Source organism: Lachnoclostridium sp. An169 (assembly GCF_002160525.1).
GTDB lineage: Bacteria > Bacillota > Clostridia > Lachnospirales > Lachnospiraceae > Mediterraneibacter > Mediterraneibacter cottocaccae.
The window spans coordinates 287,963-343,209 of the sequence record NZ_NFKT01000001.1; the positions used below are offsets into that span (position 1 = coordinate 287,963).

The window sequence follows — 55,247 nt, forward strand, 5'->3', positions numbered from 1 at the left end:
ACGTAATCACCATGTCCTCCATCGTACAGCACGGCCTGATCCAGAGAGACAGGATCTTCTCCGTGTCTGTCCTGCTCCCGGATAAGCCGGGTGAACTGGTGCAGGTGGCAAAGACCATCGCAGACGAGCAGGGCAATGTCATCAAACTGGAGCACAATCAGTTTGTCAGCACAAACCGGAATGCCGCTGTGGAGCTGCGTATCACCATGGAGGCGTTCGGCACCGAGCATAAGAACCGGATCCTGGATGCTCTGGAGAAAAAAGGATTCCGGCCGAAACTGATCAGCGCAAAATTATATTAAGGGGAGAAAAAATGAATCGCAGAAAACCGGGAAAGGGAGAAGTCTACAGACATTTTCGGGGAAAGCTCTACCGGATCCTCCATATCGCCGTCTGGACGGAGAACGGCGGGGAGATGGTGGTTTTCCGGCCAAATGATGATACGAATGAGGAGGGAAAAGTCTATGTCAGCCTCCTGGAGCAGTTTTTAAGTCCGGTGGATAAAGAAAAATATCCGGATGCTGACCAGGAGTACCGCTTCGAGCTTGTGCGGGAGGACACGCAGGAGAAAACGAAGCGTCCCGACAGGGAAAGGGCTGAGGGGAAAAGCCCGGAGGAGCTGATTCTGGCATTTCTTGATCTGAAGGACAATGAGGAGAGGATCGAATTTCTTCAGAAGCACCGCAGCGAGATGAGCGACCGTTTCCTGACCGCGGCATCAGAGAGTCTGGAATTTGTGGAAAATGCAGAGACCATGGAAGAGCGGTATGCCGGGCTTCTGCGGTTCTTAAGGACGAAAGTAAAATATGAGAGCCGCAGGCTCAGATAATAGAAGAGGAGTATAAGACAGTGATTGAATTTTTCAAAGCATTTCTGTTCGGTATTGTGGAGGGAATCACAGAGTGGCTTCCTATCAGCAGTACCGGGCATATGATTCTGTTAAACGAGTTCGTCAAACTGGATGTATCGGAAGAATTTTACAGCATGTTTGAGGTTGTCATCCAGCTGGGAGCGATCTTTGCAGTGGTGGTTCTGTTCTGGCACCAGATCTTCCCGTTCGGAAAGACGAGAAAGAGCAACCGGCTCGCCAGAACCGGCGTGCTGCGGTATGTAAAAAAGGATATCTTCTATCTGTGGGTTAAGATCCTGATCGCATGCATACCTGCGGCTGTAGTAGGAATCCTTTTCAATGATGTGTTTGAGGAACTGTTCTACAATTATCAGTGCGTTGCCCTTGCGCTGATTATTTTCGGTATCGCCTTCATTGTGATCGAAGAGCAGCACAAAGGAAAGCCGGCGAAGGTCAACAGCCTGGGAGAGCTTTCCTACCAGACTGTTCTGCTGATCGGGGTATTCCAGCTTATCGCAGCAATCTTTCCGGGAACGTCCCGGTCAGGCGCTACGATCGTGGGTGCGCTTCTTCTCGGCGTTTCCAGGACAGTTGCGGCGGAGTTTACTTTCTTCCTCGCCATCCCGGTGATGTTCGGAGCAAGCCTTTTAAAACTGGTGCAGTTCGGCCTGGAGTTTACCTCCTTCGAGGTGCTGATCCTGCTGATCGGCATGGTGACGGCTTTTGTTTCATCCATGCTGATTATCCGGTTCCTGATGGGGTATATCAAGAAACATGATTTCAAGGTATTCGGATATTACCGGATCGTGCTCGGCGTGCTGGTGCTGCTGTATTTTATACTGAGATAGGCGGTTTTCTGCCCGCAGCCGGACATAACGGAGAACGATCTTAGCCGGGGATTACATACAGAAAAGACAGAGAGCAGACAGGAAAAGAGTGGGAACGCGGTGAACAGGGCGGACTGTTCATCCTCACTCATCCGGGTCTGCTCCTCTTTTTTTCTGCTTAATTTTCCATATCAGAAGGAGCATTCATACTGCCAGCTTTTTACTGTCAACACGGCTTTTTAACACAAGTGACAGCGCGGCTGATAATATTCTTGCAAATACGGTACTCCACCAGATCATGATCTGTCCGCCGAATAATGGCGGTAATACAAACATAAAAACAAGCATAAATAAAGGTTCTATGTATGTTAAAACGTAGGAAAATATACTCTCTTCTGTTGCATAAAAACTGACAGTTGTAATACGGGTTACAGCGACGAACGGAACAGAAATGAGGAATATCGGTATAATCTTACCCACTTCAATATTTACTTCTGTTGATACACCGATTTTAATAATATTTTTTGATACTGACGCTATGTTAGAGAACGGAATATTTAGAGTAAACTGTTTATATCTCAACATATAAATCACTGCTGTCAGGAAAGTCACTCCCTGACCTATAACGGTTGCAATCGAGGTAAGGAAATGCCCTCTGCCGTCAACGCATGGGCGCTTTACAAAGTGTAAGGTGTATGGGTATAATTAAAGAAAAAATAAAGAAAATATTATCGCCTGTGTTAGGTACATGCGCAGTAAACAGGGAAAAATATCAGACAGAAAGGGAAGCGGAATCAATGATTTCATTTACAGCGGAAAATAAAGCAGTAACCATATTTCCGGGCTCAGAGCCGGATCGGCCGGTGATCTATCTCAATACGTTCGGAGATGAGGGGGAACAGGTATTTCAGGAACTGCAGGCTCACGGCTGTCCGGATTTCAATCTCGCGGTTATCGGCAATCTGGAGTGGAATCACGATATGGTTCCCTGGGATATCCTTTCGATTTCGGAAAAAGATGCGGCTTTTACCGGCGGGGCAGATGAATACCTGAATTTTTTGATTGGGCGGATTATTCCGGAAGCGGAGCGGGAGATAAAGGGAAAACCGGTATGGCGCGGACTTGCCGGCTATTCGCTTGCCGGTCTGTTCGCTGTTTATGCAGTCTGCCGGACGGAGCTGTTTCCCCGCGCTGCAAGCATGTCCGGTTCCCTCTGGTTTCCGGGAATCAAAGATTATATCCTCAGCCATGGGGAAGAGGTAAAAGCGGAGCATATCTATTTCTCGCTGGGCGACAGGGAAAACAGGACGAGGAACAGAACCATGAAGTGTGTCCGGGAGAATACAGAGGAGATCGAAACATTTCTGAAAAGCCGGGGAAAGGATACGGTTTTTCAGCTGAATCCCGGCGGTCACTTTAATAATACTGTGGAGCGGAGTGCCGCCGGGATACGTTGGCTTCTGGGTAGACCATAATGTTATTTTTTCATTCCCGGCGCGCATAGAAAGGCGATCCCCAGTCCGAGAAGAACCCAGGGCGCAGCGGCGGTAATAAAGTCGGCAGTCCCCTGAGGCAGAGAAAAATCATTGAGCGACAGGACGATGGACAGGATAATGGCAATCCATCCGGTCAGAATCATCCTGTGGTTGGTTTTTACAGTATTCGTGTCTTTTTCAATCTTTTTCAGCATTTTTCTGTCTCCTTTCGCGCAATATCTGATTGCAGTATGATTTCTGTAAATATTATTTCATAACAGGGCGAAAATGTCTATCAAAAATTTTTGACAAGTGCCTCAAAAATATTGTCAGGCACCTGAACGCATACGTCCGGTATACCCTCGAAGGAGACATAGCCGCCTTCAAAAAGGCGCAGTTCCACGGTCATACTGTCAGGCATATGGAAATACAGATGGAAGATTTCTCTGTCATCGTAGACGGAAGTCTCGCCTTCATCCAGGGGAATACTGCCGGTCGGTATAAATTCCGCCGAATTCATTGCGCTGATAAAGGAATTCAGCACGTCTGTCTGTCCGAACTCTATGTCATGGCGGATTCCCTGCGAATAATACCAGGATTCCCTGCTTTCATATTCTGCCGAAATGTAGCCGGAGAGATGGAGCCGTTCCTCGAAAAGTTCGGAGCCGTATTTCAGTGTAATGCCGCTGCCGCAGATATAGGTGGCTGACGGTCCGTCATCCTGTTTCAGTAAGAGCATGAAGGAAGGTTCATAGCCTTTTGCTGAATAGAAATCTCCGCTGACACTGCCTGCAAGTTCCACATAGCCGTCATCAGGAGTCCACTCATCAATCAGACCTGATGCGGTGCCGAGATACTCCCCAGTCAGTGCAAGAAGCGCTGTGCTGTCGCTTAAAATTTCATACTGGGTATACACCTGTCCCTGATAGATGAAGAACGGAATCATGCTTGCCGAAGTACCGGAATCTTCGGCTGAGAGGGAAATCTGCAACGGGGGAATCGTGATACCTTCCCCGGACACGGTAATGCCGCTGATCTCTTTGACATCAGGAAGTGCGTCCCTGTGCAGAATCCGTGAGCCGAGAAAAACCGCGCTGACAATAAGGCACAGACCGGCGGCAGCAGGCAGCAGAAGAGGGCGGTGGTTTGCCGCATTTTTAGGGCACAGCCTGAGCGTATGTTTACGGTGCATCATAACTGCGCGTTTACGGCGCGAAAAATATCGTTTCCTGCTGCTGTTAAACTGCAGCACTTCTTCAATATAGCGGTCGTCGAGTTTGTTCATTGCCTCGAAAAACAGTTTGGAAGAAAATTTTCTGCTCATAATAACACCCCTTCCTTTTCCAGATAGTTTTTCAGTTTCCTGCGGATACGGGTAAGACGGACGGATATGTTTTTCTCCGTTATTCCCATGTGCCCGGCAATTTCGCCATAGCTGTCAAAAAACCAGTAGCGTCGCAGAAAGATTACCCGGTTTTCCGGTGGAAGCGTATCCAGAAAGCTTCCGATGATCCGGGAAAGTTCTCTGGCATCGATCTCGGCCTCCACTGTGTCGGGAGCAAAAAGACAGGCTTCCATTTCTTCTATAGCAATATCACATACACTGCTGCGTTTCTGCGCTCTTTTCCGGTAAAAGAGCTTCAGAGAAATATTCCGTGCAATTTTGCAGAGAAAAGCGGACAGCGGAGAAGGATCTGCGGGCGGAATGGCATTCCAGGCACCAAGATAAGTGTCGCTGATACATTCCTCTGTATCTTCACGGTTATTTAAAATGTGAAACGAAAGTTGGAAGAGCAGTTTTCTGTATTTTCTGTCCGTCTCCCGGATCGCCTGCTCCGAACGTTCAAAATACAGGCGGATAATTTCCCTGTCATCCATTGGCTCTGTCCCTCCCTCCGATCAGATCTTTTTTCAGCTCTCAATTATATACTACCGTTTTGAAAGGAAAAACTACAGAAAAAAATATTTTTTCTTCAATAAGTGTGCAAAGTAATATTTCCTTGACTTATAAATACTACAGATGTAATATTTATAAAAAGACTACACGTGTAAGATTGAAAGATGAGAGAATCCTTGCCTTGATAATAAGATGAAAATAGAACAGAAGGAGCGGAAAATGAAAAGAAAATGGAAAAAAGCGAGAGATTATGCCGGAATATCCGCAATGGTACTGCTTGTAATCGCGTTGTTCGGACTGACAGTATCCGGAACGTTGACGGGATTCCGGGACGGTTCGGGAAAAGGGGCAGGGCAGCAGGAACAGATAACGGATGAGGCGTCAGGGCAACAGGAGCAGGTGGCAGAAGAGGAATGCCTTGAAGTGATGCAGAAGGTGAAGGGCGTTACAGATATTCGGGAAGCGGCAGAGAGGATCAGTGGAAATGGCTCACCGGTGACTGCCGGTGAAAACGGTACAATGAATATGTTGAACTATGAAGAAATGGAAGCTTTTCTGAATCAGGTTCAGAAAGAATTAAAAGTATCTTCAGAGAATGGCTATCCCGATGCAGAAGAGTGCAGTGTGGTACTTTACCGGGTTTATTCCGGCGGAAAAATTCACCGGGAAGAATATACCTTTGACGGAAAGGATATGTATGTTCTGACCTGCATCGGCTCCTGCGAAGAGGCAGGTAATCCGGTGGTCCTGAATATATCGTATACACGTATACAAGAATGGGGATATACAGAAAAAGGGTGGTTTCTCTACAGGCTGTGTGTGCCTCAGCCTCCGGAGGTGTCAGAGATCGTGGATGGCAATGTGCTGATCCGGGTCAGACCTCTGCCGCAGGAATATCTGGAGATTGCGGAACAATACATCCGTCCTCTGGGATATATGAGCAATAATCTGCTGCGCTGCGACTGGGGAGAGGGGCATATGGAACAGGTGGACTTTACCGGAAGCTTTGAATCCTTCTATCAGATTGAATATGGGAAAAAGATCGATTCCTCGGAATGTGCGCAGGGAATCCGGGCAGAAGAATTTGAGACTCTGATGACCCGGTATCTTCCGGTAACGGTGGAGGAACTTCGCAAGTATGCGCAATATGATGAGAAAACACAGTCGTATCCGTGGACTGCACTGAGCTGCGGAAATTATTCAGTAAATGCATTTTCCACATCATTTCCCGAGATAACAGATATGGAGCAGAATGAGGACGGGACGGTGACATTTACGATTGACGCTGTGTGTGAAATGGCAGGTACTGACCGGGCGCTGTCTCACAAACTGACTGTGGAATTTGCTGAAGGAGGCAAAGTTCGGTATCTGAAAAATGAAGTTCTGGAAAATGGAACGGAAGAGGTACCAGAGTATGAGTACCGGATGCAGGTTCGGGTTTTGATGAAAATTTTTGAAGGCAGAAGCAGCTATGATCCGGACGATGTAAAGCTTATGAAGGAGCTGATGTTTTCAGGCAACAGCGGTGAACAGAAAATTTACGGGAAAACAGGGAGCGGACCGGATGAAAAAGCATGGTTTGTCGGATTTGCGGAGGAGAAGGAGGAAAGAATATACTTTGTAGTATATCTGAATGATCCCGGCCATCAGGAGGCGATATCCGGAAGTCTTGCAAGGCAGATCGCGGAAAATATCGTGAAAACCTTACTATAAGAATCAGCAGTTATGCAGTCAGGAATGCCGCAGGACGTCCCTGACTGCAGCGTCAGAAATTCTTCCGAGTGGTCAAAGAAGATCTCCGGTGCTATTTTACAATCTGCTGAAAGCATCATTTTTCGAGAGATAAGTTTCAAACATTCTGATCAGCTGCAGAATCTGGCGGCTGATCTGTTCCCGCCGGGAGTCGTATTCTTCCCTGTCCAGAAGCGCTATATGTTCCAGAAAGGAAAAAACAACGGTCTGGACAAAGCTGAGGGCATCTTCGGGGACAACGCCCGGGGCAAGGAGCCCACTGCTGTCTGCCGCGTCCAGAAGGCGTCTCTGGGTTTGCTCAAAGGTCTTTATCTCGGCTGCAGCGGGCTGCTCCTCAGGCGGAAGATGCTGCTGGCGGTTGTACATATACAGGATGACCAGCAGGGAGAGATCCTCCCTGTGTTCCAGCAGTTCCTCGCAGAGAAACTGGTAGTTCTGCAGGAAACGTTTCAGGGGCTCTTCTGAATCCTGGGAGGGGCGAAACCACTGTCCGCAGGGTGTCACGGCATTCTGAGCCAGTGTGTAGAAGATATCATTGATGTTTTTGAAGTATTTATACAGAGTGACATTGGAAATATCCAGAGTGCGCGCCAGCTTCTGCATGGTCAGGGAAACAGGGCCGTCTCTGAGAATGATATCCCTGGCACATGAGAGGATTTCTGTCCTCCGCCTCTGGCGCATCTGTTCAAAATATGCTGTCTGATCCATGAAATTCTGCCTTTCTAATATAATCAGTGTTTAAAATGCTTAAAATTATTATAACATTTCTCCTTTATTATTGCAATCTGCATATAAATGACTTAATATAGTGTTAAGCGATTTAACTACAGTTAATGGAACTGGAAAGGAGAAGAAAATGAAGACAGAACTGATAACATTACATGAGGACAGAAAAGTAACGCTGACTGCATATCTGCAGGAGGTGGGCGGTGAGTTTGGCGGCATTGAAAAGCGTCCCGCAGTGCTGATTCTCCCCGGGGGAGGCTACAGTATGTGCTCTGACAGAGAGGCAGATCCCGTGGCGTTTCCGTATCTGAAAGCCGGATATCAGGCTTTTATTCTCCGATATTCTGTGGGCGCAGACAGTGTGTGGCCCAATCCTCTGAATGATTATGAGGAGGCGATGGCCATGATCCGTGAGAAAAGCGAGGAGTGGCATGTGATCACGGACAGGATTGCGGTCATCGGATTTTCCGCGGGAGGCCATCTTGCCGGATGCGCGGCAACTATGTCGGTAAACCGTCCGAATGCCGCAATTCTGGGATACCCGGTTATTGACGGCGAGTGCGTGAGGGTGTATGAGAAGACGGCGCCGGACGTGCCCTCTGCCGTGGATGAGAAGACCTGTCCCTGCTTTGTTTTTGCAACCAGGACAGACAGCCTGGTTCCGATTTCCAATACAGTGCATCTTCTGAATGCCCTGACAGAACACGAGATTGCTTTTGAGAGCCATATTTATTCCAATGGGCCCCATGGTTTTACTACCTGTGATTCATCCGTTCAGAATCTTCAGATGACCTGCAGCCGCGTGCCTCACTGGGTGGAGGACAGTATTGAGTGGCTGAAAGATGTGATGGGAGATTTCGGCAACGGATCCGTGACGGCTCCGAGGTTCGGTGCAAAACTCAATGGCAACCGGGATGAGTATCTGAACATTGACTGCACCATGGGGTATCTGATGAGCAGGCCGGAGGCCATGGCGGTGATCGGTCCCGTAATGGCGGCAGGACAGCAGAATACGGACGGCCAGTCCCAGGGACCGGCAATGGGATACGATCCGGAGATGATACAGATGATGATGGCTCCGATGAAGCTCAGAGACATCCTCGGCTTTGCGAATCTTCCGGAAGAGACAGTGGAACAGATTAATGCCCAGTTGAATGCAATCGAAAATAAATAGGAGGGAAAATACGATGAAACTTGCGGAACTTTTTCAGAACGGTATGGTGCTGCAGAGGGAAAAACCGGTCACAGTCTGGGGAACAGCGGACCCCGGGGCGGCAGTAACAGTCTCGATACAGGGCAGGAGCGCGTCGGCCGTGGCGGATGCACAGGGAAACTGGGAACTTCAGCTGCCGGCCCTTGAAGCTTCCGGGAGTGAGCGTCTGGAGGACGTCAGCAAAGAGGAAAAGATCTGCCTGGAGGATGTGGCTGTGGGCGAGGTATGGATTGCCGGCGGACAGTCCAATATGGAGTTCCCTCTCTGCTATGAAAAACACTGGGCGCAGGAGAAGAATACGGAGAATCCGGAACTCAGGTTCTACGATGTGCCGGAGGTATGTTATGACGGCCAGGAGCAGGATTTTGACTATAGCAATATGGGAGTATGGAGAAAGGCAGACGGGGAGGATAATCTGAAATACTTCTCTGCGGTGGCCTACTATTTCCAGAAAGCGATTGCTGAAAACCAGAAGGTTCCGGTGGGAATTGTCGGCTGCAACTGGGGCGGGACACGGGCCTGCGCCTGGATGAATGAAGAGACGGTAAAGAGAGTGGGAAAGCCCTGGATGGAGCTTTTTGAGCGGGATACGGCGGATCTGGATATGGAAGAATTCTGGGAGGAACAGCATACAAATCCCATGAACGATAAGGGCAATGTAAATATGGATCCTATGAATGCCTTTATCCTTTCCGGTACTCCGACCATGGAAGAGATCGTTGCGATGGCCCGGCAGGCCATGGGACAGGCAAAAGAGGCAGGGGGAACGGAAAGTACAGAGAATCTGCCTGAGATGTCCTTCGAGGAAGGTATGGCGAAATATGCCAATACCCCTCAGCCTTTTAATTTTCCGGGATGTCTGTATGAACATATGGTAAAGAAAGCTTCCCCCTTCACAGCGCGCGGCGTTCTCTGGTATCAGGGAGAGAGCGATGATGTGCCGGGAATGCAGGCTTTGTACAAGGATATGCTGACAGGACTGATCGGAGACTGGCGGGAAATATTCCGCGACAGTGAACTTCCTTTCTATATTGTACAGCTTCCCGGATATCGGAGCTGGATGATGCAGGCAGGCATAGATTTCCCGACAATCCGCCGCTGCCAGGAGGAAGTGGCGGAGAGCGTGGGAGGAGCATACCTGTGTTCCATTTCCGATGTGGGGGAAGAATTTGATATCCATCCGAAGGACAAGAAGACAGTGGGAAACCGCCTGGCGCTTCTGGCAGAAAAATATACCTACGGTGAAGAGCTTCTGGCAGATGCGCCGGTAGTGGAGTCCGCGTCCCGGGAGGACGGCAGGATCGTGCTGAACTTCCGGAACGCCGGCAGTGGGCTGACTGTTGACGGAGATCAGGTGTCAGCGCTGACACTTTCCCGGGACGGCAGAGAAATACCATTTGAAGCCTGTGCAGACGGCGGGCGTCTGATCCTGACCCCTGAATCTCTGCCGGATAATTCCGTAAAAGTGGATTTCGCCCAGACAGGGTGGTATCGGATCAACCTTTACAATTCAGCCGGCATACCGGCCATTCCCTTCTCTGTCAGAGTATAAAGGGAGAAGAAAGATCGTCAGACCCTGTCCGGAAATTTTAAACTTCGCCTCTGCTTCGTTTTTCAAGCAGCGCATGAATCTTATCTGTCGGGTTGAGCACTTTCCCGATGGTCACGTCGTGATTCAGGGAATCAATGATCATTGCCAGGAATTTGCTCATATCCGCCATGACGAAGTAGGGCTTTTCATAAAGCTGGGGCGGCAGATATGTAAGATTGGTGACGATCAGTTTGTCAAGGTAGCCTTTATTGTAGTAATCGTCGAATTTCTCGAAACCGTCGGTAAAGAGACCGAAAGTGGTGCAGACGAATACCCGGGAAGCACCGCGGGATTTGATCTGCCTTGCCACGTCAAGCATACTCTCTCCGGAGGAGATCATATCATCCACGATGATCACGTCCTTGCCGGATACGTCGTCGCCGAGGAACTCGTGGGCAACGATTGGGTTCTTGCCGTTTATGATGGTGGAGTAGTCCCGGCGTTTGTAGAACATTCCCATATCCACGCCGAGGACGTTGGAAAAGTATACGGCGCGGTGCATGGCGCCCTCGTCTGGGCTGACGATCATCATGTGATCTTTGTCTGCCTTAAGATCCGGGATCGCGCGGAAGAGTGCCTTCATAAACTGGTACGGCGGATTGAAGCTGTCGAATCCGCTTAACGGAATGGCATTCTGTACCCGGGGGTCATGTGCATCAAAGGTAATGATATTGCTGACGCCCATGTATGTCAGCTCCTCCAGTGCAAGCGCGCAGTCCAGAGATTCCCTCTTCGTGCGTTTGTGCTGGCGGCTCTCATAGAGGAAAGGCATGATGGCAGTGATGCGGTGTGCCTTTCCGGCGGAGGCCGCAATGATTCTCTTTAAGTCCTGATAATGATCGTCCGGCGACATGTGGTTGACATGGCCGTTTACCAGATAGGTCAGGCTGTAGTTGCACACGTCTGTCATGATAAACAGGTCCGTGCCCCGGACGGTCTCTTTGAGGATTCCTTTTGCCTCTCCGCTTCCAAACCGCGGACAAGCGCAGTCCACAAGATAATTATTCGATTTGTAATTCACGTAAAGAGGGGATTCGGTGACTTCGTTGATTGTGTTCTCACGGAAGGAAACGATATAGTCGTTGACTTTGCGTCCCAGTTCCTTACAGCTTTCCATTGCAACGATTTTCAGCGGGGCAACGGGAAGTGTCTTTTCTAATGCTTCGATATTTGACATGGTTTTCTCCTGTAAACATTGATTTGTATTGTACATACACTTTATATCATTTTTTTTCATGAAATTCAAGCATGGCTTTGCGGAACCGGGAATTTATGGTATACTGTTAACTAAGTGCGGATATATGACGGGAAAGGTGCGAAAGCGGCATCGCCGGAAAAGATCCGCAGAAGAAACAGGGAGTTTGAATTAATGAAAAAACATGATCATATTGTAAAAACTGTGGAGCCGGGAAGCATTGCCGATGAACTCGGCATTGAGCCGGGCGATAAGCTTCTCTCCATCGACGGACATGAGATTGAGGATATTTTTGATTATCAGTATTATGTGGAAGATGAAGAGATTCTGCTTCTGATCGAGAAGCCGGACGGCGAGGAGTGGGAACTGGAGATTGAAAAGGACCCGGACGAGCAGCTCGGAATCGGGTTCGGCCAGGGGCTTATGGACGAGTACCATTCCTGCCGGAACAAGTGTATATTCTGCTTTATCGACCAGATGCCGCAGGGAATGCGGGATACCCTCTATTTTAAGGATGATGATTCCCGTCTTTCTTTTCTCCAGGGAAATTATATTACGCTGACAAATATGAGCGACCACGATGTGGAGCGGATTGTGAAATACCGTCTGGAGCCTATCAACATTTCTTTTCAGACGACGAACCCGGAGCTGCGCTGCAGGATGCTGCATAACCGGTTCGCCGGGGATGCCCTGAAAAAGGTGGATATCCTCTATCAGGGAGGGATCGAGATGAACGGTCAGATCGTGCTCTGCAAGGGTGTCAACGACGGGGAGGAACTGGAGCGGACGATCCGCGACCTGACCCGTTACCTTCCTCTTTTAAAGAGTGTGTCTGTCGTGCCGGTGGGACTTACAAAATACCGGGAAGGGCTCTATCCGTTGGAACCGTTCACAAAGGAGGAGGCACAGAAAGTGCTTTCCGTGATTCACGGCTGGCAGGAAAAGATTTACGAGGAGTACGGACTGCATTTCATCCATGCCGGGGATGAGTGGTATCTTCTGGCGGAGGAAGATCTTCCGGAGGAGGAGCGGTATGACGGTTATCTCCAACTTGAGAACGGCGTGGGAATGCTGCGGCTTCTGATCAACGAGTTTGAGGAGGCATTTGCCGCGCTTCCGGCAGGAGATATTTGCGGAACCACAGAGGCGGCGGGCGCGCGGAGAGAACTGTCCATTGCCACGGGCCGGCTGGCTTACCCGTATCTGAAGCGGATCGCGGAGCAGATGGAAGAGAAGTATCCGTTTCTTACGGTTCATGTACACAGCATCCGCAATGATTTCTTCGGGGAGCGGATCACGGTTTCCGGACTGATCACCGGGCAGGACCTGACCGCCCAGCTGAAAGGAAAAGAACTTGGCAGCAGGCTTCTGATTCCCTGCAACATGCTCAAGACCGATGAGGATGTGTTCCTTGACGATTATACGGTAAAAGATGTGTCCGATGCTTTACAAGTTCCGGTGGATATTGTAAAATCAAGCGGGCAGAATCTGATCGATGCGATTCTGGGCTGCTGATGCGGCGGGAAGATAGTAAGAGTATAGAGAAAGGCTGAGAATAGTATGAGTAAACCAGTAGTGGCCATTGTGGGGCGTCCGAATGTGGGAAAATCTACATTGTTTAACGCTCTGGCGGGAGAGCGGATCTCCATTGTGAAGGATACGCCGGGAGTTACCAGAGACAGGATCTATGCGGACATCACATGGCTGGATAAAGAATTTACGATGATTGATACCGGCGGAATCGAGCCGGACAGCAGGGACGTGATCCTCTCCCAGATGAGGGAGCAGGCGCAGATTGCCATTGATACGGCGGATGTGATAATCTTTATCACAGACGTCAGGCAGGGACTTCAGGATGCGGATTCCAAGGTGGCTGACATGCTCAGGCGCTCCGGAAAACCGGTGGTCCTTGTGGTGAACAAAGTCGATAATTTTGAGAAACTTATGCCTGATGTGTATGAGTTCTATAATCTGGGAATCGGGGATCCCATCCCTATTTCCGCGTCTTCCAGGCTGGGACTGGGAGATATGCTGGATGCGGTTACGGCACATTTCCCCGAGGGAAGCGCCGGGGAGGAAGATGACGATCGCCCGAGAGTTGCGATCGTGGGAAAGCCCAATGTAGGGAAATCTTCCATCATCAACAAGCTTCTGGGTGAGAACCGGGTGATTGTCTCCGATGTGGCGGGAACTACCCGGGACGCCATTGATACGGAGATCGTCCACAACGGGAAAGAATATGTGTTTATCGACACAGCAGGTCTGCGCCGGAAAAACAAGATCAAGGAAGAACTGGAGCGGTACAGCATTATCCGTACCGTGGCGGCTGTGGAGCGGGCGGATGTGGTTCTCATGGTCATCGATGCAGTGGAGGGCGTGACCGAACAGGATGCCAAGATCGCCGGAATCGCCCATGAGAGAGGAAAAGGAATCATCATCGTTGTGAACAAGTGGGACGCCATCGAAAAGAATGACCGCACTATGCGGGAATACGAGGCGAAGATCCGCCAGACGCTGTCTTACATGCCTTATGCGGAGATCATGTACGTCTCTGCGCTGACAGGACAGAGACTGAACAAACTGTACGACAAGATCGACATGGTGATTGAGAACCAGACGCTGCGCGTGGCAACCGGAGTTCTCAATGAGATTATGACAGAGGCAGTGGCGCTGCAGCAGCCGCCGTCCGACAAGGGAAAGAGGCTGAAACTTTACTATATCACGCAGGTTTCCGTGAAGCCGCCCACATTCGTGATCTTTGTAAACGATAAGGAACTGATGCATTTCTCCTATACACGGTATCTGGAAAACAAGATCAGGGAGGCATTTGGATTCCGGGGGACTTCCCTGAAGTTCTTTATAAGAGAGAGAAAGGAAAAGGAGCAGTAAAGTTATGGAACGATTGATCTGTCTTGCGATCGGCTATGTGTGCGGCCTTCTTGAGACCGGGTACTGGGTCGGGAAAATGTATCATGTGGATATCCGCAAGAAAGGGAGCGGAAATGCAGGTTCTACCAACGCTGTGCGTATACTCGGATGGAAGGCGGGAGCCATGACGTTTTTCGGGGATGTGCTGAAATGCTTTGTGGCTGTGCTGATCGTGATCTTCATGTACCGGGGCAGCGAATGTCTTCCCCTGCTTGCCATGTATGCGGGAGCCGGGGTCACACTGGGGCATAATTTTCCCTTTTATCTGGGATTCAAGGGAGGCAAGGGAATCGCCGTGATGGCGGCGCTTGTTGCGGCAAACAGTTTCTGGCATCTTCCGGCAAGTCTTCTCCTGATCCCTGTGACGCTTGCCTGCTTCCTGGTTCCGGTACTCATCACAAGGTACATATCCGTGGGCTCGCTGCTTGCCTATCTGGTATTCTTTATCGAGATGGTGCTCTGCGGGCAGGCGGGATGGCTGGACATGGAGCCTCATTACCTCTATGAGCTTTATATTCTGGTGTTTGTGCTTTTCGCTCTGGCATGTTACCAGCACCGGGCAAATATCAGAAGGCTGATGAACGGGACGGAGAACAAGTTCGGCGGAAAGAAAAAAGAATAAGGAGAAAAATAATATGGCGAATGCAGGCGTACTCGGAGCGGGAAGCTGGGGCACAGCTCTTTCTGTTCTGCTCCATGACAACGGACACCAGGTAACAGTGTGGTCCATCGATGCGGATGAAGTGAAGATGCTGCGTGAGAAGAGGGAGCATCTGACGAAACTTCCGGGGGTGAAGATCCCGGAGGACATGGTGATTACCGGAGATCTGGAAGAAACCGTACGGGGAAAGGATTTCCTCGTGCTTGCAGTACCTTCCGTATATACAAGGGGGACGGCGCGGAAGATGCGACCCTTTGTCAGCGACGGGCAGATTATTGTGGATGTGGCAAAAGGAATCGAGGAGTCCACGCTGAAGACGCTGTCGCAGCAGATCGAGGAGGAGATTCCCCAGGCGGATGTGGCAGTCCTTTCCGGTCCGAGCCACGCGGAGGAGGTGGGACGGCGGATGCCAACCACCTGCGTCATCGGCGCGAAGACGAGAAAGACGGCGGAGTACCTGCAGTCCATGTTCATCAGCAAAGTGTTCCGCGTTTATACAAGTCCGGATATTCTGGGAATTGAACTTGGCGGGGCGCTGAAAAACGTGATCGCCCTGGCAGCCGGAATTGCAGACGGGCTTGGATATGGCGACAACACAAAGGCCGCCCTGATCACCCGGGGAATCGCGGAGATCGCCCGGCTCGGCGTGAAGATGGGCGGAAAGATCGAGAGCTTTGTAGGGCTGACCGGGATCGGTGATCTGATCGTGACCTGTGCCAGTGTACACAGCCGGAACCGGAAAGCGGGATACCTGATCGGAAAGGGTCGCACCATGCAGGAAGCCATGGATGAGGTCAACATGGTCGTGGAGGGCGTCTACTCGGCAAAAGCAGCGGCTGCCCTGGCGAAGAAGTACGATGTTGCCATGCCCATTGTGGATGAAGTGAACCGGGTGCTCTTTGAAGGAAAAGACCCGGCACAGGCGGTGGACGACCTGATGATGCGGGAATCGAGAAGTGAGAATACCGCGCTTCTGTGGGAAGAGACAGAAGAATAGCATAAACCCCCTGTCTGCTGCATAGACTGGTATCAGCAGAACAAGGGGGTATTTTGTATGGATTCATTTCAGGTATACAGGGATATGCGGGCAAGGACCAACGGAGAGATCTATATCGGTGTGGTGGGACCGGTTCGGACAGGCAAATCGACGTTTATCAAACGCTTTATGGATCTCCTTGTCATTCCGAACATGTCTGACGCCCACGCAAGAGAACGGACCAAAGATGAACTTCCCCAGTCGGCTTCCGGGACGACGATCATGACAACAGAGCCCAAATTTGTCCCGAAAGAGGCGGCGCCGGTTAAGCTCTCCGAGGATATTGAGGTGAAGGTGCGCCTGATTGACTGTGTGGGCTTCATGGTGGAAGGAGCTTCGGGGCATACTGAAAATAATGCGGAACGCCAGGTGAAGACGCCCTGGTTCGAGTATGAGATTCCCTTTACGAAGGCGGCGGAGATCGGCACCCGGAAGGTGATCCACGACCATGCGACCATCGGATTTGTGGTGACCACGGATGGAAGTGTGACAGATCTTCCCAGGGAGAATTATGTGGCGGCTGAGGAGAAGACGGTAAAAGAACTCAAAAGCATCGGGAAGCCGTTTATCATTCTGCTCAACTGCCGGAAGCCTTACGGGGAGGAGGCAGAGGCGTTAAAGAAGCAGATGGAAGAAAAATACGGCGTCCCCGTATTCCCGGTCAACTGCGAGCAGCTGAAAAATGAGGATATCAATGAGATCATGCGGCAGGTGCTGTTCGAGTTCCCGGTTACGGAGGTGGAATTTTATATTCCCAAGTGGGTGGAGATGCTTTCCCGGGATCATGCGATCAAAAAGGATCTGGTCGAAAATATCAGGAATCTTATGGACGGGATCGATGATATCCGAAGTGTTTCCTCGATGGAGCCGCAGACAGACAGCCCGTACATAGAACAGGCCGGCGTGGAGAAGGTGGAGATGGATACGGGAAAGGTGAGCGTACGGATCCGTTTCGCCCAGAAGTATTACTATGAAGTGCTCAGCGAGCTTACCGGCACACAGATCCGGGGAGAGTACGAACTGATCGCCACCATGAAGGAACTTGCCGCCATGAAAGAAGAGTTCGGGCAGATCAAAGACGCTTTTGCCGATGTGAAGATGAAAGGCTACGGAGTGGTAAGTCCGAAGAAAGAGGAGATCCATCTGGATGAGCCGGTGATTATCAAGCAGGGGAGCAAGTACGGAGTGAAGATCCGCTCCGAGGCGCCTTCCATCCATATGATCCGCGCTAATATTGAGACAGAGATCGCGCCCATTGTCGGAAGCGAACAGCAGGCGGAGGACCTGGTGGAGTATATCCGCAAGGAGAGCGGGACGCCGGAAGGTGTCTGGGGGACAAATATATTCGGGAAATCCGTGGAAGAACTGGTGATGGACGGCATGCGCAGCAAAATCAACATGATCAATGACGAGAGCCAGATGAAGCTGCAGGATTCCATGCAGAAGATCGTCAATGACACAAACGGCGGTCTGGTGTGCATTATCATCTGATCGGGGACGTAGTAAAGTTAAGTTTGACTACGTCCCGAATTGAAGCCCGCTGTGTCCCTTTTTGCACTTTAGTGTGTCCCCCTTGTGCAAAACGTAAATTTTTTTTGAAAATATTATATCTGATATAGAAGAAATTTGTGGATTTTTCAGAAGGGGACAGGGGTATGCGCAAAAAGGGACGGGGGGTATGTCAAGTTGGGGACGTAGTAAAATTCAATTTTACTACGTCCCCAACTTGACATACCTGGCCAAATAGTCTACTATCCAGATAATAAGCATCCGCATACAGACAGGAGGTACTTTACGATGAGCAGACAGTATGAAAAGCTGGAAAAATGTTATGAATATTATAAATCGGTTACGGATTTTGTCCCGCGCGTGGGCCTGATCCTCGGCTCGGGGCTGGGAGGCTACGCGCGGAACATGAGAGTGGTGCAGGAGATTCCCTACGGGGATATTCCCGGTTTTCCGGTATCCACGGTGCAGGGGCATGACGGCAGGTTCCTGCTGGGATACATCGGGAACGTCCCGGCGGTGGTCATGAAGGGAAGGGTACATTATTATGAGGGATATTCCATGGAGCAGGTCGTCCTTCCGGTCAGGCTCATGAAGAAGATGGGGATCGAGGTGCTTTTCCTGACCAATGCGTCCGGCGGGATCAACCGGAAGTTCCATGTGGGAGATTTCATGATGATCACGGATCAGATCTCCAGTTTCGCGCCGTCCCCGCTGATCGGGGAGAATGTGTCGGAACTGGGAGAGCGTTTCCCGGATATGACGCATATCTATGATACCGAGCTGCAGGATCTGATCCGCAGGACGGCAGAGGAGGAGAAGATTGCCCTTCAGGAAGGCGTGTATCTGCAGACGACGGGACCGAATTTCGAGAGCCCGGCGGAGATCCGGATGTATGCGGTTCTCGGGGCGGACGCTGTGGGAATGAGCACGGCATGCGAGGCGATTGCGGCCCGCCATGCGGGAATAAGAGTGTGCGGAATCTCCTGCGTGTCAAATATGGCGAGCGGCATATCGGAGGAAGAACTGAGCCATCTGGATGTCCAGGCGGTGGCGGACCGGCGTGCCGGAGAGTTTGAGCGGCTGGTGACAAAGTGCATTGAGAAGATATAAAGACGGAATATATAAGACAGAGGAGAGAACAGATGAAGACAAGAATTTACAATGCAAGAATACTGACAATGGAAGAAAACCGTCCGGTTTTTGAGGGCGAGATCCATATCGACGGAGATACGATCACCTATGTGGGGGATGCGGCAAATGCCCCGGTGCAGGATTCGGGATGGGACCAGGAGACCGACGCACAGGGAAACCTGGTCATGCCGGGATTTAAGGACGCCCATACCCATTCTGCCATGACGTTTCTGCGATCCCATGCGGATGACATGAAGCTGGACGAGTGGCTGAACAACCGGGTATTCCCGGCGGAGGCGCAGCTCACGGACGAGGATATCTACTGGCTGACCAAGCTGGCTGTCATGGAATACCTCACCAGCGGCATTACGGCGATCTTTGACATGTACATGCACCGTGCCGCAGGGGCAAAGGCTGTGGAGGACTGCGGATTCCGCAATGTGTTCTGCGAGAGCATCAACAATTTCGGGGGGACCCTGGAGGAAGTGGAGCAGGACTACCACACTTACAATCAGGATCCTCACAGACTTGTGAGCTACCAGCTTGGTTTCCATGCGGAGTATACCACAAGCCGGGAACTGATGGAGGGGCTTGCGGCGCTCTCTGACAAATACAGTGCGCCGGTCTATGTACACTGTTCGGAGACAAAGAAGGAAGTGGAAGAATGCCGGAGCCGTACGGGAATGTCTCCGGTGGCCTATATGGATTCCCTGGGGCTGTTCCGCCACGGCGGCGGGCTGTTCCACGGCGTGCATATGGATGAAAGTGATTTTGATATCATTAAGGAGCGGGGGCTTTATGTGGTGACGAACCCGGCTTCCAACTTAAAGCTTGCAAGCGGGATCGCTCCGGTGAAACGCTATCTCGACCTGGGGATTCCGGTTGCCATCGGCACGGACGGACCGGCCAGCAACAACTGTCTGGACATGTTCCGGGAGATGTTCCTGGTGACCGGGCTTCAGAAGGTGCTCTGTGACGATCCGGAGGCGGTTCCCGCCATGGAGGTTCTGAAGATGGCAACGGTAAACGGAGCCCTCTCCATGGGACTTCCGGAATGCGATACTCTCTCGGAAGGGAAAAAGGCGGATCTGATCATGATTGATCTGATGCAGCCCAATATGCAGCCGCTCCAGAATATTGAGAAAAATATTGTCTACAGCGGCAGCAAACAGAATGTGAAGATGACCATGATCGGAGGAAAGGTGCTCTACCGGGACGGAAACTTCTATCTGGACAGCACTCCGGAGGAGATCTACCGGAAGGCAAACGAATCCGCCAGACGGATTCTCGGGTGAAAATCCGGTTGCTTAAATAAGCGGACACACGTATAATAAAGTAGATGGCATTGCCATCTGCTTTATTGTATTAAAGGGATGAGCAGGACGGGGGATACTTATCGGGGAGAAAATAATAAGGGAAGGGGTATACAAGGGATGAAAGCAGCAATATTTGCGTTGGATACAGGTGCCTATAAGGCGAAAGCAGAAAGTGCGGCGGCATCGGCTCTGAAAAGGATGCTGGAACAGGTCGGCTTTGAGGTGAAGGCGGCAGGATTCCTTCCGCAGGACCGGGAAGTGGTGGCGTCGGTTATGATTCATCTGGCGGATTCCGGGTCGGTGCAGCTGATCCTGACCACCGGTGCTGTGGGGTATCTGGAGGAGGACTGTGCCCCGGATGCACTGACAGATGCGGCGGAGCGGCTCCTGCCCGGGATACCGGAAGCTCTGAGGACCTTTAATATCCGCCATTCCAAAAAAGTGATTCTTGACCGCTCGGCAGCCGGGATCCGGAAGAAAACCGTTCTGATCAACCTGCCGGAGAGCGCTAAGACAGCAAAGGAGGACATGGAGTATATCCTGCCGGAAGTGGTTCAGGCGGTGGATACTCTGAATTTATGATGAAGATAACATATTTGGCGCACAGCGGATTTCTGGCAGAGACAGAGGATGCATATTTCCTGTTCGACTATTACAAAGGGGATCTGCCCCGGATGAATCCGCAAAAGAAACTGCTTGTGTTTGCCAGTCACGCACATTACGATCACTATAACCCGCAGATATTTGAACTGCGGAAACATGTTACGACAGTCCGCTTCATTCTCTCATCGGATATCTTTGTCCATGAGGCGGAAGATATTGTCCGCATGAAGCCCAACGAGGACCGGACTGTTCTGGGATGCCGCATCCATACCCTGCGGTCCACGGACGAGGGCGTGGCTTTTCTGGTAAAAGAGAAAGGGCGGACCATCTATCACGCCGGGGATCTCAACTGGTGGCACTGGGAGGAAGAGACGAAAGAGTACAATACAGCCATGCGCCGGGCTTACCAGGCGGAGATCAACAAGCTTCAGAAAGAGAAGATCGACGTGGCTTTTGTACCGGTGGATCCCCGCCTCGGGGAGGCCTACTGTCTGGGGCTGGACTGCTTTATGAAACGGACGGATACGAAGAAGGTGTTCCCCATGCATTTCTGGGACAACTATGCCATATTTGACCGGCTTGCCCTGGAGGCCTGCGCGGCACAGTATGAGGACCGGATCGTGCGCATCGAGCGGGAGGGACAGAGTTTCCTTCTGGAAGATGATCCGCAGGAGAGGAAGAGAATGAACAGAGAGGATGGATTATGACAGTAAAAATATATACAGACGGGGCTGCACGGGGCAATCCGGACGGACCCGGAGGATACGGGACGGTTCTGGAATATGTGGACACGAAGGGGGAGCTCCATGTCAAGGAGATCTCCCGGGGATATGTCAGGACAACCAACAACCGCATGGAGCTGATGGCAGTGATCGCCGGACTGGAGGCGCTGAACCGCCCCTGTACGGTGGAAGTCTACTCGGACTCCCAGTATGTGGTCAATGCATTTAACCAGCACTGGGTGGACGGCTGGCTGAAAAAAGGATGGAAGCGGGGGAAAAATGAACCCGTGAAAAACGTGGATCTCTGGAAGCGCCTGCTGGCTGCAAAAGCTCCCCACAGCGTGAGCTTCCACTGGGTGAAAGGCCATAACGGACACCCTCAGAACGAGCGGTGCGACGAGCTCGCAACCACAGCGGCGGACGGGGATCTTCTGGAGGAAGATACCGGTCTTAACGTGGAGCCGGCGTGAGTTTTTGAGAATAAAGTATCCTGAGTTCCCCCTCCTGAGTTCCCCGGGAAAAAAGGGACTGGACATTTCCCGGTGTGGAATGTATAATCAGATATTGTGTTAAGTAGGACAGACAATCGCGGCTGCAGGCGCCGAAAGGCCGCAGACGAGGAAAGTCCGGGCTTCACAGGGCAGGATGCCGGATAACGTCCGGTGGAGGTGACTCCAAGGCCAGTGCAACAGAAATAAACCGCCGCGGGCACACTTTTCGGAGCAGTCCGGGAAGTACGGCCTGCGGTAAGGGTGGAAAGGCAGTGTAAGAGACTACCGCCCTGGTGGTAACAGCAGGGGCACATGTAAACCCCATCCGAAGCAAGACCGAGAAGAGGCATTGTGGCGGCCCGTCACGCTTCAGGTAGGTCGCTCGAGCACGGCGGTAACGCCGCGCCTAGACAGATGATTGTCCAACGACATAACCCGGCTTATCGTCCTGCTTGACACATTTAACAGTCCGTTCCGGGCCGGTGCGATTATGCCGTACACGGCCCGGAGGGAAAGACAGGAGAAAAAGAATACCATGGGAATGAAGATCAATGCAGAACTGCCCCTTCCGGCGGATCTGAAAGCGGAATACCCGCTCTCCGGGACGATCCGGAAGATCAAGGCAGAGAGAGACCGGGAGATCCGGGATATTTTCACCGGAAAATCCGATAAGTTTGTGGTGATCGTCGGCCCCTGTTCCGCGGATAACGAGGATGCTGTGTGCGAGTATGTGCAGCGCCTTGCAAAAATAAACGACAAAGTTTCCGACAGGCTGATGATTATCCCGAGAATCTATACGAACAAACCAAGGACAACAGGAGAGGGATACAAGGGAATGCTTCATCAGCCGGATCCGGACCGGGAACCGGACCTTCTGGCGGGAATCATCGCCATCCGCAGGCTGCACACCCGCGCCATCAGCGAGAGCGGGCTGACATCGGCGGATGAGATGCTCTATCCGGAGAACCGGAGTTATCTGGATGATATCCTCTCCTATGAGGCTGTGGGCGCCCGTTCAGTGGAGAACCAGCAGCACCGCCTTACCGCCAGCAGCATGGATATTCCGGTAGGAATGAAGAATCCAACCAGCGGAGATTTCTCCGTTATGCTCAACTCGGTGAAGGCAGCCCAGAGCTCCCACCGGTTTATCTACCGCGGCATGGATGTGACGACAGACGGAAATGAACTGGCACATGTGATCCTGCGGGGCGGGGTGGACCGGTACGGCACATGTATTCCGAACTACCACTATGAAGACCTGGTCCGTCTCCAGGAGATGTACCAGGAGAGAGAACTTGAGAATCCGGCGGTGGTGGTGGACGCCAACCACTCCAATTCCGACAAGAAGTTCCACGAGCAGATCCGTATCGTAAGCGAAGTGCTCCACAGCAGGAATTACAATCCCGGCCTGAAAAAGCTGGTGAAAGGCGTTATGATCGAGAGCTACCTCCTGGAGGGATGCCAGAAGATCGATGACCATATGGTGTACGGCAGATCCATCACAGACCCCTGTCTGGGATGGGAGGACACCGAGCGGCTGATTTATAAGATCGCCGAAGAATGCTGAAATAAAATCCCCGGGTGAACCCGCACAGACAGTTTCATGCTGTGCCGGCTTCACCCGGGGATCTTCTGTTTTACCGTCTTCTGCTGTATTTCTCTTCGCAGTATTTGCAGCGGTAGACCTGGTTCTCCTCATCGGTCAGGACAAAGACATGGTCCAGTTCCTGTTCGATGGATGTAATGCAGCGCGGATTCTTGCATTTGATCACATTGCGGATCTCCTTTGGGAGCGTGAGCTGCTTTTTCTCTACAATCTCCTCGTTCTCCACGATGTTGACCGTGATGTTGTGGTCGATGAATCCGAGAATGTCCAGATCCATAAAATCGATGGGACACTCGATTTTCATGATGTCCTTTTTCCCCATCTTGCTGCTCTTGGCATTCTTGATGATTGCCACACAGCAGTCCAGTTTGTCCAGGTGAAGGTACTTGTAGATCTCCATGCTCTTTCCCGCCTCAATGTGGTCAAGCACAAAACCTTCGGAGATCCGTCCGACGTTTAATGTATTTTTTACCATTTTATCTTCCTCCATTAATCTACGTGAATATCGAGCAGCGTGAGAATCAGGGCCATGCGCACATATACGCCGTACTGAACCTGACGGAAATAAGCGGCTCTCGGGTCATCGTCCACTTCCACGGAGATCTCGTTGACTCTCGGAAGCGGATGGAGCACGTACATGTCCTTTGGAGCCAGTTTCATTTTCGCCTTGTCCAGGATGTAGAAATCTTTCATGCGGACATAGTCTTCCTCGTTGAAGAAACGCTCTTTCTGAACCCTTGTCATATAGAGGATATCCAGGTCTGGCATTGCGTCCTCCAGACGGACAACTTCCTCGTAGGGAATCTTCTTCCTGTCAAGAACATCGTGGCGGATATACTCCGGAAGCCGGAGCTCTTCCGGGGAAATGAGGATAAAACGGATTCCCTCATATCTCACAAGCGCGTTGATCAGAGAATGGACAGTACGGCCGAATTTCAGGTCGCCGCACAGACCGATGGTCATGTTGGAGAGGCGTCCTTTCAGGTTCCGGATTGTCAGCAGATCCGTCAGCGTCTGGGTGGGATGCTGATGCCCGCCGTCTCCGGCATTGATGACCGGGATGGAAGAGTGCTGGCACGCGACCATGGGCGCTCCTTCCTTCGGATGTCTCATGGCGCAGATATCTGCATAGCAGGATATGGTGCGGATTGTGTCCGAAACACTCTCTCCCTTGGCAGCAGAACTGGAATCAGCGGAGGAAAATCCCATCACGCTTCCCCCCAGGTTCAGCATTGCCGCCTCATGGCTTAAGCGTGTGCGGGTGCTGGGCTCGTAAAACAGGGTAGCCAGTTTCTTTCCCTCGCATGCGTGCGCGTACTTTGCCGGATTCGCCTCGATATCCTGGGCGAGATCAAGCAGGTTGTCCAGTTCTTCCACGGAAAAATCCAGTGGACTCATCAAATGTCTCATAAATAACCTCCTTCGCATGGCGCAGAAACGCCATTGCTTTATATTATCTGTATCCTATCTGTATGAAAGCAGTTCTTCCACAGACTTTCTCTTCGGTGCCTCCGGGTCTGCATCCGGATATCCGATGGCGATCAGCGCCCCAAGTTCCTGCCCTTCGGGAATATGTAGAAGACCGGAGATCCCGTCCTCGTCGAACACGCCCATGATGACGGTTCCGAGCCCTTTTTCCTTTGCGGCAAGGCAGAATGTCTGGCAGGCAGCGCCCACGTCGAACATCTGCCAGCGGTCTCCCTTCTTTGTCGTGAAGGAGCCGTCGCGCTCATACCCGCATCTGCCCCTGATAAAAGTGACGACGATCAGCATCGGCGCCTGGCGGATAATGGCTGCATTGTAATCGGGGGTGAATTTTTCTGCGATCTCTTCGAGAACAGATCTGTCCTCGACTGCAGTGTAGCGGGTGATCTGCGTGTTTTTCCAGGAAGGGGAATAAGATGCCGTTGACACAATAGAATCAATCAGAGAATGTTCGATCCGGTCAGGCTTATACCTGCGGATACTTCTGCGGGTTTTAATACATTCTGAAGCGTTCATTCAAGTACCTCCCTTATCTGTGACACTTTCCACATAATAATATACTAATTCAGGGGGATTTTCAACCGCTATCTTTCCGTAAAATTTTTTCAAAGATCAGACCTGCCGCAAACCAGTACGGGGCATAGTCCAGACGGATCAGCCCGCGGACATTGTATTTTGCCCTGCTGTAATCCCAGGGACAGGCGCCGTGCTGCTTCAACAGGCTGCCGCAGAGGTATTCCGTCCCGAAGATGCAGCAGGTGTAAACCCCGCCCCGGACCAGGAAGTTCCGCCCTTTTAAAAGTCTGGAAACCGGCAGGAGAAAGCACGCCATCCCGTAGATGGGAAACATCCAGATGGAAGTGTGCGCAGAGAGATTGTGCTCATGCCGTCTCAGGGACCCAAGCCCCGTAAAGACAATCTCCATACACCACCCCAGAATCCCGCATAAAACAAATTTATTCTTCATCATACCCAAAGTATGCATAACAAATCTGGATTTTATACAGGAAATGTATTATAATGTGTTCTTAGCGACGAGCGCAGGAGGTTTATGGCGGCTGAGGGCTGCTGGCAGACCATCAGCCGACAGAAAGCTGCTATGAGAGTGCAACGACAGCCCGCGGTCCGCAGGACTGCGGGCTGAGCGCGAGGAGCGGACGGAGGCGAAAATCGCAAAAGGTTTTGAAGGAGCAGAAGATAAATGAGAACACTGGAAGAATTGAGAGAACAGCTTGACGGGATCGACGATCAGATCACGGATCTCTTTCAGAGACGGATGGAGATCTGCGAGGAGGTCGGTGAGTATAAAGTGAAGGCAGGGCGCAAGGTATACGACCGCCAGAGAGAGAAGGAAAAATTAAACGATGTGGCCTCGAAGGTCACCGGAGAGTTCAATAAGAAAGGTATCCGGGAGCTCTATCAGCAGCTCATGTCCATGAGCAGGAAGCTCCAGTACCAACAGCTTGTGGCTGCGGGCGCCCTGGGAAGGCTTCCCTTTATCCGGGTGGATGACCTGGACAGGAAGAATGTGCGGGTAGTCTTTCAGGGAACGGAAGGCGCCTACGGGCAGGCTGCGATGCAGCAGTATTTCGGGGAGGATGTAAACAGTTTCCACGTCCGGACCTTCCGGGAGGCCATGGAATCCATCGAGGAGGGAGCGGCGGACTATGCGGTTCTCCCGATTGAGAACTCCTCGGCAGGTCCGGTCAACGAGATGTACGACCTGTTGGATGAATTTGAAAATTATATTGTTGCGGAGACAATCCTGCCGGTTGTCCATACGCTGGCTGGACTGCCGGGGACAAAACTTTCGGATATCCGGAGAGTTTATTCCAAGGCGGAAGCCCTGATGCAGACCACCCATTTTCTGGACGACCATTCGGAATGGCAGAGAATCAGTGTGGTGAACACGGCGATTGCGGCGAAGAAAGTCCTGGAAGACCAGGATAAGACCCAGGCGGCCGTGTGCAGCGCCTATGCCGCGAAGATCCACGGCTTAAGCGTACTGGTGGACCAGATCAATGATGAACCGGACAATTCCACCCGTTTTATCGTGGTGACGAACCAGAAGATCTTCTTGAAGGATGCCTCCAAGATCAGTATCCGTTTCGAGGTTCCCCACACCAGCGGATCGCTGTACGCTATTCTGTCCCATTTTATCTACAATGACCTGAATATGACGAAGATCGAATCCAGGCCTATCGAGGGAAGACAGTGGGAATACCGGTTTTTCGTGGATTTCGAGGGAAATATGGAGGACGCGGCGGTGAAGAATGCACTCCGCGGCCTGAGGGAAGAGACAACGAATCTGAAGATTCTGGGAAATTATTAGTACGGGGCTGAACTTTTTTCAGCCGCAAGAGGAAGGAGAAAGATTATGCGCACCAGTGAGCTGATGCTTTACAAAAATATGGAATCCGGCCAGATCCTTAAGGATATGACCTTTCTTATGGAAAACTATGAAAGTGAATACTACAACAGGGAAGATCTCCGAAGCCTGCTTTTTGAGTGTGTGAACCGGCTTCTCGAGCTGTCTGTGAGCCATGGGTTCGAGGGAAACCTCTGGCACACCTACCTCACCTATCTGCTGGCAAATGATGAGAACGCCTACAGTACTTCCTGCGAGATCGTGGGAGAGACGGGAGGGAGCATCAATGAGATTGCCCTCCACGACTTTGCGATTTTCAAGGAACTGTTTGACTACGACTTTACTGCCATGGAGGAGCGGCTTGACGCATCCTGCATGGAGATCCTTCTGGACTATAAAAACGGAAACAGCGGCGGAAAAGTCTACAACCGCCGGGTGAGGGACCGGATCTGCGATCTGAGCCGGGTGTTGGGAAAAGCGGAAAGCGCCCGGGAGTTCAAGGACGGGATCACTCAGTTTTACAAAGAATTCGGCGTCGGCAAACTGGGACTTCACAAAGCGTTCCGGGTGGAACATCCGGAACACAAAGGCGTGCAGATCGTGCCCATCACCAACATCGCCCATGTCCATCTGGACGACCTGGTGGGATATGAGATCGCCAAGAAGAAGCTGATCGATAACACGAAAGCATTCGTGGAGGGGAGAAAGGCGAACAACTGTCTGCTTTTCGGGGACGCCGGAACGGGGAAATCCTCCTCCATCAAGGCAATCCTGAATCAGTATTACGACCAGGGACTCAGGATGATCGAGGTGTACAAGCATCAGTTCAAGGATCTCAACGATGTGATTGCACAGATCAAGAACCGGAACTACCGGTTTATCATCTATATGGATGACCTCTCTTTTGAAGAATTTGAGATTGAATATAAATACCTGAAAGCGGTCATCGAGGGTGGCCTGGAGAAGAAGCCGGAGAATGTGCTGATCTATGCTACCTCAAACCGGAGACACCTGATCCGGGAGACATTCCGCGACAAGGCGGACCGGGATGAGGAACTCCACACAAACGACACAGTGCAGGAAAAGCTTTCCCTTGTGGCAAGATTCGGCGTTACCATCTATTTCGGCTCTCCGGATAAGAAGGAGTTCCAGGAGATTGTCCGCGTCCTCGCAGAAAAAGGCGGAATACACATGCCGCTGGATGAGCTTTATCTGGAGGCCAACAAATGGGAACTCTCCCATGGAGGCCTTTCCGGAAGAACAGCGCAGCAGTTTGTGGATTATCTTCTCGGTCAGGCACCGCAGGAGGAACAGGAGCAGATCGGATGAAGAAACTGGTGAGAGATCTTGCGCGCAGGGTCGGAGCGTTCTCCACGGCTCTGTGCTGTGCCGTCTGCATGAGCGGCTGTACCGGCTTAAGTGCCGGAAAGCTTCTGGATGAGGCGGCGGAACAACTGCATAACGTCTCTTCCTCGGCAAACTATGTGGAGGTGGCAATCCAGCTGGAAGATGTGCTCGAACTGCGGGAGGTCAACCTGGAGATGACCATCGAGAATACCACCGAGCCGCCTGCCGGACACGCCGGGGGAAGGGCCTCCGTCAATATCCGTGACGCGGAGGTGGAGGCAGATCTTGAAATCTACCAGGTGGTGGAGGATGGGGAGTATGTGACCTACAGCAGCATCGACGGAAACTGGGAGAAAGAGGTAAGTGAGACGGCCGCTGAGAACCATCTGGGACTGGACGGCAATATCTTTGCCCGGGAAGGTGAGGCGATGGAATCCTTCCATCTCTCGAAGGAACCTGTGACTGTGGAGGGAAAAGAGTGTTATCAGATGTACGGGGAAGTGACCGGAGAAGAGCTGATGGGACTCCTGGGGAAGGATATGATCAACGCTTTCGGTCTGGTGGACCTGCCCAGCGAGGAGGCGGTCCGGGAACTGAATATTCCGGTGATCTTCGACCTCTACAGGGATGAGATGCTCCCTGCCAGAATCCATGTGAATATGAGCGAAGTGCTCAATGAACTTTACGACTCCTTCGGGGAGACGACAAAAGTGAATCTGTATTCCATCGAGCTTGTCTTTACCGATTATGATAAGGTGGAACCTATTGAGGTCCCGGAAGAAGTGAAAAATGCGGCGGCGTAGATCTTCTGGTCTGCGCCGCCGGTTTTGCGCGGATGACGAATTTGCCTGATGGCCCGTCCGGGAAAACGGAAGATCAGCCCTCTTCCCCGGCTTTTCTGATGCCGCTGATATCGCTGTCGATCACCAGGGAATAGTTGGTATAGTACACGACAAATCCCGGTTTTGCTCCTTTCGGTTTCCGGATCTGTTTTCTCTGTACATAGTCGATCTCTACCTTTTCGCTGCCACGCATGCTGGAATACCAGGCCGCCAGCCGTCCTGCCTCCTCAAATGTCCTGTCCGGCAGTTCGCCGTCCTCGGTCTTTACGATGACGTGGGAGCCGGGAGCCTGTTTGGCATGGAACCACCAGTCGTTCCCGGAGGCAAAGTCAAAGGTCAGCCGGTCGTTCTGAAGATTGTTCTTCCCTACATACATGTGGAAATCGTCGCTGGAGATGTAGTGGAGAGGCTCATTTTTTATCTTCTCCTTTTTGCGGGTCTGCCTGCGCCGGATGTACCCGGTGGAGGCAAGCTCTTCCTTGATCTCTGCGAGATCGCTTTCCGTGAGGGCGATGTCCAGGGCGGTCTGGATGGATTCCAGATAGGTGATCTCCTCCCGGGTCTCCTCGCAGAAGCGGGAGAGAGCCTCGAAGGTGCGCTTCTGCTTGTTGTATTTGTTAAAATAGCGCTGGGCGTTCTCCTGGGGCGTCCTGGTGGGATCCAGGGGGATGGATACCATCTCGTTTGTGTAGTAGTTGAGGGCCTCCAGTTTCTTCTCGCCCTCCGGCAGGTTGTAGCCGTAGGTGTTGATCAGCTCCCCGTAGACCCGGTAGCGGTCACGGTCCTCTGTGTCTTTTAACTGGCGGAGCTGCAGATCGTATTTCTTCCGGTTCCGTTCCAGGGCAGTCTGAACCACGTGACGCAGGTCTGCCGATTTCTGGCGGATCCGGGTGAGCTGGCTGCGGGTGGAGTAGTAGGTCCTTATCACGTCTGATATGGAGGCGAACTCCTGTCTGGTATACCCGGAAAGATGGGTCAGCGGCAGGGCGGAAAACTCTCTGGGCTCCCTGCCGTCGTAGTATACGGCCGGGGAAAAACGGTTCTCCTTCACCGCGGAAAAATAGATGCAGAACTGGTTGTACAGGTGGCGCAGCACATCCCCGGAATACTCTTTTGCGGGAATGGACGAGTCCAGTCCTGCCAGAAAGCAGATCTCCTCGGCAGTCACCGGGCTGATCCCGGTAAAGCTTGTATAAACGGCCTTTGAGAGAGGCATGGGCTTTCCCGTGAGCAGGGGAAGAAATTCCTCAAACGACACGTTGAGGGGATCTGCCTTGTGCAGGGTGTCCGGGATAAAGTACTGCCGGCCCGGAAGCACTTCCCGGACGGAGCTTAACTGAGCGGAGACGTGCTTGATGCTGTCGATGATCATCCCGTCCTCCCTGCAGAAAATGATGTTGCTGTGTTTTCCCATGAGCTCCACCACGAGGTCTTTCCGGCACAGATCCCCCATCTCGTCGAGATGCTCGATGGTAAAGTGGATGATCCTCTCCAGTCCGGGCTGCCAGACCCGGATGATCCGTCCGCCGCCGATATGCTTGCGCAGAAGCATGCAGAAATTGGGGGCGGTGATCGGCCCCGGTTTGTTATCCTCCGTCAGACAGGCAAGGGGCAGGGAGGCGTCGGCGGAGAGCGTAAGCCTCTTCTGACCGTCGGGAGTCTTTATGGTGAGCATGAGCTCATCGGATTCGGGCTGGGCGATCTTTGAGATCCGTCCGCCTGTAAGAACCGTATTAAATTCGTGGACAAGGTCTGCCACGACGATACCGTCAAAAGCCATGGTTATTTCCTCTTTTCTGAATAAAATAAATTCTCTGTGCAGCGAAGAAAACGCGGACAAAGCCCGGTCTGCGCAGAGCAGAATTATTATACCATGATTTCCGGGGACGCGAAACATTTCACGGTTATTTTTTGTTTTACATTGTGCGGTGCCATTTTACATTGTCCGGTTGACCAATCCCCCTGAAAGGGGGTATAATACCATAAGCCGGTCTGCGCATGCGCGCCCGGTATGACAACAACAGAGGATGATTACCATGATAAAAAGTATGACAGGTTTCGGCAGGAGTGAAGTGTTAAGGGATTCCAGAAAATTTACGGTGGAATTGAAAAGCGTGAACCACCGCTATCTGGATGTGAACATCCGCATGCCGAAGAAACTTAATTTTTTCGAGACGGCAATCCGTACCCTGCTGAAATCCTACGCCAACAGGGGAAAGGTCGATATCTTCATTACCTATGAGGATTCCTCCCAGGCGCAGGTTTCCGTGAAATACAACCCGGTGGTTGCCGGGGAATATCTGCGCTACTTAAGACAGATGGCGGAGGAGTTCCATCTGGAGGATGATATCAAGGTTTCCTCCCTTTCCCGGTATCCGGAGGTCTTTACCATGGAGGAGCAGACCGAGGATGAGGAAGAACTGTGGAACGGACTGAAGGAAGCTCTGGAAAAGGCTTTCGGCCAGTTTGTGGAGACCAGGACAGCAGAGGGAGAGAACCTGAAGAAGGATATTCTCTCCAAACTTGATGTTCTGGAGGAACAGGTTGCCTTCATAGAGGAGAGATCCCCGCAGATTGTGGAAGAATACAGGAAGAAGCTGGAGGAGAAGGTCCGCGAGCTTCTTGCAGACACCCAGATTGAGGAGAACAGAATCGCGGCAGAAGTGATCCTGTTTGCCGACAAGATCTGCACCGATGAGGAAGTGGTCCGGTTAAAGAGCCATATCAGCCATATGCGCAATACCCTGGAGGAAGATGAGGGCATCGGCCGGAAGCTGGACTTTATCGCCCAGGAGATGAACCGGGAGGCCAACACGATCCTCTCCAAGGCCAACGATCTGGAAGTCTCCAACCGCGCTATCAGCCTGAAGACGGAGATCGAGAAGATCCGGGAGCAGATCCAGAATATTGAGTAAAGCAGAGAAAAGAGGATGAGAGTTATGGAGAAACAGGGAATACTGATCGTTGTGTCCGGATTTTCCGGATCGGGCAAGGGAACGCTGATGAAGGCACTGCTTCAGAAGTACCCGCAGAACTATGCGCTCTCCATCTCCGCGACGACCCGTGCGCCGAGGGAGGGGGAACAGGACGGAAGGGAATATTTTTTCAAAACAAAAGAAGAATTTGAAAAAATGATTGCCAAAAACGAGCTGATAGAGTATGCTAAGTACGTGGAAAATTACTATGGAACACCGCGTGAGTATGTGGAGAAGAAGCTCTCGGAGGGTATGGACGTGATCCTTGAGATCGAGATCCAGGGCGCCCTGAAAGTGAAGAAGGCATTTCCGGATACTCTGCTTTTGTTTGTAACGCCGCCAACGGCTGTGGAACTCAAGTCCCGCCTGGTCGGCAGAGGTACAGAGACGATGGATGTGATCGAGTCCCGCTTAAGCCGTGCCTGCGAGGAAGCGCAGGGGATGGACAGCTACGATTATCTGATCGTCAACGATGACCTGGATGCCTGTGTGGAAGAGATGCACAGCATCATCCAGGGGGAGCACCACAGAAGTTTCCGCAACCGGAAGTTTATGGAGAAAATAAAAGAAGATTTGGAAAATCTGAAAGGAGAAGACTGATTATGCTGCATCCATCTTATACGGATCTGATGAAGGTAGTGAACAAGGACGTTGAAGAAGGTGATACAAAGGTTGTAAACAGCCGCTATTCGATTGTGATGGCCACATCCAAGCGCGCGAGACAGCTGATTGCCGGAGAACTTCCTCTTGTTCCGGTGAAGGATAAGGAGAAGCCGCTTTCCATCGCGATCGAGGAGCTCAATGAAGGCAAGTTAAAGATCCTGGCAGAGAGCGTGGAAGAAGAATAGAATAAAAGAGGGCAGATGCACAAGTGGTATCTGCCTTTTTTCTGACAGGAGGATTATGTGAGATGAAGATACTGTTTATCTCCCTGGGGTGTGACAAGAACCTGGTGGACACCGAGGTCATGCTGGGGCTGCTTGCCTCCCGGGGCTATGAGATGACGGATGACGAGACGCAGGCGGATGCGGCTGTCATCAATACCTGCTGCTTTATCCATGACGCCAAGGAGGAGAGCATCCAGAATATTCTGGAGATGGCGGAACTTAAGAAGAACGGGCAGCTGGGAGCTCTGATTGTGGCGGGATGTCTGGCACAGCGGTACCGGCAGGAGATCCTGGATGAGATCCCGGAGGTGGATGAAGTCCTGGGCACGACAGCCTATGACCGGATTCTGGATGCGGTGGACGCCGCTCTGGAGGGAAAGCATGAAGTGATTCTCTCCGGCATCGACGACCTTCCGCTGCCCGATGTAAAACGGCTTGTGACCACCGGGGGACATTACGCCTATCTCAAGATAGCAGAGGGGTGTGACAAGCACTGTACCTACTGCATTATCCCGAAGATCCGCGGAAACTACCGGAGCGTTCCCATGGAACGCCTGGTGCGTGAGGCGGAGGAACTCTCAGAACAGGGGGTGAAGGAGCTGATCCTGGTGGCTCAGGAGACGACCATCTACGGAAAAGACCTGTACGGCGAGAAGAGCCTCCACACTCTTGTGAGGAAACTCTGCCGGATCAGCGGAATCCGCTGGATCCGCATCCTCTACTGCTATCCGGAGGAGATCACGGACGAGCTGATACAGGTGATGAAAGAGGAAGAGAAAGTCTGCCACTATCTGGACCTGCCGATCCAGCATGCAAGCGACGGCATCCTGAAGCGGATGGGAAGAAAGACATCCCATCAGGAACTGGTGGACCTGATCGCGAAACTCCGCCGGGAGATTCCGGATATCTGTATACGAACCACCCTGATTACCGGATTCCCCGGAGAGACACAGGAGCAGCACGAGGAGCTCATGGAGTTCGTGGACGAGACGGAGTTTGACCGTCTGGGCGTGTTTACCTACTCGCCCGAGGAGGGAACGCCGGCGGCGGAGATGCCGGATCAGATCGACGAGGAAGTGAAGGAAGAGCGGCAGGCAGAACTGATGGAACTGCAGCAGGAGATTGCTTTTGAGAACGCCGAGTCCATGGTGGGCAGGGAAGTGCTCGTGATGATCGAGGGAAAAGTGGCGGATGAGAACGCCTATGTGGGGCGCACGTACCGGGATGCCCCCAATGTGGACGGCCTGATCTTTATCAACACGGAGGAAGAACTCCTCTCCGGTGATTTCGCCAGGGTGAAAGTGACCGGAGCCTTAGATTACGATTTGATAGGAGAGTTATTATGAATTTGCCAAATAAACTTACCGTTCTGCGGGTGATTATGGTTCCTTTCTTTGTGTTTTTCATGCTCACGGATGTGGGGGGCGCGGCGAACAGATGGATTGCTCTTGCCCTTTTCGTGGTTGCCAGCCTGACGGACATGCTGGACGGGAAGATCGCCAGGAAGTATCATCTGGTGACAAACTTCGGAAAATTTATGGATCCTCTGGCGGATAAGCTGCTTGTGTGCTCCGCCATGATCTGCCTGATCCCGTCGGGGCAGCTTGACGCAGCTATCGTCATCGTGATTATCGCGAGAGAATTTATCATCAGCGGGTTCCGTCTGGTTGCTTCAGACAACGGCATTGTGATCGCCGCCAGCTACTGGGGCAAGTTCAAGACCGTGTTCCAGATGGCGATGATTATTGTGCTGATCGCAGATTTCGGCGGCGTGTTCGATGTGATCGGACAGATCCTGATCTGGGTGGCGCTGATCCTGACGATCGTATCCCTGATCGACTATATATGGAAAAACAGACAGGTATTGACACAGGGAGGAATGTAAGACATGTATCTGGAATGGTATTTGCGTGAGAAAGAGGCATCACAGGAGAGTCTGGAGGAGGCGGTGGTCCGTCTGCTCCAGGAGGCGCATCTGACGGTGACAACGGCAGAGTCCTGCACAGGCGGGCTGATCGCCGGTACTCTGGTCAACGTGGCAGGGGCGTCCGACGTGCTCGGGGAGGGGTATGTGACCTATTCCAACGAGGCAAAGGAACGGCTTGTGGGTGTAAAGCGGGAAACTCTGCTGCAGTACGGCGCCGTCAGCGAACAGACGGCAAGAGAGATGGCGGAGGGGGCAGCCCGGGCGGCAGGCGCGGACGCGGCCCTAAGCGCCACGGGAATCGCAGGTCCCGGCGGCGGAACGGCAAAGAAGCCGGTGGGGCTTGTCTATGTGGGATGTTTTCTGGATGGCAGCACCCAGGTGAAGGAGTGCCATTTTGACGGAAACCGCATGGAGAACCGCCTCCACACGGTAGAGACGGCCCTGGAGATGTTAAGAGAGGCGCTGGAGGAGCGCCGGAACCCTTAAAGCAGACGCAGCCGCAAAACGCTGCTTTGCATATACAAAACATATTTTCCCTTGAGGAACAAAGGAGGTCATGAACAATGAGCCAGCTGGAAGAACTGGGATTTGAAATCAAACATGTGGGAATCAACTGCCAGAACGAGGAGGAAGCCTGTGCGGTTGCAGACAGATTCGACGAGATTTTCGGGTTTACGAAAAAAGTCGGCAACAGTTCGGTGTTCGCCGGAACCGCGGTTGAGGCCATGAAAACGCCGTATCTGGGAGAAAAAGGCCACATTGCCATCGGCACCACGGACGTGGATGAGGCAGTGGAGTACTTAAAGAGCCAGGGCGTGGAATTTAATATGGAATCCGCGAAAACAAAGGACGGAAAGACGACGGCGATCTATCTGAAAGAGGAGATCGGAGGCTTTGCCGTACATCTGGTGAAAAAATAGGATGCAATTCTGACAGAAATTTGTCAAAGTGATAATTGACGAATGTCGGAAATTATGCGAAAATGTCTTTGTATGGGGCATACAGCAGGATATCCGCGTCAGGTGGCGGATGCAGATGTGCCATATGGGAAGAAAATCATACATATTGAAAGGAGTTTTAACATGATTTATTCACATGAAGTAGAAATGATGTGTCCGGTGGCTCAGGGCGCGAATCACGGACCGGCTCCAATCCCGGAAGAGGCGAAATGGGTACAGGCAAAGGAAATCAAAGATATTTCCGGTTTTACACACGGTGTAGGCTGGTGCGCACCTCAGCAGGGAGCATGTAAACTGACACTTAATGTCAAGGAAGGCATCATCCAGGAGGCTCTTGTAGAGACACTGGGATGTTCAGGAATGACACATTCCGCAGCTATGGCGGCAGAGATCCTTCCGGGCAAGACAATCTTAGAGGCACTGAACACAGACCTTGTCTGTGATGCAATCAATACAGCAATGAGAGAACTCTTCCTTCAGATCGTATACGGAAGAACACAGAGCGCATTCTCCGAGGACGGACTTGCAGTCGGTGCAGGACTTGAGGACCTTGGAAAAGGACTTCGTTCCCAGGTTGGTACAATGTACGGCACACTTGCAAAAGGTCCCCGTTACCTTGAGATGGCAGAGGGTTATGTAACAGGTATCGCACTGGATGCCAACGATGAGATCATCGGATACCAGTTCGTTAACCTTGGAAAATTCACAGACTTCGTTAAGAAGGGCGATACACCGAACGATGCGTGGGAGAAAGCAAAAGGACAGTATGGCCGTGTTGACGATGCAGTGAAGATCATCGATCCGCGTCAGGAGTAATTCTTTCCGGGCGGAGCGAAGCTTTTGAAAAATCTCAGCAAAGGTAAATAATTCAGGAGGATATATAAATGGCTTTATTTGAATCATATGAAAGAAGAATTGATAAAATCAATGAAGTTTTGAACAGCTATGGTATCGCTTCTCTGGAAGAGGCAGAGAAGATCACAAAAGATGCCGGACTGGACGTATACAACCAGATCAAAGGCATCCAGCCGATCTGTTTTGAGAACGCATGCTGGGCTTACATCACAGGCGCGGCAATCGCAATCAAGAAAGAATGCAGAACTGCGGCGGACGCAGCAGCTGCAATCGGAGAAGGCCTTCAGGCTTTCTGTATTCCGGGATCTGTAGCAGATCAGCGTAAAGTTGGTCTGGGACACGGAAACCTCGGAAAGATGCTTCTGGAAGAGTCCACAGACTGCTTCTGTTTCCTGGCAGGACATGAGTCCTTCGCAGCAGCAGAGGGTGCGATCGGTATTGCGGAGAAGGCAAACAAAGTCCGCAAGAAACCGCTTCGTGTTATCCTGAACGGTCTTGGAAAAGACGCGGCGAAGATCATCTCCAGAATCAACGGATTCACCTATGTGCAGACAGAGTATGACTACTACACAGGAGAGCTCAAAGAAGTACAGAGAATCGCTTACTCTGACGGACTCCGCTCCAAAGTAAACTGCTACGGAGCAAACGATGTACGCGAAGGCGTTGCAATCATGTGGAAAGAGGGCGTTGACGTTTCCATCACAGGAAACTCCACAAACCCGACACGTTTCCAGCACCCGGTTGCAGGAACATACAAGAAAGAGTGTGTTGAGGCAGGAAAGAAATACTTCTCCGTTGCTTCCGGCGGCGGTACAGGACGTACTCTTCACCCGGACAACATGGCAGCAGGTCCGGCTTCCTACGGTATGACAGATACAATGGGACGTATGCATTCCGATGCACAGTTCGCAGGATCCTCTTCCGTACCGGCTCACGTTGAAATGATGGGCCTGATCGGAGCAGGAAACAACCCGATGGTTGGTATGACAGTTGCCGTTGCAGTAAGCATCGAAGAGGCTTCCAAGGCAGGCAAGTTCTAAGTTTTGCACGGAACAGAAGATAAGAATGAAAGACCGCACGGATCAGTTTCTGGTTGGTGCGGTTTTTCGTTCGTCTTTCCTGATTCTTCTGTTGAAATTTCCGGGAAAATAGCCTAACATATTCATTAGAAAAGTCTGTGATATTGGGAAAGGAAATGCCAGCTTATGAAGATTCCTTTAAGTGAGTACGGAAAAGAGTATAAAGAAAAAGCAAGCAGCAGGTATCTGCTGTATTGTCTGATCGCGGTGGAACTTTTCATGTCGTTTTCATCAGTGGGATATATTCATATTGAGCCGATTTCTCTTACGTTTGTATATATACCTGTTCTGATTGCGGGATGCCTGCTCGGGACGAAAGAGTCCATTGCCGTGGCTGCTGTTTTCGGCCTGGCTTCCATGTGGAAGGCGTCAGCCTTCTATATCGGAGACGCGGACAGTGTGTTCTCTCCTTTTATGAGTGGAAAGCCGCTGCAGAGCATCCTGCTGAGTGTCGGTTCAAGAGCTTTCTTCGGGCTGCTGACCGGACTTCTGTACAAAGCTGTCCGCAGGGCAGCACACCCGCTTCCGGGTATTATCATTGTCTCCAGTTTGGGCAGAACGATGCACGCTTTCTGTGTGTATCTCTTTATGCAGCTCCTCTTTCCGGAAACAGGCATGACAGTGGCAGACACTGTGAGTGATTTGAAGCGCTGGGATTATATTCCCACAGTTCTGATTATTGACGGGATTATGATATTCTGTTATCTGTTCCGGAAAACGGAACTCTGCGGCAAATTTGTAGAACGGATCCGAAGGGTAGACCGGATCAATTCCGAGGCCGAACACGGCAGGCGGATTATTGCATTTGTTCTGGTGATTGTGCTTCTGGCCTCAGCCAGCGTGGTGGTCTACTTTATTGACAGGATCGGGAGTGTTATGGAATATTATGGATTTTCCCTTTCGGATCAGATATCCTACGATCTGACACATCTGCAGATTCAGCTGATGCTTGGAATGATTGCGCTTTCCGTCATCATGATTCTGGTCATTACCCTGCACCAGAAGAATTTTAACTATCTGTACTATGAAGCCAGGCTGGACGGGCTGACAGGACTTCTGGGACGGAAGCAGTTCTTCCAGGAAGGGGAGGAGCTGCTCAGGAATATGGATTATTCCCGGGAGGGAAAAGCAGGCTGTTTCTTTATTCTGGATATCGATCATTTCAAGGAGGTCAATGACCGGTATGGCCATCCCGCAGGCGACAGAGTGCTCAGGGAAATTGCAGTCTGCCTTCGCAGAAATTTCGGCAATATGGGAATTCTCGGGAGACTTGGAGGAGATGAGTTTGTCGGTCTGATTGTCAGGCCTGTGGACAGAAAAGAGATAGCAGAACTGCTGGCAGAACTCCGCAGGGACATCAGCGGGATCCGGGTTCGCGGGGAAAAGATTACCTGCAGTACCGGTGTGATCCCCGTGGAAAAGGATTTCTCCATTGACAAGCTGTACCGAAATTCAGACAGGCTTCTCTATGAGGCGAAGAAGAAAGGAAAAGACCAGTACGTGCTCGGTTACCGGTTACGGGATCAGGCAGAGTGCCCGGCAGTGCAGACACTGCCCTGATGGAATCCGGAACCTATACGAAAACATACGGGAAAAGGAAAGGAGTCAGATAAATATGAAAGTACTGTTGATTAACGGGAGTCCGCATGCAAAGGGAAATACATATATTGCCCTGCATGAGATGGAAGAGATTTTCGCACAGGAGGGAATTGAGACGGAGATGCTCCATGTTGGAAACAAGGATATCCGCGGGTGTATCTCATGCAATTCCTGTTTCAGCAAGGGAAAGTGCGTCTTTGATGACCTTGTAAACGAGGCTGCGCCGAAGTTTGAAGAGTGTGACGGTCTTGTTGTGGGCAGCCCGGTATACTATGCGTCCGCCAATGCGACACTGATCGCTTTCCTGGACCGCCTGTTCTACAGCACCTCCTTTGACAAATCCATGAAGGTCGGGGCGAGCGTAGTGGCTGCCAGAAGAGGGGGACTGTCGGCTACATTTGACGAGCTCAATAAATATTTTACCATCTGCGGCATGCCGGTGGCTTCCAGCCAGTACTGGAACAGCATCCACGGAAGAGAACCGGGGGAGGCAGCCTGGGATCCGGAAGGGCTCCAGACGATGCGGACTCTGGCGCGGAATATGGCTTTTCTTATGAAGAGCATTGCGCTTGGCAGAGAGAAGTACGGTCTTCCGGAGAAAGAGGAGCCTTGTTTCACGAATTTTGTGCGGTAGTAAGGTGCCGGATGAAAAAATTTTTAAAATTGTGAAATAATGCTTGTAAGTTCACTCCGGATGTGTTAATGTATATACATACACAGCGCGTGTTTGTAAGGAGGTAATTAAAAATGGAAGCAAGAGAAGAACTTATCAACTTAAGACTGAGTACGGGTATGAACAAGCGGCAGTTCTCGGAATATTTCGGAATTCCATACCGGACATTTCAGGACTGGGAACTGGGAAACAGACGGGTTCCGCCATATCTTCTCCGCCTGATGGCCTATAAGGTGGAGATGGAAAAGCTTGACCAGAACGTGGAGGAGAGAAAGCAGAAGAGGAGAAGATCCACAAGGGCGAAAGCTGCAGAGACAAAGGCAGCAGAAGAGTAAATTTTGTGAAGTCTCTTTACAGGGGAACATTAAAGTGATATCATTATGATATCACTTTAATGTTTTAGCGTTTTGCGAACTTCTGCTTGCGTTCCGGCGGCAGAGTTGCGAAAGGAGGAGATTTCATGAATGAAAAGATACTGACTAACAGGAAGAACGGGATGGCAATGCTGTTCCTGACCCTTATTCTTTACATAGGAGTGATCGTGCTGTGCTTCACAGGTGGTGCTCTGCTTGGAGATGACAAAGGAATTCCGCTGCTTGTCATTGGTATTTTGTGGGCGTGTCTGGGATGGATCCCGTTTTGCGGGCTGAAAGTCCTCAAGCCCCAGGAAGCTCTTGTTCTCACACTTTTCGGAAAGTATGTGGGAACCCTCAAAGGAGAGGGATTCTACTATGTGAACCCGTTCTGCAGTGCGGTGAACCCCGCCGCGGCTACCCATCTGAACCAGAGCGGAGACGTGGACACCGGGAAGAACGGTTCTCCGACTGCCGGCGCGGAAAAAAATGCCCAGGCTGCGGGAAAGAAGATATCCCTGAAGATTATGACGCTGAACAACAACAGGCAGAAGATCAACGACTGCCTGGGAAATCCGGTGGAGATCGGGATCGCTGTGATGTGGCGCGTCGTGGATACGGCGAAGGCAGTGTTCAATGTGGACAATTATAAAGAGTATCTGTCCCTCCAGTGCGATACGGCTCTGCGCAATATTGTGCGGATCTACCCCTATGATGTGGCTCCCAATGTGGATACGACGGGAGACGGCATTGCCGACGAGGGAAGCCTGCGGGGATCCAGTGAAGTCGTGGCGGCGAGAATCCGCGATGAGATTCAGCAGAGAGTGGAAGAGGCGGGACTGGAGATTATCGAAGCCCGCATTACCTACCTGGCTTACGCCCCGGAGATTGCGGCGGTGATGCTGCAGCGCCAGCAGGCATCCGCAGTTGTGGATGCAAGGAAGATGATTGTCGACGGCGCAGTGGGCATGGTGGAGATGGCACTGGAGCGCCTGAGCGAGAACGGCGTGGTAGAGCTGGACGAAGAGAGGAAAGCTGCCATGGTATCCAATCTGCTTGTGGTGCTGTGCGGTAACCGGGATGCCCAGCCGGTTGTCAATTCCGGAAGCCTGTATTAGTGAAAGGGTGACAGATATCCGATATGGCAGATAACAGAAAAAAACAGATACCGCTCAGACTGTCGGAAAAGCTGTACAATGCGATTGCTGCCTGGGCGGAGGATGATTTCCGCTCGGTCAATGGGCAGATCGAGTATCTTCTGACGGAATGCGTCCGCCAGAGAAAGAAAAACGGAAAGTATGTGCCGGAAAACCTGGATGAACCACCGGAACTTGACATTTGACATGAGTAACATCTGACATGAGGAGATATGATAAAATTTGACTGAAGGAGGAAAACACGATGATTTACAGAGAATTTCAGAACCTGAAACTTTCGGCCCTCGGACTTGGAGCAATGCGCCTGCCCGTGATCGACGGGGATGACGGGAAGATAGATGTCAGGGCGGCAGAGCAGATGGTTGATTATGCCATGGAGCAGGGAATCAATTACTACGATACCGCCTGGGGATACCACAACGGGATGTCGGAGACGGTGATCGGGAACGCTCTGAAGAAATATCCCCGTGACAGTTTCTTCCTGGCGACCAAGTTTCCGGGATATGATCTGTCCAACATGGATAAAGTGGAAGAGATCTTTGAAGAGCAGCTGAAAAAGTGCGGTGTGGAGTATTTCGATTTTTATCTCTTCCACAATGTATGCGAGATGAATATCGATGCTTATCTGGATGAGAAATACGGAATTTACGAATACCTCATGAAGCAGAAGAGGGCAGGGCGCATCCGCCATCTCGGATTTTCCGCACATGGCAGCTACGATGTGATCAAACGTTTCCTGGAGGCTTACGGAAAAGACATGGAGTTCTGCCAGCTTCAGATCAACTATCTGGACTGGACTTTCCAGGGCGCGAGGGAAAAGGTGGAGCTTCTCGCCGAGTACGAAATCCCGGTGTGGGTGATGGAGCCGCTCCGGGGAGGAAAGCTTGCCGCCCTTGCGAAAGAAGACGAGGAGGCTCTGAAAGCGCTTCGCCCGGATGAAGGGATCCCGGCGTGGGCATTCCGTTTCCTGCAGTCCGTTCCGAGTGTGAAGATGATACTTTCCGGTATGTCCAATATGGAACAGCTTAAGGACAACATCCATACCTTTGAGGAGGACAGGCCGCTGACGGAGAAAGAGCTGGAGACACTTCTGGGGATCGCGGACCGGATGCTGAAAAAGAAAGTGCTTCCCTGCACAGCATGTCACTACTGTGTAAGCCACTGTCCGCAGGGACTGGACATTCCGGAACTGCTTGCCCTGTACAACGAGCACTGTTTTACGGAGGGAGGCTTTATCGCACCCATGGCGCTGGCTTCCTATGATAAGGACAAACTGCCGGGGGCATGTATCGGGTGCCGGAGCTGCGATGCGGTCTGTCCGCAGCAGATTAAGATCTCGGAGGCAATGGCAGATTTTGCCGCGAAGCTGAATATGTAAACAGGCGGTATACAAAACCGGTCCGGGGAGCCCCATCGATTCCCCGGACTTGTTTTTTCTCTCACAAAATGTTATAGTATGAATAATACTAATAACATTTTATAAAATCTGCTTCGCCGAAGCGGAGGGAGGGTCAGCCGATGAGCCAAAACGATACTGGAGCATTTGTCAATACGAAAATCTGGAATTTGTTCTGCGCACGCTTTAAAAGCGAGACGACAAAGGCTTCTTATGAATCGGATATGCGGGAATTCTGCACTTTTACCGGCAGGAAATTCGCGGAGATTGACAGCAGCGATGTCAGGGAATATTATAATTTTATGCGGAAACGTATGGAAGAGGGGCGTATCGGTCCCCTTACGGTGACAAAAAAGTTCCGGGAACTGCATTCCTTCTCGGAGTTCTGCCTGGGACTGCCGGAAGGCGGGGAGACGGCAGGGGACATAGTGAAAGAGGATTACTTTTATCCCTGGCTTAAGACTCTGGCTAAGGAGAAGAATCTTGCCCGGTCCGTACCGGTGGAGGACATGGAACGGATTCTGAAGGCGGCAGCCGGCGACAGGATGGCGTACACGATCCTGACGCTGATGTACCGGGCAGGACTTTCCTCCACGGAGATTATCTCCCTGAACGGCGAGGATGACTTTGCCCTCTACGACGATGGCGCTTATGTTTATCTGGAATCCAGGCGGGAGCCATGTTATATACCCGGGGACGCCTGGGAGATCCTGTCGGATTACATGAGCCTGCGCGAGCCTCACGGGAGTCTGTTTTACAACCGCAGCGGCAGACGGCTCAACGGGATGTATATCAGCCGTATGATGAAGAAATACTGCACGCTGGCGGGAACACCCGGATACAGCGCCGAGGCGGTGCGGAACTGCTGCGCCTTCAATCTGTTTGCCTACGGCGCTTCGGCAGAAGAGGTGGCAGGACAGATGGGGCGGACACAGCAGCAGATCCGGCGTTACCGGGGAACCGCCTATCGCGGGAACCTGAGAAAGCATGCCGGCGATCTGGTGAAAGTCAGGATTGAGAAGCCTTAGCGGGGAGGGGGAAAAGTCGTACCGGGGCGGGCACGATACCGGAGCAGAAGCAGGGGAATCCGGATGACGGAAATATGAAAGGAGGAGTAACAGAAATGAACGAGAAGATAAAAAATGTTGAGCTGAGTCCGGAAGGGAGCCGTCTTGTGATTCTGGATCAGACCAGGCTGCCGAATGAAGAGGTCTGGCTGGAACTCGGCACGGCGGAGGAGATCTATGACGCCATATTCCGGCTGAAAGTCCGGGGAGCTCCGGCAATCGGTGTCTGCGCTGCATACGGAATCTATATTCTGTCCAGGAAAATCTGTACAGATGATTACAGCACTTTTTACAGACAGTTTCACAGGTATAAAGAATATCTGGATTCTTCCAGGCCTACGGCTGTGAATCTGAACTGGGCTCTTGAGCGTATGGAGGGAGTTGTCACGAAAAACCGGGAAAAGCCGGTGGAGCAGATCCGGGAACTGCTTCTGCAGGAGAGCCGGAAGATCCAGGCGGAAGATGAAGCCATGTGCCGGGCCATCGGAGAACACGGGCTGATACTGCTCAAAGACGGTGACGGAATCCTCACCCACTGCAATGCGGGAGCTCTTGCAGCCACCGGATACGGAACTGCCCTGGCGCCACTCTATGTGGGAACAGAGCGGGGGATGAAGTTCCATGTCTTTGCAGATGAGACACGTCCCCTCCTGCAGGGGGCGAGGCTGACCGCATACGAGCTGTGGAAGAGCGGGATCGACGTGACGCTGATCTGCGATAACATGGCTTCCATGGTCATGAAAAACGGGTGGATCAACGCCTGTTTTGTGGGATGCGACCGGGTGGCGTCAAACGGCGATACGGCCAATAAGATCGGGACAAGCGGAGTGGCGGTTCTGGCGAAATATTACGGTATACCGTTCTATGTTCTGGGCCCCACATCCACCATTGATATGAAATGTCCGTCCGGAGCAGATATTCCCATCGAACTGAGAGATCCGGAGGAGATCCGCAGCAGGTTTTACCGGGAGCCGGAGGCACCGCTGCAGGTCAGGTGTTATAATCCGGCTTTTGATGTGACAGATCACAGTCTGATCTCCGGCATCGTGACGGAGCGGGGCTTGGTGCGCCCGCCCTATGATGTGAATCTGCGCCGGCTTTTTTCTGAGAAATTATGAGCTGGACTTGTATCTTCTCACAAGACAGGAGATGACTCCCGCCGCACACAGCCCGAAAAGGGCATTGTGGAGGGAACCGTAAACGTTCAGCGCCCCTTTCAGTCCATAGATCACTTCCGGCGAATCCGGAAGATGGGGGGCCAGGAAAAAGGACAGATAAGATACGGCAAAGACGACGACAAAGGAGAACAGCCCTCTCCCCGTATCTTCCTTCCAGGAGCGTATTCCATCGTGAACCCGTGTCCGTGTCATCGCCCAGAGCAGGGAGATCAGTTCGAACAGAACGAAGATTGCGACACAGCTCAGATATGCTGCCAGTGTCATGGTAATGCTTCTGCTTTGCACGGACTCAAGAATATCTCCGTAGGGTGTGCTTGCACGCCAGAAATTATAGGTTACGTAGGCAGCCGTTACGATGATCAGGATCAGTGAGAGCTGACGGATCAGCGCGCTGGCCAGGCGGGAGAGCAGTTTCCCACCTTTCTTTATGGGAGCAGCAAGGGGAACACCTCCCCGCCTTTTCGAGCGGCTGCTCCGGTCTTCGCCGTAACCGGAGAGAGGAGCGGTATCATAGTCACTGCCTGTTTCATCAATATCTTCAAAATAAGGTTCTTCATCCGAGATGGCGGTATCCGGCTCGTCTTCCGTGAAAACGGCTTCGGGGGATTCACTGTCTGTAAAGCCGACGTCCGGTTCTTCCTCATAGGTGACTTCAAAATCATCGTCAAATACATCGGAAAATTTCTTGTCTGATTTCATGAAAATTCCTCGCTTTCTTTCTGATGCTTTACTGTCAGCTTATGTTATAACTTTTTCAGTTATTTCTCAACCTTTCCTGCAAAAATTTCAAAAACTTTTTAGATTATGAGAAAGCTTATCTTACAAAAGTGTAAGCCCCGGGAGGAAAAATGTAAGCCCTTTGAATGGCAGTGATTCCGGCGGATCTGCTATCATAAAACCGTAAAAAGAAAGAGGAAAGACACAGGCATGTTTTTGCAGGAGGCTGAGATCAGAATGAAAAATTATAAAGAGAAAAAAGAAAGAAAAAGCAGAGGAATCGGAACTTTTCTCGGATGGCTTGTCCTTGCGGCGGTGGTGCTGGTAGCGGTTCCCATCGGTGTGATTATGCTCATGGTATCCGGGATCTGGTCGGCTGCCGACCGGGTGCTTGCCAGATGGGGAAAATAGAACGGCGGGCCGTCAGAAGTACCGTGACGGGGAAACGAGGGAGAATCTTCTTCGGAATTTTTTAAAATCTTTTTATTTTCTTAAGGAATACCATGCAGTTATCTTAAGAAGCCCACTTTACAATAAAATCAGATCCTGAATAGTTCGAAACACGAAAGAGACAGGATGAAAAACAGACAGAAAAAGAGACAGAATGAAATCTGGAATGTGTGATAAAGGAAACGAGATAAAAGAGAGGATGACTGTTATGAAATATGTGACATTTACCGTACCATGTTATAATTCCGAGAGCTATATGAGACGCTGCGTGGATTCTCTGCTTGTGGGAGGAAAGGATGTGGAGATTATTCTGATCGATGACGGCTCCACGGATGGAACAGCGGCGATCGCCGATGAATATACCGTGAAATATCCCGATATTGTTCGTACAGTACATAAGAAAAACGGCGGACACGGTTCCGGGGTGAATAAAGGACTGGAACTGGCACAGGGAATTTATTTTAAGGTTGTGGACTCGGATGACTGGCTGGATGAGAACGCCTGCCTGCAGCTGCTCGGACAGATTAAGGAATTCTGCGGCGGAGGAAGGTGTGAATTCGGGGAAGATATCCCGGATCTGTTCGTCTGCAATTATGTGTATGACCATCTGGACGAGGGGACGAGCCGGGTGATGGACTACCGCAACGTGTTCCCAGACCGGAAGATGTGTAACTGGAATACCATCGGACATTTCCGCCCGTCCCAGTACCTGATCATGCACGCGCTGATGTTCCGGACGGATGTGCTGAGAAAATCCGGAGTAAAGCTGCCGGAGCATACATTCTACGTGGACAACCTGTTTTCCTATCAGCCCCTTCCTTTTGTGGAAAGCATTTTCTACATGGATCTGGATCTCTACCATTATTATCTGGGGAGAGACGATCAGTCTGTAAATGAGAAAGTACTGATGAAGAGGATCGACCAGCAGATCAAAGTGACGGATATGGTGGCCAGGTGTGTCGATCTTGGCGAGGTGAAGAAAAAATATCCCAAGCTTGCCGTTTACATGATGAGAAATATTTCGATCATGCTGTCCATCTCATCGATTCACCTCCTGCTGATCCACAATGCGGAGGCATGGCAGAAGAGAAAAAATATGTGGAACCGTGTGCGGGATTACGACAGGGCGCTGTATTACCGGCTCCGCTGCTCCACGGTCAGCGGCCTGACTTATCTGCCGGGCAGACTGGGCGGGAAGATTACAGTAGGCGGCTACCGGTTTGCAAAGAAGATCTATCAGTTCCAGTAAAGAGGTGGAGAAATTATGGCTCAGATATATATTGCATTCGTTGACACACCGGGACTTTTTGCAGGAGTGATACGAAAGGTGATCCGGCAGAAATATATTCATGTGGCGCTGTCGCTGGATCCTTTTCTGGAGGAGACGTACAGTATCGGCAGGAGACACCCGTCGGTTCCGCTGATTGCGGGATTTGAAAAAGAGGACAAACGCAGGATTCTCCGGGCATTTCCGGATGCAGAGTACATGATCTGCAGCGTGGAGTGTACGCCTGAGCAGAGAATGTTCATTGAGGAGAGGCTGAAAGATGCCATGGAGAACCGTTTTCACTATCACTATGCGGTTCTGGGACTGCCGTTTATTCTCTGGAACCGTCCGTTTTATCAGAAAAATCATTATACCTGTTCTTCCTTCCTGGCAAAGCTTCTGGAAGAGGCGGGGATCTGCAGGTGGGAGAAGCATTTTTCCCTGGTGACTCCGAAAGATTTCTATGAATATCCCGGGAAGCAGAAGATTTTCGAGGGAAGCCTGTGGGAGCTGACAGAGTCGGATACGGCGGAGCAGGGACTGAAAAGGGCGCCGGTATTCCATTTTGCCCGCCCGGCATTTGCGGGAACGGCATATGGAAGCAGGGCGTACATAAGCAGGGGAACATACAGAGGGGGACATTATGAGCGTTAAGAAAAAAGTATTGAATATTGCAGTGTTTCTGCTTGTCATGTTTCTGACTTTCTATGCACTGTTCAGCGGAAGAGATCTTACGGAGATCGCCCGGTCTGTGGCGAAAATGTCGCCCTGGTACCTGATCCCGGCTGTGGCGCTGGCGATTTTCTTCGTCTGTGCGGAAGGATTTATGATCTGGTATCTTCTCAATGCCATGCGGGATAAGAAGAACAGTCTGTTCCGCTGCTTTCAGTATTCCTTTATCGGATTTTTCTACTCCGGAATCACTCCGTCTGCCACCGGCGGACAGCCTATCCAGCTCTATTACATGAATAAGGACGGAAATCGGGTGTCAGACAGTACAGTGGTGCTGATGACGGTTGCCGTGGTTTACAAATTTGTCCTGGTGGTACTGGGATTCGGTATCCTTCTGTTCTGGTATCATCCGCTGCGTGCAGAGCTGAATTCTTATTTTCCGTTGTATCTTCTCGGGCTGATGCTCAACGTGATTCTGGTCGTTCTGATCCTGGGTGTGATGCTTTTCCCGAAAGTAATCTTAAAGACGGCGAAATTTTTTGAGGGGATACTGATCCGCATGAAGATCTGGAAACCTTCCCAGAAGCGGGACGAGAAGATCTGCGGTTTCATCGAGAGTTATCAGCAGGCGGTGACCTGGCTCGGAAAGCATAAAGGACGGCTTGCAGGAGTGGTTGTGGTGACATTCCTGCAGCGGTGCAGCCTGTTCGTTCTCACCTATGTGGTTTATCTGGGATTCGGGCTGAAAGGGACGGACGCCATGACCGTGATCCTTCTGCAGGCGTCGGTCTATATTGCGGTGGATATGCTACCCCTTCCGGGCGCCCAGGGCATCACGGAACTGATGTACCAGGCGGTGTTCTCCCAGGTATTCACAGGCTCGTATCTGATTCCGTCCATGCTGGTGAGCAGGGGACTGAATTTCTATTTCCTGCTGATCGTGAGTCTGGGAGTTGTGCTGGTGAACCGGTTTGTACTGGATCGGAGGAGACGGCAGGTGCAGAGAGGATGAAACTTCAAATGGGGCGCGTCTGTGTAGGACGGCCCCATTAAAATATACAGATGGCATGTACTGCATCTCAGGCGTTATCCTTTTTACATTTCCCAATTTCTTGAGAGTTTTCGCGCTTATTCTGTTACAATATATTCTGCTGCGTTATACTCAATTTCTAAAGCTCCTCCAATCGTATCAAAGGCTTTTAATTTTGATAAATCATTATCCGCAGTTGATGTTACAACAATATGAAGCCGGTATGGGTTTTCATAAACAGCAGAAGAAGAAACAAATGGTAAATCCCCATTACTCATGGCTGCGCTGACTTTAGTTTGTAATTCGGTGATATATTCTAATGTGATAACTTCATTGAATGTTTCTGTTGCCGAAGAAGTCGGGGTATTTGTTTCTGTTATTGTTTTTTCGCTCTGCGTCTGTTGATTTTCTTCATGGTACGTGTTTTCATCAACAGGTGCGTCAATGTTTATATTGGGATTGTCAGTTTCCTCAATTCCTGCCACACCTTCTTTCACATAAAATTGGTATATTCCATTTACCTTTATAATGCAAATAGCGTCATCTGACGGGAATTTTATAAAATGATAAACAGTTTCTCCAATTAAGCTTTCGTCCTGGCTCTCTCCGACAATCCCCATAACGCCATCTAAATCATCATCGGTAATCTGATAGGTATTTTCATCGGTCAATCCTGTTGCATTTTCGTCTATAAGTCCGAAAGTCTTTCGTTGAGAAAAAGAAATCGGAAGATAGAGAACATCGCTTCCTTCCATTGTAAACCCATAAGCATTTTCTACGACAGGTGCTGTGTCGGGGGTGTCGTTTCCAATGAAATGGGAAAGTGTAAATGCTCCCGCTGCGATAAGGCACAGGCAAGCTGCCATAGCTCCCCACTTTACCCAGTCGGGTTTCTTTGCTTTGTGATATGTCCTTGCCTCGTTGATATGCTTCTCATTGATGTAGCCGAGGACTTCATACAGTTTTTCGCTCGTCATAGTTCAAAGCCCCTTTCTAAAAGGTAGTTGTGTAGTTTCCGTCGGATGCGGTTAAGTGTCATTGATACTGCTCCATCATTCATATTGTGCCTGACAGCAATTTCTGAAATGCTATCTGTGTACCAGTACCGGCTGATAAAGATGCTTCTTTTCTTTGGTGAAAGACGATCCAGAAATGTATCAATAGCTTTCGTGAGTTCCTTTTGGTCAAATGCCTGTTCAACATCATCCTTACCAGATACCAGGTCTGAAAGTTCCTCCAGAACCGCAGGCATTTCTCCACCGCCTCGTTTGTCGGCGGTATTATGTTTATACCTGTTAAACGATATGTTTCTTGTAAGTTTCCCAAGGAATGTGGATAGAATGCCTGGTCTGTGAGGCGGCATGGCGTTCCATGCGTTTAAGTAGGTATCGTTGACACATTCTTCGGCATCTTCTTGATTGCCCAGAATGTTTCTGGCAATCGAGGTACAGTAGCTTCCGTATTTGGCAGATGTAGCATGGATTGCCTGCTCGTCTCTATCCCAGTATAACTGGACTATCTGTGCATCATCCATCGGTTTTCACCTCGCTTCCTTTTTTGCCTTTTCACTTATATACACAACTTTTGAACTCAAATCTCACACATTTTTCAAACTTTTTCTATCCAATAATACCATATTGTTATCACTGTAGTATATATAGAAACAGGACCAGAAACTGCTGCCAAAATGAAGATATTTTACAAGCTTTTTTTATCAGCAGGTGATAGAATAGAAAAGTCTGAGGAGGAAAGAGCATGAAGAAAGAAACAAGAACAGTGGTTTATGATGATGGACTGCGTATTGAAGCTTACCGGTTCGAGGGGATAGTACAGCCTTTTCCAAATCATTTTCATGAGTATTATGTGATCGGGTTTATAGAGGAGGGGGAGAGGTGTTTATCCTGCAGGAATCAGGAATATGTGATCGGGCGGGGCAGTATTGTCCTTTTTCACCCCGGCGATAATCATGCCTGCGTCCAGGCTGATGACGGAACACTGGACTACCGCGGTATTAACATTACAAAGGGAATTATGCGGGATTTGACGGAAGAAGTTACCGGCAGGAGAATGCTCCCGGGTTTTTCGCAGAATGTTATCCGTGATGAGGAGATCAGCTGTCATCTGCGTCTGCTGCACGAGGGAATCATGACCGGCTCAACAGAATTTGACAGGGAAGAAAATCTGCTTTTGTTTCTGTCACTGCTGATCCGGCGCTATGGGCAGCCTTTTGAAGCCTGTATTCCGGAGTGCCGGGAGGAGATCGATACTGCCTGTCAGTTTCTGGAGCAGCATTATACCGAGCATATCAGCCTGGAACAGATCTGCCGCTGCGCGAATCTGAGCAAATCGACTCTGCTGCGGGCGTTTGCCAGATCAAAAGGCGTTACGCCATACCGGTATCTTGAAAATATCCGCATCGGCGCTGCAAAAAAGCTGTTGGAGCAGGGCGTTGCCCCTGTTGAGGCTGCCATGCGGACCGGATTTTCGGATCAAAGCCATTTCACCAATTATTTCAGCAGTTTTATCGGGCTGCCGCCCGGCGCATACCGGGAAATATTTCTGAGAAAAGAAGAAGGAGGAGAGTGCCATGAGGCAAAATAATGCAGCAGGCCATGTGGCTGCACTGGTTACAATACTTATCTGGGGGACGACGTTTATTTCAACAAAGGTGCTGCTGACAGATTTTCAGCCCATTGAAATCCTGTTTTTCCGCTTTGTCATGGGTCTGTTCGCCCTGCTGATTGCCTGCCCGCACCGGATGAAAGGGACGACAGGCAGACAGGAGCTGGTCTTTGCGGGCGCAGGCTTATGCGGGGTGTGTCTCTATTATCTCCTGGAAAATATCGCGCTGACCTGTACGATGGCGTCCAATGTTGGAGTGATCATCTCAGTGGCGCCGTTTTTCACAGTGATCCTGTCACATCTGTTTTTGAAGCAGGAAGAAAAACTGGGCGCAGGCTTTTTTGTCGGATTTGTCGTGGCAATGGCAGGAATCGCGCTGATCAGCTTTAACGGCGCTGCTGTGGAACTCAGTCCGGCTGGGGGCTTCTGTGCTGATCCTGCATGAGCCGTTTACGTGGATGACCGGGATTGGAACGGTTCTGACACTGACAGGACTGTTACTTTCTGAAAGCAAATTATTTAAGAAAGAAGAGGAAAAGTAAAATGGACTTACAAAATGAAAAATGTGTAATGGTAATAGATGAAAATCTGCCGCCTGGCCTGATTGTGAATACAGCGGCTATTATGGGAATAACATTGGGAAAGGAAATGCCGGAAGTCGTTGGCGCAAATGTGACCGATCAAAGCGGAAATCAGCATTTGGGAATCATTGAATTTCCTGTACCGATTCTGAAAGGCACTCCGGAAGTGATTAAGGAAATCCGGGAAAAGCTGTACCAACCGGAATTCCGGGAATTGTCTGTGGTGGACTTCTCCGATCTTGCACAGGGCTGCAAAACCTACGATGAATTTATCGGGAAAATGGCTGAAACGCCGGAAAATACCCTGCAATATTTTGGCATTGCTATCTGCGGACCGAAAAAGAAAGTAAATAAGCTCACCGGAAGTATGCCGCTGCTTCGATAAAGTTCAGCGCCGGACACGTCAGCCTGCTGACCTGTTGTCCGGCGCTTTCTAAATGTATAGTTTTGCAGCCTTCCGGCATCCGTTCAACGAATTCGCCGAAGCAGGCTCATTTAAACCCTCTTATCCCTTTCCTGCAAAATTTCCCGGATCTGGGGAATCGTTTTCTTCTGATCACGCAGGCTCTTAATATAGGCAATGCGCTCCACTGTTTTTTCTCTCGGATACCGGCGTGTCAGATTTGTGTCTTCCTGAACAAAAGGAAGAAATCCTTCCTCCGTATAAAACTTTAATGTACTGTAACGGATTCCAGTCAGACGCACCAACTCTCCAATGGTAACATACTCCGAAGCCAGAATAGCTTCCATACTTCTCTGCCTTGACATTATGCGCACCTTCCTTCATCAGGAAATTGCCACAATAAACAAAAGGAACAGGGTGTCGATATACTCCGTCGCTTTGCGGATCAGTTCGTTTTGCGGATTCTCCCTGATCTCCTCCAACCGTTTTTTCAGGGCCTGCTTTTCGTAGGATGAAAAGTATCTCTGAAGATCCCCGCTTTTGTTTAACAGTGCTGTCAAAACCACAATATCCTCAGAAATCTCTCCTTCCTCCAAAAGCTCCGCGCGGATGTTCTGAACAATATGATCCACATCGTCCGCATTGGGGATGTAGAGTGTCTTTCCATTCATGAAGCCGCCTTTTTCCTTCTGCACACATCCCAGATTTACAAGGGATTCTCCAATATCTTCTATTAGTCCGTCCATATATTTATCTGTAAAGTTAAAAGAAAAATATTCCATAACACTTTCAAACTTTACCGGCTGCTTTTTCATAACAACATAATAAACCTGGCGCAGATAGCTTTTATCCTCCGGCAGCGGCGCCTGAACGGACAGCTTTTTCCCGTCAAGAGTCAGAATATTGTCCATCAAAAGTTCCACTATTGCAGAAGCCGCCAGACAGGTCGTCTTCTCCATTTCAAGACTTGATATTTTTCCGTTTTTCTTAAGAACACATAAAAAATACTGTTGGGTCGTTGATAAGTTTTTCATGATTACCTCCACTGCAAATTAAAAATGTTTACTTACTACTTATTGCTTACTACTTATGATGTAATATACTGTGTTCTGACTCTTTTGTCAAGATATACGGTCACTTTTTAATTTGCTTTTTAATACGTGGCGCTTCTGTCGGAAAAGAAACAAAAACGTATGCCTGGCGAAAACGGCGCCACTCTTTCCGGTGGGGAGTGGCAACGCCTTATAAATAGTAAAAGGAGTCTCTTGACAAGTTAGTTAATACTAACTACAATAAGATTATAAGAACCCGTTTGAGTTATATGATATTCTGTGGGAGTAGCAATGAAAAAGTATAAGCTAATGAAACTATGGTAACAGGAATTAAATTTGTTGAAGAGGAAAGAAGGGAAGCGATGTCTGATCGACAGGGAAAATCTCAAAAAGTGATCCGGCTTGGCACTCACGGTGAGGACTACGGGAGCTGGATGTCAAGTCCGGTGTTTTATATGGTTGGCGGGCTGACGTCCCTGGCAGCGCTGCTGGCGGTACTGTCATTTGCCGTGTTCCATATTTTTGTGCCGGGTATTCTGTTTGTAATCATCGTGGCCGGGCTTCTGGCGCTCCTTGGCTGGATCACATGGATTCGGCGGCAGTATGCCTTTGATGGCGGCAGGATTATGGAGCGGGTGCATCAGACTATCCTGTCCCATATGGATTATGATGGCAAAGGAACACTGCTGGACGTAGGCTGCGGCTCCGGGGCATTATCTATCCGGGCAGCGCTCACATGGCGGGAAACAAAGGTTGTTGGAATCGATTATTGGGCGG

At 50.8% G+C, this 55,247-nt stretch carries 61 protein-coding genes, 1 other RNA gene and 1 pseudogene (2 of these 63 running past the window's edge); 47 read left to right on the top strand and 16 right to left on the bottom strand.

Annotation, left to right across the window (positions count from 1 at the left end):
- The 3 genes in view from ilvA to B5F07_RS01300 are tightly spaced (at most 20 nt apart) and all read left to right on the top strand, a layout consistent with a single transcriptional unit that may run on beyond the window.
- A protein-coding gene (gene ilvA / locus B5F07_RS01290; protein WP_087159462.1) for a threonine ammonia-lyase crosses the window boundary here: on the top strand, positions 1-302 show its 3' end. Its footprint begins 913 nt before the window's first position; 302 of the gene's 1,215 nt are visible here — the last part of the coding sequence; its start codon lies off the left edge, out of view; the stop codon is at positions 300-302.
- An 11-nt stretch (positions 303-313) separates the two neighbouring features.
- Positions 314-829, top strand: a complete 516-nt coding sequence (locus B5F07_RS01295; RefSeq protein WP_087159463.1) for a DUF1653 domain-containing protein — start codon at positions 314-316, stop codon at positions 827-829.
- Positions 830-849: 20 nt separating this feature from the next.
- A complete protein-coding gene (locus tag B5F07_RS01300; protein WP_087159464.1) occupies positions 850-1,698 on the top strand; it encodes an undecaprenyl-diphosphate phosphatase in 849 nt (282 codons plus the stop codon).
- Between the two features lie 183 nt (positions 1,699-1,881).
- Here the strand turns inward: B5F07_RS01300 and B5F07_RS01305 are convergent, their stop codons facing one another.
- Positions 1,882-2,262 carry a hypothetical protein gene (locus tag B5F07_RS01305; RefSeq protein ID WP_140397963.1) on the bottom strand — a complete coding sequence of 127 codons (381 nt, stop codon included), beginning with the start codon at positions 2,260-2,262 and terminating at the stop codon, positions 1,882-1,884.
- Between the two features lie 212 nt (positions 2,263-2,474).
- Between B5F07_RS01305 and B5F07_RS01310 the strand changes: the two genes are divergently transcribed.
- Complete coding sequence (locus B5F07_RS01310; RefSeq protein ID WP_087159465.1) at positions 2,475-3,152, top strand: alpha/beta hydrolase; 678 nt, start codon at positions 2,475-2,477, stop codon at positions 3,150-3,152.
- A 2-nt stretch (positions 3,153-3,154) separates the two neighbouring features.
- Here B5F07_RS01310 and B5F07_RS01315 read toward each other — a convergent pair whose 3' ends face one another.
- The 3 genes from B5F07_RS01315 to B5F07_RS01325 form a co-directional block, all read right to left on the bottom strand.
- Positions 3,155-3,367 (bottom strand): hypothetical protein, encoded by a 213-nt coding sequence (locus B5F07_RS01315; RefSeq protein WP_087159466.1) that lies wholly within the window; start codon positions 3,365-3,367, stop codon positions 3,155-3,157.
- An 80-nt stretch (positions 3,368-3,447) separates the two neighbouring features.
- Positions 3,448-4,476, bottom strand: a complete 1,029-nt coding sequence (locus B5F07_RS01320; protein WP_087159467.1) for a hypothetical protein — start codon at positions 4,474-4,476, stop codon at positions 3,448-3,450.
- The gene (locus B5F07_RS01325; protein ID WP_087159468.1) at positions 4,473-5,030 is read right to left on the bottom strand and encodes an RNA polymerase sigma factor; all 558 of its coding nucleotides are present in this window, start codon (positions 5,028-5,030) and stop codon (positions 4,473-4,475) included. The genes B5F07_RS01320 and B5F07_RS01325 overlap by 4 nt, the downstream gene beginning before the upstream one ends.
- A 238-nt stretch (positions 5,031-5,268) precedes the next feature.
- Between B5F07_RS01325 and B5F07_RS01330 the strand changes: the two genes are divergently transcribed.
- Positions 5,269-6,762: a DUF6070 family protein gene (locus B5F07_RS01330; protein ID WP_087159469.1), complete on the top strand. Its 1,494-nt coding sequence runs from the start codon at positions 5,269-5,271 to the stop codon at positions 6,760-6,762.
- A 96-nt stretch (positions 6,763-6,858) separates the two neighbouring features.
- Here the strand turns inward: B5F07_RS01330 and B5F07_RS01335 are convergent, their stop codons facing one another.
- Positions 6,859-7,509 (bottom strand): TetR/AcrR family transcriptional regulator, encoded by a 651-nt coding sequence (locus B5F07_RS01335; RefSeq protein WP_087159470.1) that lies wholly within the window; start codon positions 7,507-7,509, stop codon positions 6,859-6,861.
- Between the two features lie 148 nt (positions 7,510-7,657).
- Between B5F07_RS01335 and B5F07_RS01340 the strand changes: the two genes are divergently transcribed.
- Together B5F07_RS01340 and B5F07_RS01345 are read left to right on the top strand one after the other, a co-directional pair.
- Complete coding sequence (locus tag B5F07_RS01340) at positions 7,658-8,701, top strand: alpha/beta hydrolase (protein WP_087159471.1); 1,044 nt, start codon at positions 7,658-7,660, stop codon at positions 8,699-8,701.
- Between the two features lie 13 nt (positions 8,702-8,714).
- Positions 8,715-10,292 carry a sialate O-acetylesterase gene (locus tag B5F07_RS01345; RefSeq protein ID WP_162613026.1) on the top strand — a complete coding sequence of 526 codons (1,578 nt, stop codon included), beginning with the start codon at positions 8,715-8,717 and terminating at the stop codon, positions 10,290-10,292.
- A 37-nt stretch (positions 10,293-10,329) separates the two neighbouring features.
- Here the strand turns inward: B5F07_RS01345 and B5F07_RS01350 are convergent, their stop codons facing one another.
- A complete protein-coding gene (locus tag B5F07_RS01350) occupies positions 10,330-11,508 on the bottom strand; it encodes a ribose-phosphate pyrophosphokinase (protein ID WP_087159473.1) in 1,179 nt (392 codons plus the stop codon).
- 192 nt (positions 11,509-11,700) lie between these two features.
- Here B5F07_RS01350 and B5F07_RS01355 point away from each other — a divergent pair, with 192 nt between their 5' ends.
- The 12 genes from B5F07_RS01355 to B5F07_RS01410 all read left to right on the top strand — a co-directional run bounded on the left by B5F07_RS01355 (position 11,701) and on the right by B5F07_RS01410 (position 23,490).
- Positions 11,701-13,041, top strand: a complete 1,341-nt coding sequence (locus tag B5F07_RS01355) for a DUF512 domain-containing protein (protein WP_087159539.1) — start codon at positions 11,701-11,703, stop codon at positions 13,039-13,041.
- Between the two features lie 45 nt (positions 13,042-13,086).
- Entirely contained in the window at positions 13,087-14,415 is a 1,329-nt protein-coding gene (gene der, locus B5F07_RS01360) for a ribosome biogenesis GTPase Der (RefSeq protein ID WP_087159474.1), read from the top strand.
- A 4-nt stretch (positions 14,416-14,419) separates the two neighbouring features.
- Positions 14,420-15,076, top strand: a complete 657-nt coding sequence (locus B5F07_RS01365; RefSeq protein WP_087159475.1) for a glycerol-3-phosphate acyltransferase — start codon at positions 14,420-14,422, stop codon at positions 15,074-15,076.
- A 13-nt stretch (positions 15,077-15,089) separates the two neighbouring features.
- Positions 15,090-16,112 carry an NAD(P)H-dependent glycerol-3-phosphate dehydrogenase gene (locus tag B5F07_RS01370; RefSeq protein ID WP_087159476.1) on the top strand — a complete coding sequence of 341 codons (1,023 nt, stop codon included), beginning with the start codon at positions 15,090-15,092 and terminating at the stop codon, positions 16,110-16,112.
- A 57-nt stretch (positions 16,113-16,169) separates the two neighbouring features.
- On the top strand, positions 16,170-17,642 hold the full coding sequence (gene spoIVA, locus B5F07_RS01375; RefSeq protein ID WP_087159477.1) for a stage IV sporulation protein A: 1,473 nt from the start codon (positions 16,170-16,172) through the stop codon (positions 17,640-17,642).
- 306 nt (positions 17,643-17,948) lie between these two features.
- Positions 17,949-18,770, top strand: a complete 822-nt coding sequence (locus tag B5F07_RS01380; RefSeq protein ID WP_087159478.1) for a purine-nucleoside phosphorylase — start codon at positions 17,949-17,951, stop codon at positions 18,768-18,770.
- Positions 18,771-18,802: 32 nt separating this feature from the next.
- A complete protein-coding gene (locus B5F07_RS01385) occupies positions 18,803-20,086 on the top strand; it encodes an amidohydrolase family protein (protein ID WP_087159479.1) in 1,284 nt (427 codons plus the stop codon).
- Positions 20,087-20,224: 138 nt separating this feature from the next.
- On the top strand, positions 20,225-20,689 hold the full coding sequence (locus B5F07_RS01390; RefSeq protein ID WP_087159480.1) for a MogA/MoaB family molybdenum cofactor biosynthesis protein: 465 nt from the start codon (positions 20,225-20,227) through the stop codon (positions 20,687-20,689).
- Positions 20,686-21,417 carry an MBL fold metallo-hydrolase gene (locus tag B5F07_RS01395; protein WP_087159481.1) on the top strand — a complete coding sequence of 244 codons (732 nt, stop codon included), beginning with the start codon at positions 20,686-20,688 and terminating at the stop codon, positions 21,415-21,417. The genes B5F07_RS01390 and B5F07_RS01395 overlap by 4 nt, the downstream gene beginning before the upstream one ends.
- A complete protein-coding gene (gene rnhA, locus B5F07_RS01400) occupies positions 21,414-21,902 on the top strand; it encodes a ribonuclease HI (RefSeq protein WP_087159482.1) in 489 nt (162 codons plus the stop codon). Before B5F07_RS01395 ends, rnhA begins: the two co-directional genes overlap by 4 nt.
- A gap of 100 nt (positions 21,903-22,002) precedes the next feature.
- Positions 22,003-22,382: RNase P RNA component class A (gene rnpB, locus B5F07_RS01405), an RNA gene on the top strand.
- Between the two features lie 31 nt (positions 22,383-22,413).
- Positions 22,414-23,490 (top strand): 3-deoxy-7-phosphoheptulonate synthase, encoded by a 1,077-nt coding sequence (locus B5F07_RS01410; RefSeq protein WP_087159483.1) that lies wholly within the window; start codon positions 22,414-22,416, stop codon positions 23,488-23,490.
- Positions 23,491-23,560: 70 nt separating this feature from the next.
- On the opposite strand, the gene B5F07_RS01415 is transcribed toward B5F07_RS01410, so the two are convergent.
- The 4 genes from B5F07_RS01415 to B5F07_RS01430 all read right to left on the bottom strand — a co-directional run bounded on the left by B5F07_RS01415 (position 23,561) and on the right by B5F07_RS01430 (position 25,984).
- Complete coding sequence (locus tag B5F07_RS01415) at positions 23,561-24,004, bottom strand: aspartate carbamoyltransferase regulatory subunit (RefSeq protein ID WP_087159484.1); 444 nt, start codon at positions 24,002-24,004, stop codon at positions 23,561-23,563.
- Positions 24,005-24,018: 14 nt separating this feature from the next.
- On the bottom strand, positions 24,019-24,939 hold the full coding sequence (gene pyrB / locus B5F07_RS01420; protein ID WP_087159485.1) for an aspartate carbamoyltransferase: 921 nt from the start codon (positions 24,937-24,939) through the stop codon (positions 24,019-24,021).
- A gap of 54 nt (positions 24,940-24,993) precedes the next feature.
- The gene (locus B5F07_RS01425; RefSeq protein ID WP_087159486.1) at positions 24,994-25,530 is read right to left on the bottom strand and encodes a nitroreductase family protein; all 537 of its coding nucleotides are present in this window, start codon (positions 25,528-25,530) and stop codon (positions 24,994-24,996) included.
- 61 nt (positions 25,531-25,591) lie between these two features.
- Positions 25,592-25,984, bottom strand: a complete 393-nt coding sequence (locus tag B5F07_RS01430; RefSeq protein ID WP_330397695.1) for a putative ABC transporter permease — start codon at positions 25,982-25,984, stop codon at positions 25,592-25,594.
- Between the two features lie 231 nt (positions 25,985-26,215).
- Here B5F07_RS01430 and pheA point away from each other — a divergent pair, with 231 nt between their 5' ends.
- The 3 genes from pheA to B5F07_RS01445 are packed head-to-tail and all read left to right on the top strand — an operon-like array spanning position 26,216 to position 29,532.
- The gene (gene pheA, locus B5F07_RS01435) at positions 26,216-27,346 is read left to right on the top strand and encodes a prephenate dehydratase (RefSeq protein WP_087159487.1); all 1,131 of its coding nucleotides are present in this window, start codon (positions 26,216-26,218) and stop codon (positions 27,344-27,346) included.
- 45 nt (positions 27,347-27,391) lie between these two features.
- Positions 27,392-28,711, top strand: coding sequence for an ATP-binding protein (locus tag B5F07_RS01440; RefSeq protein ID WP_087159488.1), 1,320 nt, complete (start codon positions 27,392-27,394; stop codon positions 28,709-28,711).
- Positions 28,708-29,532 carry a DUF6612 family protein gene (locus tag B5F07_RS01445; RefSeq protein ID WP_087159489.1) on the top strand — a complete coding sequence of 275 codons (825 nt, stop codon included), beginning with the start codon at positions 28,708-28,710 and terminating at the stop codon, positions 29,530-29,532. The genes B5F07_RS01440 and B5F07_RS01445 overlap by 4 nt, the downstream gene beginning before the upstream one ends.
- Positions 29,533-29,605: 73 nt before the next feature.
- Here B5F07_RS01445 and B5F07_RS01450 read toward each other — a convergent pair whose 3' ends face one another.
- Positions 29,606-31,351 carry an Rqc2 family fibronectin-binding protein gene (locus B5F07_RS01450; RefSeq protein WP_087159490.1) on the bottom strand — a complete coding sequence of 582 codons (1,746 nt, stop codon included), beginning with the start codon at positions 31,349-31,351 and terminating at the stop codon, positions 29,606-29,608.
- Positions 31,352-31,607: 256 nt separating this feature from the next.
- On the opposite strand from B5F07_RS01450, the gene B5F07_RS01455 reads away from it, so the two are divergent.
- The 17 genes from B5F07_RS01455 to mtnA all read left to right on the top strand — a co-directional run bounded on the left by B5F07_RS01455 (position 31,608) and on the right by mtnA (position 45,616).
- Positions 31,608-32,486, top strand: a complete 879-nt coding sequence (locus B5F07_RS01455) for a YicC/YloC family endoribonuclease (RefSeq protein ID WP_087159491.1) — start codon at positions 31,608-31,610, stop codon at positions 32,484-32,486.
- 24 nt (positions 32,487-32,510) lie between these two features.
- On the top strand, positions 32,511-33,146 hold the full coding sequence (gene gmk / locus B5F07_RS01460) for a guanylate kinase (protein ID WP_087159492.1): 636 nt from the start codon (positions 32,511-32,513) through the stop codon (positions 33,144-33,146).
- 2 nt (positions 33,147-33,148) lie between these two features.
- The gene (gene rpoZ / locus B5F07_RS01465) at positions 33,149-33,394 is read left to right on the top strand and encodes a DNA-directed RNA polymerase subunit omega (protein WP_087159493.1); all 246 of its coding nucleotides are present in this window, start codon (positions 33,149-33,151) and stop codon (positions 33,392-33,394) included.
- Positions 33,395-33,456: 62 nt separating this feature from the next.
- Positions 33,457-34,779: a 30S ribosomal protein S12 methylthiotransferase RimO gene (gene rimO / locus B5F07_RS01470; RefSeq protein WP_087159494.1), complete on the top strand. Its 1,323-nt coding sequence runs from the start codon at positions 33,457-33,459 to the stop codon at positions 34,777-34,779.
- A complete protein-coding gene (pgsA, locus tag B5F07_RS01475; protein ID WP_087159495.1) occupies positions 34,776-35,318 on the top strand; it encodes a CDP-diacylglycerol--glycerol-3-phosphate 3-phosphatidyltransferase in 543 nt (180 codons plus the stop codon). Before rimO ends, pgsA begins: the two co-directional genes overlap by 4 nt.
- Positions 35,319-35,321: 3 nt before the next feature.
- Positions 35,322-35,846, top strand: coding sequence for a CinA family protein (locus B5F07_RS01480; protein ID WP_087159496.1), 525 nt, complete (start codon positions 35,322-35,324; stop codon positions 35,844-35,846).
- 77 nt (positions 35,847-35,923) lie between these two features.
- Positions 35,924-36,280: a VOC family protein gene (locus tag B5F07_RS01485; RefSeq protein WP_087159497.1), complete on the top strand. Its 357-nt coding sequence runs from the start codon at positions 35,924-35,926 to the stop codon at positions 36,278-36,280.
- Positions 36,281-36,442: 162 nt separating this feature from the next.
- Complete coding sequence (locus B5F07_RS01490; protein ID WP_087159541.1) at positions 36,443-37,135, top strand: iron-sulfur cluster assembly scaffold protein; 693 nt, start codon at positions 36,443-36,445, stop codon at positions 37,133-37,135.
- A 68-nt stretch (positions 37,136-37,203) separates the two neighbouring features.
- Complete coding sequence (locus B5F07_RS01495; protein ID WP_087159498.1) at positions 37,204-38,214, top strand: GGGtGRT protein; 1,011 nt, start codon at positions 37,204-37,206, stop codon at positions 38,212-38,214.
- Positions 38,215-38,379: 165 nt separating this feature from the next.
- Complete coding sequence (locus B5F07_RS01500) at positions 38,380-39,813, top strand: GGDEF domain-containing protein (protein ID WP_087159499.1); 1,434 nt, start codon at positions 38,380-38,382, stop codon at positions 39,811-39,813.
- 55 nt (positions 39,814-39,868) lie between these two features.
- A complete protein-coding gene (locus tag B5F07_RS01505) occupies positions 39,869-40,486 on the top strand; it encodes a flavodoxin family protein (RefSeq protein WP_087159500.1) in 618 nt (205 codons plus the stop codon).
- Positions 40,487-40,599: 113 nt separating this feature from the next.
- The gene (locus tag B5F07_RS01510; RefSeq protein ID WP_087159501.1) at positions 40,600-40,860 is read left to right on the top strand and encodes a transcriptional regulator; all 261 of its coding nucleotides are present in this window, start codon (positions 40,600-40,602) and stop codon (positions 40,858-40,860) included.
- Positions 40,861-40,985: 125 nt separating this feature from the next.
- A complete protein-coding gene (locus B5F07_RS01515) occupies positions 40,986-41,996 on the top strand; it encodes an SPFH domain-containing protein (protein WP_087159502.1) in 1,011 nt (336 codons plus the stop codon).
- A gap of 23 nt (positions 41,997-42,019) precedes the next feature.
- A complete protein-coding gene (locus tag B5F07_RS01520; RefSeq protein ID WP_087159503.1) occupies positions 42,020-42,220 on the top strand; it encodes a PTS ascorbate transporter subunit IIC in 201 nt (66 codons plus the stop codon).
- A 59-nt stretch (positions 42,221-42,279) separates the two neighbouring features.
- Complete coding sequence (locus B5F07_RS01525; RefSeq protein WP_087159504.1) at positions 42,280-43,413, top strand: aldo/keto reductase; 1,134 nt, start codon at positions 42,280-42,282, stop codon at positions 43,411-43,413.
- A gap of 140 nt (positions 43,414-43,553) precedes the next feature.
- Positions 43,554-44,459 carry a tyrosine-type recombinase/integrase gene (locus B5F07_RS01530; protein WP_087159505.1) on the top strand — a complete coding sequence of 302 codons (906 nt, stop codon included), beginning with the start codon at positions 43,554-43,556 and terminating at the stop codon, positions 44,457-44,459.
- 95 nt (positions 44,460-44,554) lie between these two features.
- The gene (mtnA, locus tag B5F07_RS01535; protein WP_242972386.1) at positions 44,555-45,616 is read left to right on the top strand and encodes an S-methyl-5-thioribose-1-phosphate isomerase; all 1,062 of its coding nucleotides are present in this window, start codon (positions 44,555-44,557) and stop codon (positions 45,614-45,616) included.
- Here the strand turns inward: mtnA and B5F07_RS01540 are convergent.
- On the bottom strand, positions 45,611-46,375 hold the full coding sequence (locus B5F07_RS01540) for a hypothetical protein (RefSeq protein WP_087159507.1): 765 nt from the start codon (positions 46,373-46,375) through the stop codon (positions 45,611-45,613). The genes mtnA and B5F07_RS01540 overlap by 6 nt on opposite strands.
- Before the next feature lie 255 nt (positions 46,376-46,630).
- On the opposite strand from B5F07_RS01540, the gene B5F07_RS22540 reads away from it, so the two are divergent.
- The 4 genes from B5F07_RS22540 to B5F07_RS01560 all read left to right on the top strand — a co-directional run bounded on the left by B5F07_RS22540 (position 46,631) and on the right by B5F07_RS01560 (position 49,794).
- The gene (locus tag B5F07_RS22540) at positions 46,631-46,804 is read left to right on the top strand and encodes a hypothetical protein (RefSeq protein WP_162613027.1); all 174 of its coding nucleotides are present in this window, start codon (positions 46,631-46,633) and stop codon (positions 46,802-46,804) included.
- A gap of 247 nt (positions 46,805-47,051) precedes the next feature.
- The gene (locus B5F07_RS01550; protein WP_087159542.1) at positions 47,052-48,092 is read left to right on the top strand and encodes a glycosyltransferase family 2 protein; all 1,041 of its coding nucleotides are present in this window, start codon (positions 47,052-47,054) and stop codon (positions 48,090-48,092) included.
- A gap of 15 nt (positions 48,093-48,107) precedes the next feature.
- Positions 48,108-48,764, top strand: a complete 657-nt coding sequence (locus B5F07_RS01555; protein ID WP_242972387.1) for a hypothetical protein — start codon at positions 48,108-48,110, stop codon at positions 48,762-48,764.
- A complete protein-coding gene (locus B5F07_RS01560; RefSeq protein WP_087159509.1) occupies positions 48,754-49,794 on the top strand; it encodes a lysylphosphatidylglycerol synthase transmembrane domain-containing protein in 1,041 nt (346 codons plus the stop codon). The genes B5F07_RS01555 and B5F07_RS01560 overlap by 11 nt, the downstream gene beginning before the upstream one ends.
- Positions 49,795-49,910: 116 nt before the next feature.
- Here B5F07_RS01560 and B5F07_RS01565 read toward each other — a convergent pair whose 3' ends face one another.
- The gene (locus tag B5F07_RS01565; RefSeq protein WP_087159510.1) at positions 49,911-50,789 is read right to left on the bottom strand and encodes a hypothetical protein; all 879 of its coding nucleotides are present in this window, start codon (positions 50,787-50,789) and stop codon (positions 49,911-49,913) included.
- Positions 50,786-51,346, bottom strand: a complete 561-nt coding sequence (locus B5F07_RS01570; RefSeq protein WP_087159511.1) for an RNA polymerase sigma factor — start codon at positions 51,344-51,346, stop codon at positions 50,786-50,788. Before B5F07_RS01570 ends, B5F07_RS01565 begins: the two co-directional genes overlap by 4 nt.
- Positions 51,347-51,567: 221 nt before the next feature.
- Here B5F07_RS01570 and B5F07_RS01575 point away from each other — a divergent pair, with 221 nt between their 5' ends.
- The 3 genes and pseudogenes from B5F07_RS01575 to B5F07_RS01585 all read left to right on the top strand — a co-directional run bounded on the left by B5F07_RS01575 (position 51,568) and on the right by B5F07_RS01585 (position 53,400).
- On the top strand, positions 51,568-52,413 hold the full coding sequence (locus B5F07_RS01575) for a helix-turn-helix domain-containing protein (protein WP_087159512.1): 846 nt from the start codon (positions 51,568-51,570) through the stop codon (positions 52,411-52,413).
- Positions 52,400-52,867 (top strand): annotated as a pseudogene (locus B5F07_RS01580) (DMT family transporter); the annotation flags it as partial. The gene B5F07_RS01575 and the pseudogene B5F07_RS01580, both read left to right, overlap by 14 nt.
- Positions 52,868-52,977: 110 nt before the next feature.
- A complete protein-coding gene (locus tag B5F07_RS01585; protein ID WP_087159514.1) occupies positions 52,978-53,400 on the top strand; it encodes a DUF2000 domain-containing protein in 423 nt (140 codons plus the stop codon).
- Between the two features lie 110 nt (positions 53,401-53,510).
- Here B5F07_RS01585 and B5F07_RS01590 read toward each other — a convergent pair whose 3' ends face one another.
- Positions 53,511-53,783, bottom strand: a complete 273-nt coding sequence (locus B5F07_RS01590; RefSeq protein WP_087159515.1) for a helix-turn-helix domain-containing protein — start codon at positions 53,781-53,783, stop codon at positions 53,511-53,513.
- Positions 53,784-53,801: 18 nt separating this feature from the next.
- Positions 53,802-54,452 (bottom strand): GOLPH3/VPS74 family protein, encoded by a 651-nt coding sequence (locus B5F07_RS01595; RefSeq protein ID WP_087159516.1) that lies wholly within the window; start codon positions 54,450-54,452, stop codon positions 53,802-53,804.
- 380 nt (positions 54,453-54,832) lie between these two features.
- Here B5F07_RS01595 and B5F07_RS01600 point away from each other — a divergent pair, with 380 nt between their 5' ends.
- Positions 54,833-55,247, top strand: the 5' portion of a protein-coding gene (locus tag B5F07_RS01600; RefSeq protein ID WP_087159543.1) for a class I SAM-dependent methyltransferase. The gene runs 404 nt beyond the window's last position; 415 of the gene's 819 nt are visible here — the first part of the coding sequence; the start codon lies at positions 54,833-54,835; its stop codon lies beyond the right edge, outside the window.

Bases quoted from the DNA above. Each gene is read 5' to 3' on its own strand.
- pheA (WP_087159487.1), top strand. From the start codon at position 26,216: ATGAGAACACTGGAAGAATTGAGAGAACAGCTTGACGGGATCGACGAT.
- B5F07_RS01350 (WP_087159473.1), bottom strand. From the start codon at position 11,508: ATGTCAAATATCGAAGCATTAGAAAAGACACTTCCCGTTGCCCCGCTG.
- B5F07_RS01395 (WP_087159481.1), top strand. From the start codon at position 20,686: ATGATGAAGATAACATATTTGGCGCACAGCGGATTTCTGGCAGAGACA.
- B5F07_RS01500 (WP_087159499.1), top strand. From the start codon at position 38,380: ATGAAGATTCCTTTAAGTGAGTACGGAAAAGAGTATAAAGAAAAAGCA.
- gmk (WP_087159492.1), top strand. From the start codon at position 32,511: ATGGAGAAACAGGGAATACTGATCGTTGTGTCCGGATTTTCCGGATCG.
- B5F07_RS01455 (WP_087159491.1), top strand. From the start codon at position 31,608: ATGATAAAAAGTATGACAGGTTTCGGCAGGAGTGAAGTGTTAAGGGAT.
- B5F07_RS01445 (WP_087159489.1), top strand. From the start codon at position 28,708: ATGAAGAAACTGGTGAGAGATCTTGCGCGCAGGGTCGGAGCGTTCTCC.
- B5F07_RS01320 (WP_087159467.1), bottom strand. From the start codon at position 4,476: ATGAGCAGAAAATTTTCTTCCAAACTGTTTTTCGAGGCAATGAACAAA.
- B5F07_RS01330 (WP_087159469.1), top strand. From the start codon at position 5,269: ATGAAAAGAAAATGGAAAAAAGCGAGAGATTATGCCGGAATATCCGCA.
- B5F07_RS01530 (WP_087159505.1), top strand. From the start codon at position 43,554: ATGAGCCAAAACGATACTGGAGCATTTGTCAATACGAAAATCTGGAAT.
- der (WP_087159474.1), top strand. From the start codon at position 13,087: ATGAGTAAACCAGTAGTGGCCATTGTGGGGCGTCCGAATGTGGGAAAA.
- pyrB (WP_087159485.1), bottom strand. From the start codon at position 24,939: ATGAGACATTTGATGAGTCCACTGGATTTTTCCGTGGAAGAACTGGAC.
- spoIVA (WP_087159477.1), top strand. From the start codon at position 16,170: ATGGATTCATTTCAGGTATACAGGGATATGCGGGCAAGGACCAACGGA.
- B5F07_RS01595 (WP_087159516.1), bottom strand. From the start codon at position 54,452: ATGAAAAACTTATCAACGACCCAACAGTATTTTTTATGTGTTCTTAAG.
- B5F07_RS01490 (WP_087159541.1), top strand. From the start codon at position 36,443: ATGATTTATTCACATGAAGTAGAAATGATGTGTCCGGTGGCTCAGGGC.
- B5F07_RS01385 (WP_087159479.1), top strand. From the start codon at position 18,803: ATGAAGACAAGAATTTACAATGCAAGAATACTGACAATGGAAGAAAAC.
- rimO (WP_087159494.1), top strand. From the start codon at position 33,457: ATGAAGATACTGTTTATCTCCCTGGGGTGTGACAAGAACCTGGTGGAC.
- B5F07_RS01440 (WP_087159488.1), top strand. From the start codon at position 27,392: ATGCGCACCAGTGAGCTGATGCTTTACAAAAATATGGAATCCGGCCAG.
- B5F07_RS01310 (WP_087159465.1), top strand. From the start codon at position 2,475: ATGATTTCATTTACAGCGGAAAATAAAGCAGTAACCATATTTCCGGGC.
- B5F07_RS01325 (WP_087159468.1), bottom strand. From the start codon at position 5,030: ATGGATGACAGGGAAATTATCCGCCTGTATTTTGAACGTTCGGAGCAG.
- B5F07_RS01425 (WP_087159486.1), bottom strand. From the start codon at position 25,530: ATGAACGCTTCAGAATGTATTAAAACCCGCAGAAGTATCCGCAGGTAT.
- B5F07_RS01570 (WP_087159511.1), bottom strand. From the start codon at position 51,346: ATGGATGATGCACAGATAGTCCAGTTATACTGGGATAGAGACGAGCAG.
- B5F07_RS01295 (WP_087159463.1), top strand. From the start codon at position 314: ATGAATCGCAGAAAACCGGGAAAGGGAGAAGTCTACAGACATTTTCGG.
- rpoZ (WP_087159493.1), top strand. From the start codon at position 33,149: ATGCTGCATCCATCTTATACGGATCTGATGAAGGTAGTGAACAAGGAC.
- B5F07_RS01495 (WP_087159498.1), top strand. From the start codon at position 37,204: ATGGCTTTATTTGAATCATATGAAAGAAGAATTGATAAAATCAATGAA.
- B5F07_RS01315 (WP_087159466.1), bottom strand. From the start codon at position 3,367: ATGCTGAAAAAGATTGAAAAAGACACGAATACTGTAAAAACCAACCAC.
- B5F07_RS01575 (WP_087159512.1), top strand. From the start codon at position 51,568: ATGAAGAAAGAAACAAGAACAGTGGTTTATGATGATGGACTGCGTATT.
- B5F07_RS01410 (WP_087159483.1), top strand. From the start codon at position 22,414: ATGCCGTACACGGCCCGGAGGGAAAGACAGGAGAAAAAGAATACCATG.
- B5F07_RS01380 (WP_087159478.1), top strand. From the start codon at position 17,949: ATGAGCAGACAGTATGAAAAGCTGGAAAAATGTTATGAATATTATAAA.
- B5F07_RS01390 (WP_087159480.1), top strand. From the start codon at position 20,225: ATGAAAGCAGCAATATTTGCGTTGGATACAGGTGCCTATAAGGCGAAA.
- B5F07_RS01555 (WP_242972387.1), top strand. From the start codon at position 48,108: ATGGCTCAGATATATATTGCATTCGTTGACACACCGGGACTTTTTGCA.
- B5F07_RS01505 (WP_087159500.1), top strand. From the start codon at position 39,869: ATGAAAGTACTGTTGATTAACGGGAGTCCGCATGCAAAGGGAAATACA.
- B5F07_RS01520 (WP_087159503.1), top strand. From the start codon at position 42,020: ATGGCAGATAACAGAAAAAAACAGATACCGCTCAGACTGTCGGAAAAG.
- B5F07_RS01540 (WP_087159507.1), bottom strand. From the start codon at position 46,375: ATGAAATCAGACAAGAAATTTTCCGATGTATTTGACGATGATTTTGAA.
- B5F07_RS01510 (WP_087159501.1), top strand. From the start codon at position 40,600: ATGGAAGCAAGAGAAGAACTTATCAACTTAAGACTGAGTACGGGTATG.
- rnhA (WP_087159482.1), top strand. From the start codon at position 21,414: ATGACAGTAAAAATATATACAGACGGGGCTGCACGGGGCAATCCGGAC.
- B5F07_RS01340 (WP_087159471.1), top strand. From the start codon at position 7,658: ATGAAGACAGAACTGATAACATTACATGAGGACAGAAAAGTAACGCTG.
- B5F07_RS01345 (WP_162613026.1), top strand. From the start codon at position 8,715: ATGAAACTTGCGGAACTTTTTCAGAACGGTATGGTGCTGCAGAGGGAA.
- B5F07_RS01590 (WP_087159515.1), bottom strand. From the start codon at position 53,783: ATGTCAAGGCAGAGAAGTATGGAAGCTATTCTGGCTTCGGAGTATGTT.
- B5F07_RS22540 (WP_162613027.1), top strand. From the start codon at position 46,631: ATGAAAAATTATAAAGAGAAAAAAGAAAGAAAAAGCAGAGGAATCGGA.
- mtnA (WP_242972386.1), top strand. From the start codon at position 44,555: ATGAACGAGAAGATAAAAAATGTTGAGCTGAGTCCGGAAGGGAGCCGT.
- B5F07_RS01365 (WP_087159475.1), top strand. From the start codon at position 14,420: ATGGAACGATTGATCTGTCTTGCGATCGGCTATGTGTGCGGCCTTCTT.
- B5F07_RS01480 (WP_087159496.1), top strand. From the start codon at position 35,322: ATGTATCTGGAATGGTATTTGCGTGAGAAAGAGGCATCACAGGAGAGT.
- B5F07_RS01515 (WP_087159502.1), top strand. From the start codon at position 40,986: ATGAATGAAAAGATACTGACTAACAGGAAGAACGGGATGGCAATGCTG.
- pgsA (WP_087159495.1), top strand. From the start codon at position 34,776: ATGAATTTGCCAAATAAACTTACCGTTCTGCGGGTGATTATGGTTCCT.
- B5F07_RS01450 (WP_087159490.1), bottom strand. From the start codon at position 31,351: ATGGCTTTTGACGGTATCGTCGTGGCAGACCTTGTCCACGAATTTAAT.
- B5F07_RS01550 (WP_087159542.1), top strand. From the start codon at position 47,052: ATGAAATATGTGACATTTACCGTACCATGTTATAATTCCGAGAGCTAT.
- B5F07_RS01430 (WP_330397695.1), bottom strand. From the start codon at position 25,984: ATGATGAAGAATAAATTTGTTTTATGCGGGATTCTGGGGTGGTGTATG.
- B5F07_RS01415 (WP_087159484.1), bottom strand. From the start codon at position 24,004: ATGGTAAAAAATACATTAAACGTCGGACGGATCTCCGAAGGTTTTGTG.
- B5F07_RS01585 (WP_087159514.1), top strand. From the start codon at position 52,978: ATGGACTTACAAAATGAAAAATGTGTAATGGTAATAGATGAAAATCTG.
- B5F07_RS01355 (WP_087159539.1), top strand. From the start codon at position 11,701: ATGAAAAAACATGATCATATTGTAAAAACTGTGGAGCCGGGAAGCATT.
- B5F07_RS01485 (WP_087159497.1), top strand. From the start codon at position 35,924: ATGAGCCAGCTGGAAGAACTGGGATTTGAAATCAAACATGTGGGAATC.
- B5F07_RS01560 (WP_087159509.1), top strand. From the start codon at position 48,754: ATGAGCGTTAAGAAAAAAGTATTGAATATTGCAGTGTTTCTGCTTGTC.
- B5F07_RS01525 (WP_087159504.1), top strand. From the start codon at position 42,280: ATGATTTACAGAGAATTTCAGAACCTGAAACTTTCGGCCCTCGGACTT.
- B5F07_RS01565 (WP_087159510.1), bottom strand. From the start codon at position 50,789: ATGACGAGCGAAAAACTGTATGAAGTCCTCGGCTACATCAATGAGAAG.
- B5F07_RS01305 (WP_140397963.1), bottom strand. From the start codon at position 2,262: ATGTTGAGATATAAACAGTTTACTCTAAATATTCCGTTCTCTAACATA.
- B5F07_RS01335 (WP_087159470.1), bottom strand. From the start codon at position 7,509: ATGGATCAGACAGCATATTTTGAACAGATGCGCCAGAGGCGGAGGACA.
- B5F07_RS01370 (WP_087159476.1), top strand. From the start codon at position 15,090: ATGGCGAATGCAGGCGTACTCGGAGCGGGAAGCTGGGGCACAGCTCTT.